Genomic DNA, 57,671 nt, shown 5'->3' on the forward strand with positions numbered 1-57,671 from the left:
AAACAATAAAAATAACTGCAATGCCTTTTAACAATTCATAAACTCAAAAAAACTAAATAAAAAAAACCGTAAAGAATTACGGTTTTTCGGCAATTAACTAAATATATTTAATCAACTTTTTTTCAACGAGTAAAATTCATTCATAAGCACGATTAATTTGCGATAATATTTTCGGGTATTTTTTCTTCGATTAAATCTAATAAAAATGGATTTCCATCTTCATCAAACATTGTCATATTCAACGAATCCAACAAGGTTAATTTTTTTGAAACAGCTCCTTTAAATTTATTGTACGAAAGATTCATCTCTGACAAATTCTTTAATTTCTCCAGTTCTTCAGGAATTTCACCATCAAAACTGTTATTAAATAAACTTAGGTTTTGCAAAGCATTTAAATTCAATATCTCTTTACTCAAATTTCCAGAGAATTTATTACTGTTTAAAAGCAATACTTTTAAGGTTGTTATCGTATATATTGAACCAGGCAGTTGTCCTTCAATTTCATTGTCAAATAACGAAAGTACTTCAAGCTTTTTTAAACTCCCAAAACTTAAAGGCAATTCACCAGATATTTTATTCGATGAAATATCTAGAACTTCAAGTTCTTTAAAGCTATTTACTTCATTTGGTAATGTTCCTTCTAATTTATTTTTGTGCAGATCGATCCTTTCTAAATTGACTAAATCAAAAAATTCAGGTGGTAATTCTCCTTGTAAATTATTGTCTGGCAAATTGAGCGCCGCAACTTTTCCATCTTCTATTTCAACACCATACCAAGTCGAGACCGAAAGTGATAATTCCCACTTTATTTTCCAATTTGAGCCATTTGTAGCATGATAAAATTTTAGTAACGCTTCTTTCTCTTTATCTGAAACAGTATCTGCAAAACTATTTAGAGAAAAAACAAGCATTAAAAAAAGTGTGGTTAAGCTTTTCATAACTAATTTGGGGAATTAGGTTTTTATATTTTCAAAATTAAGAAATTACTAGACATAATGCATGTATTGTCGATAAAGTGTTGATAAATAAAAAATACGTATTACTTTTACTACTTATTTAACATTTAACAACCTAACCATTTTTTAACTATTTTTGAATCAACTAATTATAAAAAACCTCATAATATGGAAATTCACTTCTCTGCGCTTTTATTAGCCGCAATTGTCACATTGGTAGTTGGTTTTATTTGGTACCATCCTAAAGTATTTGGTACAATCTGGATGAAAGAAAATAATTTTACAGAAGATGATCTTAAAACTGGAAATATGCTCAAGATATTTGGGTTTACTTATATTTTCTCTTTAATGATTACAGTAATATTAATGGGATTAACCATTCATCAATCTGGAGCCGTAGGAATGGTTGGCGGTCCGCCTTTGATTGAAGCTGCAAAACCTTCATTTAAAGCTTTTATGGCTGATTATGGCACTGCATATCGCACCTTTAAGCATGGCGCACTTCATGGGTTTATGTCAGGCTTATTCTTTGCGCTTCCAATTGTTGGAATTAATGGTTTATTTGAAAGAAAGTCTTGGAAATATATTTTTATTCATGCAGGTTATTGGATGGTTACGCTTGCTTTAATGGGCGGTATTATCTGCGGATTTGCATAAATAACAAATAACTAACCCGTTTGAAAAAGCAAATTCAAACGGGTTTTTCTTAATAATAACTTAAAGCAATTGAGTTATTATAAAAATTATCTAATTTTGAACAAATTAGCACTCTCTTTTGAATACAACTTATTCTTTTCAAATTTACAACAGCGCATCATTACTGCCTTTAGAATGGAACTCGCTGGCTGATAATAACATCTTTTTGACACGGGAATATCTCGAGATACTCGAAAATTCTTCTCCTGTAAATATGATTTGCCATTTTATTGGAATTTTTGATAAAGAAACTCTTTTGGGAATTGCATTAACTCAATTTTTATTTGCCGAAAAACTGGAATCTTTTGGCGAACGTGATCAATGCTTGAAAACTTCGGTGCGTAATTTTGCTTTCAAAAACTTTGCATCACATGTTTTATTTGTTGGCAACAATATGCTGACAGGACAAAATGCCTTTGCTTTTAGTCCAAATATAAAAGAGGCAAAAGCAATTAAAACACTTCATAAAGCAATTACACAGCTCAAAAAAGATTTAAAAGCACAAGGTAAAAAAGTACATATAACGAGTATAAAAGATTTTACTGCAAAAGAAATCGAGCCTTTGCAAGCTGAATTTAAAAACAATTATACTTTTTCGACGCAGCCCAATATGGTTTTTGAGATCAATAAAAATTGGAAAACTGAACAAGACTATATCGATGCTTTGTCAAAAAAATATCGAGATCAGTACAAGCGGGCTCGAAAAAAATCGGAAGGAATTGAAAAGAAAAAAATGTCACTTTCTGATATTCGAAAATATGAAGATGTTATTTACGAGTTGTATTTTCATGTGGCAAAAAATGCGCCTTTTAATACTTTTTTCTTAGCTCGAAATCACTTTAGCTTTTTTAAAGAAATCATGAAAGATGATTTTTTGCTTTACGGTTATTTTCTAGATGAAAAACTAATTGGTTTTAATACTTTGATAAAGAATGGAACTGTAATGGATACTTATTTTTTAGGATATGATGAAAGTATTCAACGCGAAAAAATGCTTTATTTAAATATGCTTTATGATATGATTGCCTATTCCATTAATCAAGGCTTTGAGTCAATTGTATTTGCCAGAACTGCTCTTGAAATTAAAAGTTCTGTTGGTGCAAAACCAGTAAAAATGTATGGTTTAATTACGCACAGCAATACATTAATCAATCACAATATTGGCAGATTCTTTAATTACCTGGAACCTAAGACGGAATGGCAGGAACGAAATCCTTTTAAATAGTTATAAAACTTTGGTAAAGTTCAATTTTCACTTATGGAATTGCTATTTTCATCTGCTTATGCAAAATGTGAACTTCTAGATTAGTCTGTTCGCCACAATATTCACCATCAATCTGAAAATTGACTGGATAGTCTGTTTTTATCGTTGCTTTATCTGTTGAAATAATAACAATATCATCAGAATCAATTGGCATATTACCTGTAATAATTTTTCCGATCAATAATAAATCGAGGCTTTTTAAAATTACTAATTCAAATTTCCCATCATTCATTGCACCATTTGGATTAATAACTACTCCTGTTCCATACTTTTGCGAATTGGCAATTACAAGCATTCTTGCTGTATGTTCAACTTCTTCATTATTCGCCAAAATAGTTGCAATAAAAGGTTCTTCTGATTCTTTTAAAGCCGAAAACGCCTGCAATGCATATCCCCAAAAACCTCTCAAATCGCTTTGTTCATAGTTTTTGACCAAGTTGGCATTTAAACCAAGATCGCTTAAATGAATACTTTTTTTACCATTTATACAAATCATATCCATCTCGATATAATGGTGTAAAAATGCAATTCTGAGATTCTCTTCGATACTTGACGGTAAATTTAAATCGACCGAAAGACCATTCGCAGAACCTGCAGGTAAAATGCCAAGAATTATGTCATATTGCTCCATTGCTTCGGCTACCATTTTAATGGTTCCGTCACCTCCGGCAATGATAATTCGTTCTGGATTAAATTGATTGTATAGTGTTTGTATTTCTTTTAAATCATTTTTTCCTGTAGTTTCATAAACCTTCAAATCAAAATGATTTACTGCTGCAAATTCTCTAACAGCATCAATTAAATCTGTTTTATCAAGATCTCCAGAAATAGGATTTACAACAAATAGTATATTCTTTTTCAAAATTTTATTTTTAAAACCAATTAAAATAATTAATTTACAGTACTCTATAAAAGTACGGAATTAATGAAACCAATTTTACAATTATATCGAGGTTATGCCAATGAAGAAGAATTAATTGTAATGGGGCATGTCTTTAAAAGAACTTATGACTACGATTTTCAGAAAAAAAACTTCAAAAATGCCAGCTCAATTATCAATCAGTTTAGGATAAAAACACTTGAAAATTTTGATGTTTATTTAAAGTATGGTAATCAAGAGATTCATACCAAAACGCTTGACGATGGTTATTTTAAATTTTGCATTCCGCTTGAAAAAGAAACACATTTTGGATGGATCGAATATGAAGTAAGTATAAAATACGACTCGGAAATTATTGTTTCAAAAGCAAATTTCATTAGACCACATAAAGGAAATCTAGGAATTATATCTGATATTGATGATACTTTTTTGATTTCGCATACTCAGAATATCTTTAGGAAAATATATATTTTACTCTTTAAAAATGTAAACGACCGCAGAGTATTCAAGGATGTTGTATCGCATTATCAAGCATTAAGTTCTGCCGGACGTCATAATACTGAGGGTGAAAATGCTTTTTTCTTTATCTCAAGCAGTGAATGGAATTTGTACCGATTTATTGTAAAGTTTGCCAAAATACACCATTTACCGAGAGCCGTAATTCTGTTAAAAGATATTAAACGAAGTCTTACTGACTTTTTTATGAGCGGACGGGGTAATCATGATCATAAATTTGATAAAATAAAACACGTTTTAGAATTCTATCCCAATCTTAAATATGTATTATTGGGTGATGATTCACAGCAGGATCCTGTTTTATATGAACGAATTTGTAAAATTTTCCCCGTTACTGTAGTTGCTGTTTACATAAGACAAACTGGTAAATCTCAGAAGAGCGAAGTAAAAAAAGTGATGCAAAATTTAGAATCTCTTGATGTTGCTGTTTGCTATTTTAAGGAAAGCAGCGAAGCAATTGCTCATTCTAAATCTATTGGGATTATTTAATTTGTTTCAGGTTTCAAGTTGCCATCTAGACTAGTAAATCTAACCGCAAAGCACGCAAAGTTTTTTGATCTGCGAGGTTTTATAAAACACAAAGTTCGCAAAGCTTTGTCAAAAAAACTTTGCGAACTTTTCGTAATCCTTTGTGTGCCTTGCGGTTAATCTCTATGTAAAATATTCAACTCTAAACTTGAAACAATTTTATATTAAGCGTTAAAATTATCAATTTCTTCCTGAACAATCTCCCAATCTAAAAGCAATTGGTCAAGATCTTGTTTCTTTTTATTATAAGCAGTAAAAAATGAAGCATCCTCAATATGTTTGTCATAATTAGAAGCCAGCATTTTATCGTCATGCTGAATATCTTTTTCTAATTGTTTGATTTGGCTTTCGACTTTACTCAAACGGTTTTGAAGTGCTTTTCCTTTTTTCTGATCTTCGTAAGAAGTTTTATTATTTTCTTTAGGAGCGGCTGTTTTTACAACATCTTTTTTCTCAACTTCACGCATATTTTCTAAATTACGCTGTTCTAAGAAAAAATTAATATCTCCCAAATATTCTCTGATTTTTTGATCTTTGAATTCATAAACGATATTCGACATTCCTTGCAAGAAATCCCTGTCGTGAGAAACCAACAATAAAGTTCCACCAAATTTTTGAAGAGCAGCCTTTAAAACGTTCTTAGATTTAATATCTAAGTGATTCGTAGGCTCATCCATTAACAACACATTGATTGGCTGTAATAATAGTTTACAAAGTGCTAAACGGTTACGTTCTCCTCCAGAAAGTACTTTTACTTTTTTCTCTACATCGTCGCCACGAAACAAAAATGAACCTAACATATCACGAACTTTAGAACGATTCGTATCTGTCGCCGCATCTTCCATAGTTTGAAGCAAAGTAATTTCGCCATCTAAATATTCAGCTTGATTCTGTGCGAAATACCCCAATTGCACATTATGCCCAAGTTTGATATTTCCTTGGTATTCAAACTCATTAACCAATGCTTTAATAAAAGTCGATTTTCCTTGTCCATTTTGGCCGACAAAGGCAATTTTACTGCCTCGTTCAACCAATAAACTAATATCTTTTAAAATCGTTTTATCTCCGTAAGCTTTTGTAACATCTTCTGCTTCAATAACTACTTTTCCAGGTTCTTTTGAAACTGGAAATGAGATATTCATTACTGAATTGTCATCTTCGTCAACTTCGATTCTTTCAACTTTATCTAACTTTTTAATCAACGATTGCGCCATTGAAGCTTTTGAAGCTTTTGCACGGAATTTTTCGATTAATTTTTCTGTTTCTTCAATTTTCTTCGCCTGATTTTTTTGCGTTGCTAGTTGCTTTTCGCGAATTTCATGACGTAATTCTAAATATTGAGAATATGGTTTATTAAAATCGTATGCTTTTCCTAAAGAGATTTCGATTGTACGGTTTGTAACATTGTCAAGGAACATTTTATCGTGCGATACAATTACGACAACTCCAGGATAATTACGAAGAAAGTTCTCTAACCAAATGATACTTTCGATATCTAAGTGGTTGGTTGGCTCATCCAGAAGCAATACATCGTTTGCCTGCAAAAGTAATTTTGCTAATTCGATACGCATTCTCCAACCTCCAGAAAATGTTTCGGTTTGATTATTAAAAACTTCTCTTTTAAAACCAAGTCCTAAAAGAATTTTCTCTGTATCTCCAACATAATTATAACCTCCTAAAAGATCAAAACGATGTGTATAATCAGATAAATCCTCGATGATCTGACTGTATTCTTCACTTTCATAATCAGTTCTAGTAACTAATTGATGATTAATTTCTTCAAGCTTTTTTTCTACAACTTTAATTTCGGTAAAAGCTTCATAAGCTTCTTCAAGCACGGTTCTTCCTTGTTCAAAATCAATATCCTGACGCAGAAATCCCATTCTGATATCTTTCTCTTGAGAGATAACTCCAGAATCTGGAGCAAAATCTCTTGCTAACATTTTTAGCATTGTCGATTTACCAGCTCCGTTTTTACCAACAAGACCTACGCGGTCGCCGGCACCTAAACGAAAAGTAACTTCTTCAAATAAATATGTTCCTCCAAAAGAAACCGAAAGATTGTGTATATTAAGCATAATTTGTGACTATTGTTGCAAGCAGTATTCGTACAAAAATGTACCTTTGTTTTAAATTTTTTGCAAATGTTAAAAAAAGGATCCAAACTAAATAGTATTTTAACAGGAAGTTGTCCAAAATGTCAAAATGAGAGCATGTATTCAGACAAAAATCTGCTTCATTTGACTAATGTTCTAAAAATGAACGAGAATTGCAGCCATTGCGGTTTAAAATATCAAATAGAACCTTCGTTTTTTTATGGCGCAATGTATGTTAGTTATGGTTTAAATGTTGCCGTGGGAATTGCGGCATTTATTGTTTCTTTTGTGTTTTTTGGTGCCAATATTGAACAGTCTTTTATAGCCATAGTTATTACACTAATTCTATTGTTTCCATTTGTTTTACGTCTTTCTAGAAATTTATATATCAATATGTTTGTTTCTTACGACCCAGAAACAAATCGAAAATAACTTATTTTCTCTTTTTATAGAATCGCTGAATATCAATTGTTGGATCTAATGGCTTTTTATTTTCGATAAAATCAAATAAATCTTTAGCCATTGCAGGTCCTAACATCACCCCTCTTGTGCCTAAACCATTTAGCAAATGGAGTGATTGCTGTTTATCATGTGTTCCGATAATAGGTCGTCTATCGCGAACCGTTGGGCGAACACCGCCAAAATGAGATATGATTTCGAACTCGCAATTGATAATTTCCTTAATTCGTTCGACTAATTCGGTCTTGCCTTCTTCTGTTGGCAGATCTGTTTTGTCTTTCCAATTATAGGTTGCTCCAACTTTGTACAGATGATCGCCTAAAGGCAGAATAAAGACACTGGTGTTTACAATTACATCTAGATCTAGTTCTGGCGCTTTTATAATTAGAAGCTCTCCTTTTGTACCATCAAGTGGTAATTCTTGGAAAAAAGGATTGACATGAAGTCCAAAACCTTCTGCGAAAATTATATTTTTTGTTTGATAGTCTTTGTATTGAATTGAATTATCGTTAATTATTACTTTTGAATGATCAAACGACTCTTGCAATAACAGATTATTCTCTAAGAGATACTCCTTGTATTTATCTAATAAAAGTGAGGTATCAACATAACCAGTATGTAAAACTTCACCATAATCGAATGGTGAATCTATTCCGAAATATTTTTTAAAAATTAAATTCGTTGAAAGAAATGGTGCCAAAAGAGGCTTATCTGAAGCTGCAAACCAATTGTTTTGTTCTTCTATAGAGAAAAACTTTCTAAGAATTGGCAGTTTAAAATTAAACTTAGTTTCTAGCTTAGCCTCAACATGATTATAAAAATCTTCCATTAATACAAGCTGCTCCTCCGCTTTCCAAACTTCACTAAAGCGTTTTAAAATAACAGGATTATATAATCCTCCTGCAACTCGCGATGAATTTTGAGAATTATCACTAATTACCAAAATAGACTTATTATTTCTAAGCGCAATCTCTGCAAATGAAATTCCAGCTAAACCAGATCCAACGATAATATAATCAAACATGCTGTTATGAATAGATAAAATAAAAAAAACTCTTACTACAAAGGTAATAAGAGTTTTGCTTATAATTTAATATTAGAGCATTAGTAGTTCCACATATCTTCTTCGAAATTACGAATTTTCTCTTTTACTCGTTCAGATTCTAACAATTGCTGCTGTGCATTATCTCTCATATAATCTTTAATTTCACGATCACCATACATATTCTCTTCCTTGTAAATTATAGCATTAAAACGTCTAGAATTTAAAACTTGATCAAATGAAATTGGTGCTGCAGAGTTCTTGTCGTTAAAAGCTTTTGCCTGATTCAAAACATCACGAGCATCTGGGAAGAAGACCCAAAACAATTCGATATAATCTTTTTCGTCGCTGTTCATTGTGTAAACGTCTGGCGTAACAGGACAAATTCCAAGCAAGCGATATTTTAATTCACTCTGACGTTTGTCAAAATACCAATATCCTTTAATTTTATATTGTGTAACATCAGCAGCAGTAAGATCCTGCTTCAAAATATATTCGGCAGGAACTGTTCTTGTTGGACCAACAGTTTGATCCACATAGGAAACAACTTTCTTTTTACCAGTTCCGGTAACTACCTTTTTCTTTACAACTCGAGATTTATAATCATCTGGATATTGATTAATAAGTTCCCTCCCTGCATCTGTAGTATCAATACGTGTAAGAGACCCTGCAATATCCTTCATTGTTTTTTTGGTATTAAAATAACTATCCGAATATACTTCGGTTATTTTACCCTCTCTGATCGCTCTTGTCAAAACATCATAAAGCGAACGCCTATCTGGACCAATGTTTGCAGTATCCACAGGGAAATACAACGGAAAATTAATCTTTTCATTCAGATCAATGATCTCCCATGTTGTCTTGCCCATCAGTACATCACGATCGTCTACGTAACCGTAAGATAATGGTTTATCATTATCAGAAATCAACCTTCCAGGAGATTTTTGCCCAATTTGAGCAACTGTCTTAGCATTAAGCAAATTTGATTGTGCATTTGAAGCAAAACTTCCCACAACAAAAACAAACACCATTAAAAATCTTGTTATTTTCATCATAATTTAATTATAAGACGTTATAACGCAAAAATACGAAGTTTGTTGTTATTTTTCCTACAATAAGTTAAAAATAAATTCAACCTTAAAAAACAACTAAATTTGAAGCTCTCTAAAATGCAGGTAAAATAAAAAAACTCTTACTACAAAGGTAGTAAGAGTTTTTCTTAAAATTTAATATAGATACTTAATAGTTCCACATATCTTGCTCGAAGTTACGAATCTTCTCTTTTACTCTTTCAGATTCTAACAATTGATTTTGAGCATTATCCTTCATATAGTCACTGATTGCTCTGTCTCCATATAAGTTCTCTTCTTTGTAAACAACTGCGTTAAAACGACGAGAATTTAATATTTGATCAAATGAAATTGGCAATGCCGAATTGTTATCATTGAAAGCTTTTGCTTCATGCAGTGCTTCACGTGCATTCGGGAAGAAAACCCAGAATAATTCGATATAATCCTTTTCGTCACTGTTCATTGTATAAACGTCTGGCGTTACAGGACAGATTCCAAGTAAACGATACTTCAATTCACTTTGACGTTTGTCAAAATACCAATATCCTTTAATCTTGTACTGTGTAACATCAGCAGCAGTCAAGTCTTGTTTCAAAATATATTCTGCAGGTACAGATCTTGTTGGACCAACTGTTTCGTCTACGTAAGAAACAACTTTTTTCTTACCAGTACCAGTAACAACTTTTTTCTTAACGACACGTGTTTTGTAATCATCCGGATATTGGTTGATTAATTCTCTACCAGCATCTGTTGTATCAATACGAGACAATGCACCTTCGATGTCCTTCATAGACTTTTTAGTATTAAAATAACTGTCGCTGTACACTTCAGTTATTTTACCTTTTTTGATAGCTTTCGTCAAAACGTCGTAAAGCGAACGTCTATCTGAACCAATATTAGCTGTATCAATAGGAAAGTATAATGGAAAATTGATTTTTTCATTTAAATCAATAATTTCCCAAGTAGTTTTTCCCATCAAAACATCTCTATCATCCACATAACCATAAGCTAATGGCTTATCGTTATCAGAGATAAGCTGAGCAGGAGTTTTAAGTCCAATTTGGGCTGGTGTTTTCGCGTTAAGCAAATTAGATTGCGCACTAGAAGTTAAACCTCCAGCGATAGAAACAATAGCTATTAAAAAATTTCTTACTTTCATCGTGGTATCATTATAAGATATTGAATGTAGTTTTCACTACTTATATTATTGTATTTCGTAAATTACCGGAGCAGTTCTTGGCAATAAATAACTACCAGCTCCAACAAGTTTAGTTTTAATTTCAGAAATAGTAACTTGGTCTCCTTTACCAGCTCTAGAAAGAACTTGTTTACATTGAGCATTCAATCTGTTTCCGCTTACAACAACCGTAGGCTGTCCAGCAATTTTCATATTAAATCCTACAACATCTAAACCAACTTCAAAATCAAAATCAAGTAATTTAGCTCCAATAGTAGCAATTTCTAAGTTAGATTTAGGTCCTTTTACAACACCCATCTCACCTCTAATTGTTCCTGTTGGACCAGGAATACCTTTAATTCTGAAAGTTTTCTTATCAGAAACTTTATCTCCATTTGGCAATGTTCCTGTTACAGAAATTGTAGCTTCTGTACCTGAACCTGGATTCATGTTATATTTCCCTGGTTTACCAGCCGATGATAATCCTGGAGCACTAGCTACAACTTTATTATCAGCAACACCTGCGAATGATACAGAGATTGGATTAACAACTCCTCTATAAACAACATTCATTTTATCAGCAGAAATTGTAGCAGAGTTTGGGCGAGGTACAACAACATAAGTACCTTTAAATGGCAAATTAATTTTTTTACCATCCTCAATAAAGTTAAATTGACCTCCAATATTTTGCTCACCCACACTGCCAGCTGTCAAATTAATTCTAGCTTGACCAGTAGCAGCATCTAATGACGCACCTGTTACACTTTCTGGTTTAGTATTTTCATCGTAACGACCTAACACTACTTTTCCAGTTACTTTTTCTCCTTGGAAATAAGCATTTTTATCTAAAACAACAATCGCCTCGTAATTGCTATAAGATGCCGCAGCAACTGCCGCTTTTCCTAAAGCACTGTTGTAAACATCTGCTTCTACTTTTTGAACATCATTCTGCCAAGCTGAAAGCTTTGCAGCAGATGCAATTGCAGGAAATCCTTTGAAGTGATAAGCTAAATATTTTTCTTTAATTCCGTCTTTATTTTTTACATCAGAGACGTCAAATTTTTTCTCAACTTCTGAAATAATTGCAGCATATTTTTTATCTGTTCCTAAAGCCGCTTTAATATCTGATTTGTATTTCTCGATTTTAGTGATAATTTCAGTACCTTTTTTAGTGTACCCGTCTCCTGTAAACCAGTCGTCGATATTATCACCTCTGTCCATAGACTCGTAAGGCATCTTTCCTGTTGCTTTATCAACTTCAAAACCTTTAACGGCCTGTGCTTTAAGAGTAGCTATATAATCATAAAATTCTTTTGAAATTGTTTCTACTTTATGTGCTGTTGCTGCTGCTGTTGCAAACTCTCCTTTTGCTTCTGCAGCCTTTTGATCTAAAGCAGATAATAATCCTTTGTTTGCTTCAATTGAACTCTTATTTGAACCTTCAAATTTTTCGTTCATCAAACCAAAAGCAGATATAACTTCTTTTGATACGTTCATTGCTAACATTGCGATGAAAACCAGATACATCAGGTTAATCATCTTCTGTCTAGGGGTTAATTTTCCTCCTGCCATTTTTTCTAATTAGTTCTTATTAATAAATTTAATATAATAGTCAAAAACTAATTATCCTTTGTTACTCATTGCAGAAAGCATACCACCATAAACACTGTTTAATGAAGCAATGTTTGCAGTCATAGATTGCATTTGTTCTTTTAATTTAGAAGCATTTTCAGCGATTTCGCTGTTTGCTTGTGCATTTCTTGAAGCACTTTCTAATTGTACTTTATATAAACTGTTTAATGATTCCATTTGAGCAGCAGCCATAGACATTTCTTCTGCATATTTCTTTTGTCCTGCAATAGAATCAACTGTTGGAGAAATTGCTTTTGCAGCTCCTTCAAAGTTTTTGATGCTGTTTCCTAAGCTTGACATTAACTCACCATCAATTTTAGCTTCTTTCAACATTGCATCTAATTTTTGAGATAATAATCCTTGGGCATCAGTTGGAGTTTCTACTTTCTCAGCTTTCTTTCTCGCTTGACCGTTAGCTAATTCAGGATAAACAAGAGTCCAGTCTAGTTCATCTTCAACTGGTTCAAAAGCAGATAATGCAAAAATTATTGCTTCAGTAACCAATCCAATTGAAAGCATAACAGTTCCTGTTAATGGTCCCAATTCAAAGTGAGTAATTTTGAATAAAGCTCCAATAATTACTACTGCCGCTCCCATACCATAAGCGAAATTCATTGCTTTTTTACTTAATAATGCCATAATTCTTTTTTTTAGGTTTTAATTTAAATAGATTCGATTTGGATTTGTATTGATTTTAATTGTAATATACTATTTCTTTTTACTGGTTCCGTTTCCAGTTACTTGAGTTCCCATGTAATCTTGTACAGTTCTGAAACCAATATAACTTCTTGCTGAATCAGCGTATTCGTGATCACGTGTACTTACCTGTAGGAAATAAGCAACGTCTTTCCAAGAACCACCACGAACAACTTTTCTTTGATTGTTTCCATCAATTACGTTAGGGTTCATTGTAGAAACATATTCGTATGCGTTTGGATTGTAAGCTGAATCTGTCCACTCTGAAACATTTCCTGCCATATTGTATAATCCGTAACCATTAGGATCGTATGATTTTGCCTCAACTGTATACAAAGCTTCGTCAGCTGCATAATCTCCTCTGTTAGGCTTAAAGTTTGCTAGGAAACAACCTCTATCGCTTTTAGTATAAGGACCTCCCCAAGGGTAAGTTGCAGACTCAAGACCACCTCTAGCAGCATATTCCCATTCTGCCTCTGTTGGCAATCTGAATGCATTAACTAAATCACGTCCTTTTTTCTTTGATTTGATATAACCGTTTTTGTTTAATGTTCTCCAAGCACAAAATGCTTTAGCTTGTTTCCAAGTTACACCAACTACTGGATAATCTCCGTAAGCTTTATGCCAGAAATAATCATTATGCATTGGCTCATTGTACGAATAAGCGAAATCTTTAATCCAAACTGTTGTATCTGGATAAACACTTACTTGCTCTGTTTTAACAAAGTCTTTTCTTTTTCCAACTTTAGCTTTTGCTGCTGCTTGAATATCCATCCAAGAATAACGGAATTTCAATTTATTTACATCAATTGTTCTTAAACCATTATATGATTCTTCAATTGGTAAATACATAGAATCCATTACCTCAGCATAATACTCATCTGGATAAGCTTTTGTATCTTTTATTAACTTAACTTTTTTGTTTAATTTTCTACCAGCATACGGATCGTCTTTTGTTCCTACGCTATAATAGTTATCATACATATATTTATCATAAGCTGTCATTTTATCCGGCTCAGAATCATTAAATGCATAATCAGCGATACTACCACCTTTACTGCCTTTACCACCAGTACTTTTTTGACCAGTTTCATCAGCTAAAATAGCCAGACGAACTCTCATTGTAGAATCTTTTACCCATTCTACAAATTGACGATACTCACTGTTAGTAATCTCAGTTTCATCCATATAAAATGAACGAACAGTTACTGATTTAGTTGGAGCATCTTCCACATTAGCTAAATCAGCATCTGATTTACCCATAATAAAAGATCCACCCGGAACCAATGTCATTCCATAAGGCTTTTCAGGATGCCATTTCCCTCCTGTAACACCGACTAACTCACCTTTGTCACCTGACTTACCACAGCCAATTACTAGTGTTAACATTGCTGTAAATGCAATAAACTTCTTCATATAAATTTGGGATTATCTATTCATTATTATAGTTCGTAAACGTATTTATTATTTATCTAAAAAACAATACTACTCGCGAAATTTATTTTACCGTTCAAAAATAATGTTAAATAAAATAAAAAAAAATATTTCATCGACAAACTAACCGAAAAAATCGACGTAAAACACGTTTTTTTATCATATATAAACCTTATCTTACTAAAAAATATTTTGCAATATTTTGTAATTCAAAAAAATTAAGAATTCTATTGAATTTTTGCCCTATAAAGCATTTTTTCGCTGTGCTTTCCACCATCTTTCTGGCAATTCTTGGTTGCAAGCACTCAAATATTCTTCATATGAACATGGTAATAACGTATTTCTTTTTAGTTTATTGCTGCCATTTGTTTCGAATGGAATTTCTATCCACCATCTGTCTGTTTTATCACTTTTATAAAACACCAACTCCTCTTCTTCCAAAGGAACAATATACTTTAAGTAATTCGTTCTGCTTCCAAAAGGATACTCTTTTGAACGATAATGATACCCTTCAATAAAATACCATACAATTTGAGCAATAATAGGTGATTCCTGCGCTGTACTGTTGTGATTAAAAATTCCAAATGAAGAAACTTTATCACTAATTCCAGCATATCTCGCCAAAGCGCAAATTTCTTTTCCGTTAAAACCGTTTGGCTCAAAAGTAACAACATTACCTGAAGCAGAAGACTTAACAGAATTCAAATCAATACTCACTAAATCAGCATCTCTGAATACTGGTTCAGCCAGCGTAATTTTATTTGAAATTTCACCTAAACGGTAAGCATCAAAAAACAACTTCTCGATTAAATCAATTTCTTCTTGTGAATTATAATAGGTCTGATAACCAATATTACAGTAGTTAAAAAGATTATTTGGCGCATCAATAATGATTTTAGTCAGATAAGAATTAGCCGAAACCAGTTCGTTTTCTTTACCAAAATCAAACCTATTATCTACAGAAACCAAATTCACCATTTGCTCTAAATCATCGTAAGCACGATACAAAGCATAGGTCAAATCTTGTGAACCTCCAAGGACTATAGGAATCACTTTATTCTTAATTAAAGTCGAAGTAACTTTTTTTACTGCGAAATAAGTATCCTCTACTGAATCACCTGCAAGAATATCCCCAAGGTCAGCTATAGATGCATCCCAATTACCAGGAAACATTCCGTACAGTTTTTTACGAACCGCTGTAAGGTTTACTTCATTTATCATATTGATATTTCGGCGATCTTCAAGAACGCCGACAATAGCAATATTAATTTTATCAATATCAGGAAATTGATCTTGTGTATGCAACACAATTTTACTGCCGAGTTCTTGTGAAGACAATGAACTAATGAAGTTTACCATGCCTTCATTTAGCGGTTGTAGAAAATCAAATTCCATTTATTATTTCTTTTTAGCAGCTGGTTTTTTAGCTGGAGTTTTTTTAGTTGTTGCCGCTTTTTTCGCTGGCGCTTTTTTTGCTGGAGTTTTCTTAGCAATCATTTCTTGAACTTCTGCCAATGTTAATTTTGTCGCATCAACATCTTTACTCAATTCAATTTTGATTTTACCTTTTGTAATCACTGAACGCCCCCAACGCGCTTTCTCAACCAAAATTCCTTCGTCTTCCCAATTGTGAAGTACTTTATCTATATTTTTTTGCAATTTATCTTCAATCAGTTCTTCAACATCAGCCTGAGATAGATTATCAAAATTGTATTTTTTGCTCACATTTACAAAAAGACCATTCCATTTGATGAACGGACCAAAACGCCCCACACCTTTCTGAACAGGCTCTCCTTTATACATTGCAATTGGCGCATCAGCAAGTGCTTTTTCGTCAATTAACTCCTGTGCTCTTTCTTTTGAAACGCCTAAAGGATCTTCACCGCGAGGTAATGAAATAAATACGCTTCCGTGACGAACATACGGACCATATCGACCGTTACTGACTTCTACTTCCTCTCCTTTATATTCTCCTAAATTTTTAGGCAGTAAGAATAAGTTCAAAGCTTCTTCAAGCGTGATATTTCCAATGTTTTGATCTGCCATTAAGCTGGCAAACTTTTTATCTTCGTCGTCTGCTTCTCCAATTTGAGCCATTGGTCCAAATTTTCCTAAACGAACAGAAACTTGTCTTCCGTCAGCATCTTTTCCTAGGATTCTTTCACCGCTTTCACGTTCAGCATTTGCCTCAACTTCTTTTACATTTGGGTGAAATTTATTGTAGAAATCCTGCATCATTTTTGCCCAGTCAATATTTCCTTCGGCAATTTCATCGAAATCCTGCTCAACTTTTGCAGTAAAATTATAATCTAAAATATTTCCGAAGTTTTTAACCAAGAAATCTGTCACAATAGTTCCGATATCTGTTGGAACCAATTTTCCTTTATCAGAACCTGTATTTTCTTTTAAAAGCTTCTCTCCTACTTTACTGTTTTGCAAAGTAAGCTGTGTATAATTACGTTCCTGACCTTCAAGAGTTCCTTTTTCAACATAATTTCTATTGATAATTGTTGAAATAGTTGGCGCATAAGTAGACGGACGCCCAATTCCAAGTTCCTCTAGTTTCTTCACCAAAGATGCCTCAGTATAACGTGCCGGCGGTCTTGAATATCGTTCTGTCGCTGTAATATAATTATTCGCTAGTTTTTCATTTACTTTTAATGCAGGAAGCATTCCTTCTTGTTCCTCTTCATCATCATCGTGACCTTCTAAGTACACTTTTAAGAAACCTTCAAAAAGCAAAACTTCCCCAGAAGCCGTAAAAATTTCGCTGTGATTATCGGCTTCAATTTTTACGTTTGTTCTTTCCAACTGCGCATCACTCATTTGTGACGCCAAAGTTCTTTTCCAAATCAAATCGTACAAACGAGCCTGATCACGATCAATATTTACAGTATGACGAGACATATCTGTTGGACGAATTGCTTCGTGCGCTTCTTGTGCTCCTTTATTTTTGTTAGCAAAAACTCTCGGTTTTGAAAATTCTTTTCCGTATGATTTTATAATTTCAGCTTCAGCGGCATCCATTGCTTCTTTTGAAAGATTTACCGAGTCCGTTCTCATATAAGTAATAAGTCCGGCTTCGTATAAACGCTGTGCTAACTGCATTGTAATTCCAACTGGTAAATACAATTTTCTTGCTGCTTCTTGTTGCAGCGTAGAAGTTGTAAAAGGTGCTGTTGGAGATTTTTTGGTAGGTTTAGTTTCTAAATCGGCTACCTTATATTTAGAACCGATATTTTGATTTAAGAAATCTTCGGCTTCTTTTTTAGTATTGAAGTTTTTTGGCAGTTTTGCTTTAAAAGCTTTTCCTGCTTCGTTTACAAATTCAGCAACAATTGAATATGTTGCAACTGCATTAAAGTTTTGAATTTCGCGCTCTCTCTCGACAATCAAACGTACAGAAACTGATTGTACACGACCTGCTGAAAGTCCGCCTTTAATTTTTCTCCATAAAACTGGAGATAATTCGTAACCTACTAAACGATCCAGAACACGACGTGCTTGTTGTGCGTTTACTAAATTATAGTCGATTTCTCTTGGATTATCGATTGCTTTAAGAATCGCAGATTTTGTAATCTCATGAAAAACAATACGTTTCGTCTTCTTTTTATCAAGTTTCAATTCTTCCGCCAGGTGCCAAGAAATAGCTTCCCCCTCGCGGTCCTCATCGCTTGCTAACCAAACCGTTTCGGCATTCTTAGATAGTGTTTTAAGTTTACTTACCAAAGCTTTTTTATCCGAAGAAACTTCATATTTTGGCTTAAAACCATTCTCTACATCTACTCCTATTTCCTTTGATGGTAAGTCGGCTATGTGACCATAACTTGACTCCACCTGAAAATCGTTCCCTAGAAATTTCTCGATTGTTTTCGCCTTTGCAGGTGACTCCACTATTACTAAATTCTTTGCCATTGCTCTATTTTTCTGCAACAAAAGTATTTATTTTTTTTAAATATTAACCTCGTCAATTCATTTTTGAGTTATTTTAGTATTATGTTTCTTAAAATTGAAGATTTATCTGAACTATTCTTTATTATATATATAGGTGTAAATTTTACTATTCGATAACCGAGAAATATGCTTTTTATTTATGAGTTTAAACAACCATCCATATCGCTTTACTAATCTAGAAATAGAACTACAATCTCTGAAAATTAAATTTGTTAATTCTTTCCCTGCCATCTTGTCATATTGATCGTATTTACGCTATCTTTGCACTTTGAATTTTTACAATGGAAAAGATTATTGAAGAAAGCAAACAAGGCGAAAGTCTTGTTTTAGAAAATAAACCCGAGAATACTAAAAAACTTTTTATAGAAAGTTACGGCTGTGCGATGAATTTTTCAGACAGTGAAGTCGTAGCTTCCATTTTGTCTGACGGCGGATACAACACTACTTCAGTTCTTGAAGAAGCTGATTTGGTTTTGGTAAACACTTGTTCTATTCGTGACAAAGCCGAACAAACGATTCGTAAACGTCTAGAAAAATACAATGCAGTAAAACGTACAAATCCAAAAATGAAAGTGGGCGTTTTAGGCTGTATGGCCGAGCGTTTGAAAAGTCAGTTTTTAGAAGAAGAAAAAATAGTCGATCTTGTTGTCGGCCCTGACGCTTACAAAGATCTTCCAAATTTGTTAGCGGAAGTTGAAGAAGGTCGTGACGCCATAAATGTAATTTTATCAAAAGAAGAAACTTACGGGGATATTTCGCCGGTTCGTTTAATGAGCAACGGAATCACAGCTTTGGTTTCAATTACACGAGGATGTGATAATATGTGTACGTTTTGTGTTGTGCCTTTTACACGCGGACGTGAGCGCAGTCGTGAACCGCAAAGTATCATGGCTGAAATTCAGGATTTATGGAACAAAGGTTTTAAAGAAATTACACTTTTAGGACAAAACGTTGACAGTTACCTTTGGTATGGCGGTGGTTTGAAGAAGGATTTTGTAAATGCTTCTGAAATGCAAAAAGCAACGGCTGTCGATTTTGACCAATTACTTGAAATGGTTGCGGTTGGTTTTCCTAAAATGCGTATCCGTTTTTCAACCTCGAATCCGCAGGATATGCATGAGAGTATCTTGCATGTTATTGCGAAGTATCCAAATATCTGTAAACACATTCACTTACCAGTTCAATCTGGAAGTAACCGAATTTTAAAAGAAATGAATCGTCTGCATACTCGTGAAGAATATATGGCTTTGATTGACAAAATTAGAGCGATTATTCCAAATGCTTCGATTTCACAAGATATGATTGCTGGTTTCCCAACAGAAACAGAGCAAGATCACCAAGACACAATGAGTTTAATGGAATATGTGAAATATAATTTTGGTTATATGTATTCGTATTCTGAACGCCCAGGAACTTTGGCTGGAAGAAAAATGGAAGATGATGTTGAAGAAGAAACTAAAGCCCGAAGATTACAGGAAATTGTCGATTTGCAGCAAAAACACGCTTGGTTTAGAAGTGAAGAATTTGTTGGACAAGTTGTTGAAGTTCTAGTAGAAAAAGTTTCTAAAAAATCAAAAGAAGAATTCTCTGGAAGAAATTCTCAAAGTATAACAGTCGTTTTCCCGAAAGAGAATTATAAAATTGGAGACTTTGTAAATGTAAAAATTACAAGCTGTACCAGCGGAACTTTAAAAGGTGAAGCGATTGGACTTAGCAGCATGAATTAATTTTAGTTTGCCACGAATTACACAAATTTACACGAATTTTCTTTCATTTATTTTTGAATTAATAAATTTTCTTGAAAAAGTAAATTATGGAATTGTATAGAAAAGAAGAGTATTTTAAAATTGTCGGCATTTGTATGGAAATTCATAGAATACTCGGTGGAGGGCTTCTAGAAATAGTTTATAAAGATGCACTAGAATATGAATTTAGAAAGCACAATATTCCTTTTGAACGTGAAAAGGAATATAACATTCAATATAAAGACATTGTTCTAGCACATAAATTCTATGCTGATTTTGTTGTCTACGATGAAATTATTTTAGAAGTCAAAGCATCAAAAGACATCATTGATAAATATACTGCTCAAACAATCAATTATTTAAAACTGGCAGATAGTGATTTAGGAATTATTGTTAACTTTAATAAAAAGTCCTTACAACATAAAAGAGTTGTTCATTGACCACTTTTCAAAAATTTGTGAAATTCGAGAAATTCGTGGCAAAAGAAAAAAAGAAGATACATGGAAACAGTTCAAGCAATAAAACAACGATTTGAGATTATTGGCAATGACCCAAAATTAAATCGTGCTATCGAAAAAGCCATTCAGGTTGCTCCTACTGATATTTCGGTAATGGTGACTGGAGAAAGTGGTGTTGGTAAAGAAAATATTCCTAGAATTATACACTCGCTTTCACACAGAAAGCACGGAAAATATATTGCGGTAAACTGTGGAGCGATTCCGGAAGGAACAATTGACAGCGAACTTTTTGGACACGAAAAAGGAGCTTTTACAGGAGCTACAAGCACACGTGAAGGTTATTTTGAAGTTGCCGACGGCGGAACAATCTTCTTGGATGAAGTGGGTGAATTACCGCTGACAACGCAAGTTCGTTTACTTCGTGTTTTGGAAAATGGAGAATTTATAAAAGTAGGTTCGTCTCAGGTTCAAAAAACCAACGTTCGTATTGTTGCTGCTACAAATGTGAATTTATTTAATGCTATCGAAAAAGGAAAATTTCGTGAAGACTTATATTATCGTTTAAGTACAGTCGAAATTACATTACCTCCATTGCGTGAACGAAATGACGATATTCATTTATTGTTTAGAAAATTTGTGGCCGATTTTGCTCATAAATACAAAATGCCTCCTTTAAAATTAGATGACGATGCTGTAAATGTATTGCAAAAATTTAGATGGAACGGAAATATCCGTCAGCTTCGAAATGTAGCTGAACAAATTTCGGTTTTAGAAACCAATCGCGATATTTCGGCAGCCACTTTACAATCGTATCTTCCTGCTGAAGGAAGCAACCTGCCATCTGTAATAAGCGACAGTAAAAAAGAAAGTGATTTTAGCACAGAAAGAGATATTTTGTACAAAGTCCTTTTTGATATGAAAAGCGATCTGAATGATTTAAAAAAATTGACTTTAGAGTTAATGAAGAACGGCACTTCAAAAGTTCAGGATATCAACCCGAATTTAATTCAGAAAATATACGGTTCACAGGAAAATGAAAGCGAGATTGATTTTGAAGAAGAACCAAGAACTGCTGTTATGACCCCTGCAGGCCGCGAAGAAAATTATCAAATGCCTGAAGACAATTATTTGTTTGCCGAAACCATTGAAGAAGAAGAGATTTTACGTTTAGAACAAAAAGAAATCGAAATGATCAAAAAATCATTAGAAAAAAACAAAGGAAAACGTAAAGCTGCTGCTGATGAATTAGGTATCTCTGAAAGAACTTTATACCGAAAAATTAAACAATTTGATTTATAGTTTTAGTGCAAAGTCGAAAAAACACCAAAACATTTTAAACCAAAAATGAATACCTTTGATCCAAGCGTCAGTAAACTGGCGAAGCAATACTTAAAATAAAAAATGAAAAACTTAAAATATCTTTTTATTCTATTAATAGCAACCACTTTCAGCGGCTGCGGTGTTTACAATTTTACGGGAACGGGACCAATTGACGCAAAAACTTTTCAAGTTAACTTTTTCCAAAACAACGCTGATTTGATTGAACCCGGAATAGACAGACAATTTACATTGGCATTGCAAGATTTAATTCAAAATCAAACCAATTTAAACTTGGTAAGTACTGGTGGAGAATTAACATACGAAGGAGAAATTGTAGATTACAGAATCACGCCAATGACAGCAACCGCTGTTACATCAACAGGTGACGTGGGAGCAGCACAAAACCGTTTGACGATTCGAATAAATGTTCGCTTCACAAACAAAAAGAAAGAAACAGATGATTTCGAAAGAACATTTGAGTTTTACTTCGATTTCCCTGGAAATGAATTACCAACAGGTAGTGTTTTAAACACAGCAATTCAAACTATTTTTGAGAGAATTACTCAGGATGTCTTTAATGAATCATTAGCAAAATGGTAGCTTTTTAATTTAACTGTTAAAAAGTTTATTCGTAAAATCGATAAATTGATGCAATAGTCGAACCTTTCAAATCAAAAAAACAATAATTAGACGATTAAATAAAAAGAGAAATGAATGTAACTGATTATACTTACTTAATGAACAAACCCGATGCTATTACAGAACAGCAGGCAGAAGCATTAGGAAGTGTTTTGAATGAATTTCCGTATTTTCAAAGTGCCAGAGCATTGCGATTAAAAGGACTTTACAACCAAAACAGCTTTAAGTATAACTATGCCTTAAAAGTTACTGCTGCTCACACAGCTGATCGTTCAGTATTATTTGATTTTATTACCTCAGAAAATTTCACCACAATTCAAGGTGAATATTACGATCGTAAACTTCAAGATTTACTAGAAATAACTGTTGTTGACAGCGAAATTGTCTCGCCTAAACCAATCGATAAAGTTACATTTACAAAAATTGACCCTATTGAACAGTCTATTTTAAACTCGATTAAAGAAGCCTCAAATGTAGTATTTGAAGAACCTGCAAAAATTATAGAAAAACCTATTGATCCTATTATTGAAAAATCAATCTTAAGTTCGATAAAAGAAGCTGCAGCAAATACTTTTGAAGAAAAAGTAAAAACAGAAGAACCAGCAACTCTTGTTAACGAATCAATAATTGCAAGCCCTAGTGAAGAAGAAATTTTAAACACTTTTAAAGAGGCTGAAAAAACAGAGAGCACTCCAACAGAAACTATTATTGAGTCCTCTATTATAAGTCCTACTGAAGAAGAAATATTAAATACTTTTGAAGAAGTGACAAAATCAGAAGAAAAAACAATTGAACCGGTTACCGAACAGAAAGCAGTTACACCAATTAAAGGAGCAATTCCAACTTTCTTCGAAGAAATTGTAGACGACGAAATCGAAGAAGTAAGAGTTTCTCCAATCGAAGAATCAATTTTGAGTTCAATAAAAGAGGCGTCAACGATTGTTTTTGATAAAGTAAAAACAGAAGAAGAACCAAAAGAAACAGAGAGCTCTGAACCTGTAAAAAATGCCGAAAAAAATCTTGAAATAGGAAAACCATTAGATTTCTCTGATAACGAAAAACATTCTTTTCAAGAATGGCTGCAACTGGCAAAAACTGAACCTATTGACCGAACTGAGGACACAGCAAATAATAATGAAGCCAAAACAGCTGAGGAAGTTGAGAGAATTGAGGAAGAAAAAAAGAAAAAGGCAGAAATAATCGATAAGTTTATCGAAACAAATCCTAAAATATCTCCAATAAAACAGACTGCAATAACCCCTGCAGTACAATTCGACATTAATAAAGAGGATAATTCTTACTTAATGACAGAGACTTTAGCCAGAGTATATTTAGAACAAAAAAAATATACCAAAGCGATACAAGCATATGAAATATTAATTTTGAAATATCCAGAAAAAATTACTTTCTTTGCAGACCGCATTTCGGATATAAAGATTTTACAACAAAATAACAATAACAATTAAGCAATGAGCACATTTTCAATTTTTTTAGTTTTAATCACAATAGTTTGTTTTCTATTGATCGTAGTAATCATGGTTCAAAACCCTAAAGGAGGAGGATTATCTTCTACTATCAGCGGAACTCAAATGTTAGGCGGTGTTCAAAAAACAACTGACTTTTTAGACAAAAGTACTTGGACATTAGCAACTATTTTGATTGTTTTAATTTTACTTTCAAGCTTAAGCTTTACAGGATCATTAAACGACACAGGATCTAAAATTATTGAAAAAACAGAAGCTCCTGCTGCAACTACACCAGCTGCACCAGCACAGCAAACTCCTGCTCCGGCAGCACCTGCGACAAAATAATAATTTTGATATAAATTAAAATGCCAGCCTGTCAAAGCTGGCATTTTTTTTAAGAAATAATGTCAGTTTTATGAGCATGGCATAGTTTCTGAAAGTTTTTAGAACATTAAAAAACGTATAACCTAATAACATAATAAAATCATGGCTTTAAACATAAAACCGCTTTCAGACCGCGTACTTATTGAGCCTGTTGCAGCTGAAACTAAAACTGCTTCAGGAATCTTTATTCCAGATACTGCCAAAGAAAAACCACAAAAAGGAACTGTAGTTGCAGTAGGAAACGGATCAAAAGATCACACAATGACTGTAAAAGTTGGCGACACGGTACTTTACGGTAAATACGCAGGAACTGAATTAAAACTAGAAGGAACTGATTATTTGATTATGCGTGAAGACGACATCTTAGCGATAATCTAAAAATACATATTGTACTAAGTAACGAAGTCTTAAGAATTAAGAACTTCAATAACTTGAAACAAATCAAACTTTAAACAAAAATTAAAATGGCAAAAGATATAAAATTTGATATTGAAGCACGTGACGGATTAAAACGTGGTGTTGATGCATTAGCAAATGCTGTAAAAGTAACTCTTGGACCAAAAGGTCGTAATGTAATCATTGGAAAATCATTTGGCGGACCAACGGTTACTAAAGATGGTGTTTCTGTTGCAAAAGAAATCGAATTAAAAGACCCATTAGAAAACATGGGCGCACAAATGGTTAAAGAAGTAGCTTCTAAAACTAATGATTTAGCGGGTGACGGAACTACAACTGCTACAGTTTTAGCACAAGCTATCGTAAAAGAAGGTTTGAAAAACGTTGCTGCAGGTGCAAATCCAATGGATTTAAAACGTGGTATCGACAAAGCTGTTGAAGCTATCGTTGCTGACTTAGCTTCTCAAGCTAAAGTTGTTGGAAGCGATTCTGACAAAATCAAACAAATTGCTTCTATCTCTGCAAACAATGACGAAGTTATTGGTGAATTAATCGCTACAGCTTTTGCTAAAGTTGGAAAAGAAGGTGTTATTACTGTTGAAGAAGCTAAAGGAACTGACACTTTTGTTGATGTTGTTGAAGGTATGCAGTTTGACAGAGGATACCTTTCTCCTTACTTCGTAACAAACCCAGAAAAAATGGAAGTTGAATTAGACTCTCCATACATCTTATTATACGACAAAAAAGTTTCTTCTTTAAAAGAATTACTTCCAGTTTTAGAGCCAGTTGCTCAATCTGGAAAACCTTTATTAATTATTGCTGAAGATGTTGACGGAGAAGCTCTTTCAACTCTTGTAGTAAACAAATTAAGAGGTGCTCTTAAAATTGCTGCTGTTAAAGCTCCAGGTTTTGGAGACAGAAGAAAAGCAATGTTAGAAGATATCGCAATCTTAACTGGTGGAACTGTAATTTCTGAAGAAAGAGGCTATACTCTTGAAAATACAACTATCGAAATGTTAGGAACTGCAAAAAGAGTTTCTATCGATAAAGACAACACTACTATTGTAAGTGGTGCTGGTGAAGCTGACATTATCAAAAACAGAGTAAACCAAATTAAAGGTCAGATGGAAACTACTACATCTGATTACGATAAAGAAAAATTACAAGAGCGTTTGGCTAAATTAGCTGGCGGTGTTGCTGTTCTTTATGTTGGTGCTGCTTCTGAGGTTGAAATGAAAGAGAAAAAAGACAGAGTTGACGATGCATTACATGCAACTCGCGCTGCTGTTGAAGAAGGAATTGTTGCTGGTGGTGGTGTTGCTTTATTAAGAGCAAAAGCTGCTTTAGCTTCTCTTAAAGCTGATAACGCTGACGAAGCAACTGGAATCCAGATTGTATCTCGCGCTGTTGAATCTCCATTAAGAACAATTGTTGAAAATGCAGGTCTTGAAGGTTCTGTAGTTGTAGCAAAAGTTGGTGAAGGTTCTGGTGATTTTGGATACAATGCAAAAACTGACGAATATGTAGATATGCTTAAAGCTGGTATTATCGATCCTAAAAAAGTAACTCGTGTAGCTCTTGAAAATGCTGCATCTGTTTCTGGAATGATCCTTACTACAGAATGTGCATTAATTGATATTAAAGAAGAAAACGCTGGCGGAATGCCAATGGGAGGCGGAATGCCAGGAATGATGTAATTCATTCTCTTCTTAAAACTTAAAACGCTGGATTTCTATCCAGCGTTTTTTTTTGTTTACCACAAATTACATGGATTTTCACGAATTATTTTTTAGCCACAGATTCAAAGGCTTAAAAAGATTATAATCTGTGAGAATCCTTTTAATTTGTGGCACTTTTTTTTGCGCAAAGCATTCGTGGAAATTAGTGTAATTTGTGGCAGCTTTTTTTATTTAACATTCTCTTTTTCTTTAAAAAATCTGTTATCTCTACCTTTGCAGTTCTATTAAAATTACAAAATGAGAAAATTCACAACTCGCCTCTTATCTTTTACACTCTTATTTCTTACTACTTTTTCACAAGCCCAAACCAACAAAGATTCCTATGTAGTTTTAGTTTCTATGGATGGTTTTCGATGGGATTATGCAAAACAATTTAAACTTCAGAATTTAAAACAAATTGCATCTGAAGGTGTTCATGCAAAATCAATGAAACCGTCTTATCCAAGTAAAACTTTTCCAAATCATTATTCTATTGTTACTGGGCTTTACCCTGATCACCATGGTATTATCAATAATGTTTTTTATGATGCCGCTTTAAATGAATCTTTTTCATTATCAAGCGATGCCAAAACTGATTCTCGCTATTATGGCGGAAATCCTATTTGGAATCTCGCGGAACAGCAAGGTGTAAAAACTGCTTCTTTTTTCTGGCCGGGTTCTGACATTGACAAAAGAAACCCTAGCTATTTTAAAAAATACGACAGTAAAATTCCGTACGGAGCTCGAATCGATACTGTCCTGAAATGGCTTCAGCTTCCAGAAAAGCAACGACCTCATCTTGTTACTTTGTATTTTGATGAGCCAGATCATACAGGTCATAATTTTGGACCATTATCAGCAGAGACTAAAAAAGCAGTAATAAAAATGGATTCGATTATGGGCGCATTGTCTCGCAGGTTAGATCAATTAGAAATTGGAAAAAAAATCAATTTGATAATTGTTTCAGATCACGGAATGGCGAGCATCAGCAATGATAAAAAGGTGGCTGTTTTAGATTATTTAAAACCAGAATGGCTTGGGTATAAAGCTGTAGTTAACCCAATTATGAGTCTTCAGGCAAAAGCCGGCTGTCAAGATTCAATTGCAAAAGCCTTAAAAAAAGTACCACATATTAAATTTTGGAAATCAACTGAAGTTCCTAAAAGACTTCATTATGGCACCAATCCGCGTGTACATGATTTTGTTATCGAAGCAAAAAAAGGATACAGCCTAGTCAGCAAAGAAAGTCAAAATATAAAAGGCGGAACTCATGGTTATGACAATAACGAAAAAGATATGCACGCTATTTTCTATGCAAAAGGCCCAGCATTTAAAGTAGATAAAACAGTAAAAACTTTTCAAAACGTTTCAGTTTATCCTTTAATTGCACATATTTTAGGCTTGCAAATTGGCGAAATCGACGGAAAGTTCAGCGACGTAAAATCGATGCTTCGTTAAATTAATTAGAGAATGTGTCAATTAGATAATTAGATAACAATCTGATTGTCAACATAAAATAAGTCGAATGGCGCTCAAATTAGCAAGAGTTTTGACTCCGCTCAGCCTGACAAAAAATGAGCCCGACAGATTTCTAAAATCTGTTGGGCTCGTTTTTTTAGATATATGCCGCGTAAACGCGGTGCAGTGCGCCTCTACATTATAAATTATCAATACAATTATCTAATTGACACATTTTCTAATTATCTAATCAAGAAACCACTTTATACGTAGGATCCTCTATTACATTTACATTGATAACAGCATCAGCATTTTTAAGCAATTGTCTGCAATCTGCGCTTAAATGCTGTAATTCTACAACCTTGTTTAGCTGATTGTATTTTTTAGTCAAATTATTTAAAGCTTCAATTGCCGACATATCCGAAACTCGGCTTTCTTTAAAATCTATAATAATATGATCTGGATCGTTTTTGATGTCAAATTTCTCTGTAAAAGCAGCTATCGAACCAAAAAATAAAGGGCCAAAAATTTCGTAATGTTTTATTCCGTTTTCGTCTACATACTGTCTTGCTCTAATTCTTTTGGCACTTTCCCACGCAAAAACCAAGGCAGAAATAATTACCCCAATTAAAACTGCTAATGCTAGATTATGCAATACAATTGTAATAAGAGCAACTAAAATACCAACGAAAATATCGTGTTTAGGCATTTTATTGATAATTCTGAAACTCGACCATTCAAATGTTGTAATTGCAACCATCATCATAACACCAACCAAAGCCGCCATTGGCAATTTACCAATAACAGGAGCTCCAAAAAGTACAATCAGCAAAATTGTCAAAGCAGCAATAATCCCAGAAAGTCTTGCTCTGGAACCGGCACCAAGATTTACCAAAGTTTGTGCGATCATTGGACAGCCGCCCATTCCAAAAAAGAAACCGTTTAAGATATTTGAACTTCCTTGCGCAATACATTCACGATTACTATTCCCTCGAGTTCCTGTAATCTCGTCAACAAGATTCAGTGTAAGCAAACCTTCGGTCAAACCAACGGCGGCGACAATTACAGAATAGGGAAATATTACTTTAAGAGTTTCAAAAGTAAAAGGAATATTAGGAATATGAAACGGAGGAAATCCGCCTTGAACTGAGGCGATATCTTCGACTGTTTTGGTCTCAATATTAAAAAAAAGTACGATGGCAAACACTACCATAATTGCCACTAAAGAAGCTGGAACTGCTTTTGTAAGTTTCGGAAAAAGCAGAACGATACTAATTGTAAGCGCGGTTAAACCTAACATTATATAAAGTGGTGTTCCTTGCAGCCAAGTCGTTTCGCCATTTACAATAGTTTTAAACTGCTCCAGCTGCGACATAAAAATCACAACTGCCAATCCGTTTACAAAACCAAACATCACAGGCTGCGGCACTAAACGTATAAATTTTCCCAGTTTAAAAAGTCCAATAGTTATTTGCACCAGTCCGCCAAGTGCAACCGCAGCAAAAACATATTCTAATCCATGTGATTTCATTAAAGCAATCAAAACAATCACTGTAGCTCCGGCACCTCCAGAAATCATTCCGGGTCTTCCGCCAAAAACTGCGGTAACTAATCCAGCTATAAAAGCGGCATACAATCCCACTAAAGGTGGAAATCCAGCCAAAATTGCAAATGACAAAGATTCTGGAATCATTGTCATTGCAACGGTTAAACCCGCTAAAATTTCGTTTTTGTAATTGACTTTTTGAGTAAAATCGAAGAGTTGAAAAGCTTTTTTCATAGGGCACAAATGTAAAAAATAATGCCCATAAAGTAAACAAAGCTTTCTTCTATAAAAAATACTAAAGTGATAGCAGTAAAGAAAATTTTAACTTAGAACAACTGCTTTAAAACCAAAACTAAAACAGAGAGAATAAAATTTATCATAATCTATTTTTGACTTTTATAAGAAATTAAAATTCAAAATTATTTATAAAACAGTATAAATAACTAGGTATTTATACCTGTTTTCGTACTGCCGTATCTTCTTCTTGTTGTGGAATCAACTAAAAATACAACTTCTTACTTCTGATCTCCTTCTGCAATTTGTGCTTCTAAATATTGAATTACTTTTTGGAGGCTTTCAATTGTCTCTTTTCTAGCTTCTGCAAGATCTTTGTAATTGACAGCTTCTTCTTTATCTGCCTTTTCCGTTTTGTAATATATAACAGGTTCTTCACGAAAAGCATCCAACTTTATCATACTGCCGGTACCTTTCAAAAGCCACTCGAGATTGATATCTGAATATCTTCTTAGAATATTTTCTAACTTATCAAGTCCTATTGTTTTGTTTTTCTTTAATTGACTTGCAAAAGATCCATTGGACATACCAATTTCCCTTTCAAAAGCACTAATCCTAATGCCTTTATAATCAATATATTGTTTTATTCTCTGTAAGGTGTTTTCTGACATAATACATTATTTTATTAGAAAATATTCTATTTATTTTGTAATTAAGAAATATCTTACTATATTTGTCTCGTTTTTAATACAAATTAAGCAATGGACAAAAATATGAAAACTAAACCAAGTTACAATCAAGATGCCTTAAAGATTATTAAAAATAGATACGGATATTCTTACGATTATATTCGAAAGTCTATTCGAGGCGATAGAACTGGGATTACTTGCGACCTTATTAAAGCTGAATATTCCAAGCTTGTTAATGAGTATAAAAAACTAATGGAAAGCCAAATAAGCAAATTAAAAGATGTGAAAAAATAACCACTGCCATCAAAAATTATTCGATTTTAAACTGATAAAAACTAAATTATACAAAAAATCAGACCCTACACTAGTCTCCATAATAGTGCTTATAATATAAACACAGAAGAATCCTCACTCTCTGCTATTAATACTATAAGAAGGGTCGATGCAAATCTATTCATGCAATAGAAACGGTTTTAGATATGTAACTGATCCGCACATATCTAAGGTGCCCTCTTAAGGAAGTCAAAGCTGTAAAGAAATTTCTTTATGGCTTTTGTCTTTTTATGCAGATTCTTATTTTTGATTAAATGAGTATTAAAATCTTTATTCCTTCCTAAAAAAACTTAAAAAATCAAATTTGGAGCAGTATTTTTGCGTTACATATATACTTCAAAAATTAAAGCCTCAAAAATCAATATGACACGAGAACATTATATTCCTTTTAATAAGGAATTTTTACTCGAACAACAAATTACTGCTTTCGCTAAAGACTCAAAAAAAGTTGACGATTTCAAAAAATTATTCAATATTATAGAACATTATTATCATTACGAATCTTTTAATCTAAATCGAAATTTAAAACAAAATTATTCTCTTTTTGATCCTGATTTGAGCGAAAAAGAACGCGAGGGTTTTATTGGAAAAAGTGACTTTTCTATTTTCAAAAACACTTTACTCACGGTTTTAGAACGCGGTAATTATCATCGCATAGACAAAGAAACACTGGAAGTTGCTTTTAAAGAATCTGACTTGATTGGACTCGATTTATCGATCGATTTTAATGCTTTTAAGGACTACGAACTTTATGTTCGCGGTCATCATAAAGCCAAAGAAAAAATTACAAAATACATTTTCTGGAAGAAAGAAGTTGAGATTGAATATTACGATCGGGTTATGATTTTTCTTAATTACAACGAAGCTGATTATTTGAATGAAAAGAAGGTTAAGTTAGGAAAAATGCCTATTGATCCAGGATCGATTGCATTGAAAATCTTTAAACGCGTTCCTAAAAACGACCTTGAAACTATTTTTCCAAATGCCATTCCGAAAATGTCTTTAAAAGACAAATTACTGCTTTGGGTTCCTGGAATTTTTGGCGGTCTTTCATTATTAAGTGCTAAAGTAATTCCGGCTTTAATTAATATGTACGGCGCTTATGAAACGAGAGAGGCTATTGATTTACTTAACAGCAAAACCTCACTAAATCAAGGCTTGATTGCTTTAGGAATATTATCTGCCTATTGTTTTCGACAGTACAACAACTTTGTAAACAAAAAAATCAGATATTCTAAAATGCTTTCTGACAGTTTGTATTTCAAAAATTTAGGAAATAACAGCGGTGCTTTTTATTCGCTTTTAAATTCATCTGAAGAAGAAGCTTTGAAAGAAACCATTTTGGCTTATTCTTTTTTAAATAGAAGCCAATATCCGTTAACCGCCGAAGAATTGGATTTACAAATAGAAGCTTGGTTTGCCTCAGAATTAAAAACAGAATTGGATTTTGATGTGAACGATGCTTTATTCAAATTAAAAAACATTGGAATTGGAATTGAAACTAACGGAAAATGGAGCGTTATTCCGTTAAACGAAGCATTGATAAAGATTGACGAATTGTGGGATGGCGTTTTTGATTATAATGAGCGTAATAAAATGCAAACTGAAGTTCTCACCTAAAAAAAACAGATCAAGAATAATAGTTCTATAAATTCAATCTGCTATTTTTTATAACCATTCTCAATGAAACTTTCAAAACGGAATAAGTAAAATCTAAAGAAAATTTTACTAGATTTACAAATACCTAAATCCAAAGAGAATGAGAACATTAGACCAATGGTTCACTGAATATGCTGTAAGTCATCAAAACCCAAAGAACAAAGCAATACACTACATTTGTGTGCCCGCAATTTTCTTTTCTATCGTCGGTTTATTAATGAGTATTCCAAGCGGTTTAATTGCAAATACTCTAAAACTAAATGCTCCGCTTATCGAGAATTGGGCATTTGTCGTTTTACTTTTTGTTCTAATTTTCTACATCCGATTATCGATTGCAATGGCGATTAAAATTGCCATTTTTTCAGCTCTTTGTTTAATTGCAAATTATTATATCGGACAGGTTTTCCCATTATGGATTTTCTCGATCGGAGTGTTTGTAATTGCTTGGATTGGGCAATTTTACGGACATAATATTGAGGGCAAGAAACCTTCTTTCTTAAAAGATCTCCAGTTTTTATTAATTGGCCCGGCTTGGGTGGTTGAAAATTTATTTTCTAGAAAACAATAATCATTATTTTACTTCAACAAAAGTAAACATCCACTTTACGGGATTTTGCCAATCTTTACCTTTAAAATTCCCTACCGGCAGCTTTACCCTGACAGTATTCCAGCCTTTTTTCAATGCAATTTTCGCTGGATCCCTAAATTCATATCCTTCATCAATTAATGGAATTTCTGAATTACCTTTCATATCAGGATGCTTCCAAACTGGCGGATTAATTAACGTATTATTTACCCAAACTGCGCTATTTAAATTATTCCAAGTACCTGCAGCTGGTGAATCTGTATTCATTGAACGCGATAAATTATTAAAGCCTATCCAAAATTCCTGTTCTTTATCTTCATCACTCCAAATTTGAGCTTGAGCGTACCATGTTGTATTTTCTTGTGGTTTCTCAATCACTCCAGAAATTTGCGGCGCCCACCAATGCCTCATAATCAGAGTACCGCCAACAGCTTTGTAAACTGGTTTTTCTTTTACTGTATTAAATGTCTGTTTTTCGAATACAAAAGCTTTCGATAAATCTCCTTTGTTATCATAAGGTCCATAAATATCCCAAACTAAATCTGCCTGTATAACGTAATTAAAAGGCAAGTTTTTGAAATATTGCTTTTTTTGATCTAATAAACGATTTTCAAAGGCTGCAAATGATTTAGCTCTTTCGGTTTCGGGCTGACCAATAGCTGCTGTCCAACCTGTATAACCGCCGCCTTGCCAGCTGCGTTCTGCAAAAGCCAGCATACCGGGATAAACTGGATTCATTTTCATAACATCTTCTTCATTCGCCGCAGCTCTATCGTTCCAAACACAAACAGTCCCGCCTAAAGCATTCTCATTACCCTCAGTCAAATTACATATTTGACGATTAAAAATTGTAACAACACTTTCTAGAGGATCCATATGATTTAGATACAAGTGTCTAGAATCAAGATATTTTATATTTTTATTTTTACTAACACTTGTCGCGCCTTCCATCCAAAGCTGACGAATTACGCCATCGTTAAAATTTCCGCCGGGCTCCCATCCTATTACTTTTTTATCTAAACTTTCAGTCAAAGCAATAACTTCGGGTAAAAATTTCTGATTCGTGATTTTAACTTCATCAGCACCTAAATGCAGATAAGGAACATCATAAGTCGCGCAAAATTCTTTGATTATATTTTTTACAATTTCTAAACCTGCATCACTTTGCATATCAACTCCCATAGCTCTTTTGAATGCCGCACTATGTCCCGGCATATCAATTTCAGGAACTAAAGTTATGTATCGTTCTTTGCAATACTTAATGAGTTCTTTTAAGTCGGCTTCTGTATAATATTCTCCTTTATCACGAAGCATATATTCTGGAGCTGTTAACTGCGGATATAACTTACTTTGCAAACGCCATGCAATATCTTCTGTAGGATGAAAATGAAAGATATTTAATTTATAAGCAGCCATTACATCTATTTGCTGTTTTAAAAGCTTAATTGACTGGTAATTTCTTCCCACATCAACCATAAATCCACGCCACGCAAAAGCAGGCCAATCGGTAATATCAGAAGCATCTACAAAAGTATCGTCCCGCATTAATTGCAGTAAGGTTTGAATACCATTAAAAATTCCCTGCGAAGTATTGGCTGTAAGGATTATTCTATTTGATGTGGTTTCTAAATGATACGCCTCAGATTGATTTTTTGGAGCGGAAACATTCCCTAAACACAGCTGAATATATTTTTCATTGTGTGCCGTTTTATTTGTCACTTTTACGCTCAATCCTTTTTGTTCCATAGCTTCTTTCAACATCGAAGCTTCTTTCTCTAAAACTGGATTATCTACAAGAATTGTTGTTTCAGCAGTTAACGAAAAAGTGCCTGTTTTCCAATTCAATTGTTGTGGCTTTGGCAGTAATGAAGGTTTTGATTCTAGATCAAAAACGTAAGGATAAACTAAATGCTTCCACAACAAATAACCGTCTCCCTTAAGATGCAAACCGTCATTAGTTAACTCTTTTATTAACTTTCCGTTTTCATCACAAAAGGAAGTATGCAAATCAATATAAGTATATTGATAAACAGCCGAATTTTGTTTCAAAACAGCATTTAAACGTTTTATCTGCTCTCCTTTACCCGTATGGTTTTCAAATTTTTTATAAAAATTATTTACAGGCAATATGCTTTGCACAAACAATTTTGTCGAGGGAGATTCTTGTTTTAAATACGAAACAATTTTTGCAATATTTTTAAAAATACTATCGGTCGAAATATTCCTTGACAAATCATTAACTCCGATCAGCAAAAAAACTTTTGCTGGTTTTCGAAGGGCAATTTCATCAATTCGATTCAAAACTGCGGCACTTACATCACTGCTTATTCCACGGTTTTTTATCCGATTATCTGCAAATAATTCAGTCCACTCTGCGCCATTTGTAATGCTGTTTCCAACAAAAACAATATCGTTTTTTGTCAATGGAAGTGTTCTAAAATGAGAAACGCGCTGATGATAAAAAGTAGAGAACAAACTATCTGGCAATACTGTTTTTTTTATCTGACAATTTGCACTTATTGCGGTACACAGCATAACAATAATTGCAAAATGAAACCAGCTGTATTTTTTATAATAATTCATAATTCAATTCTAATTTTCTCATTTTAAATAGTCGTTCTTCAAATCTAATTTTAAAACCTTCTACAATAATTACTTCTTCTCCCCTTAATTATTCTTTTACAATTACGCTGTTTATTTAGAGAATTATACATCAACAAACCTGCTCGATCCTCCTTTGGCAAGATTATTTTCAAACTCTCATCATCATAGCGTAATTAAAGCTACTCATTATTAAAACTTTTTATTTCATTTTTCTTTTTATGTCATTTCACTAAACAAATCCTCTCCTTTTTAGTCTTTTTCATTTTAATAAATTGAATATTTCCTAAATATCATTCCTCCTATCTGATTTTGAAAAACATTCTTTTTTTAGCTGAAACAAAAAACTAAAACCCGTCTTTATTTAATAAAATATTTTAATATTTAACAAATGTATATATTATTATTTAAGAAAAAAAGCAAAATAGCAAAAATGTGTTCGAACACATTGTACATAAACACGAATTAATAAAAATATTTAAAATGTTTTATTTTAAGATAAAAAATTACAATACAACAATATAAGCGTTATTAGCTGATTTCTTTACGGTTTACCTCATTGTTAAAAAATACTTAATAATTTTTTTTAATAATTAGGTTGATTTATTAAAAACATTTCATACGTTTACAACCTAGAAAAACGTTTTAGTCAAAATCATTTAGTTCTTTTTTTGATCTTTTGCTCTTTTATGCAGTAAAAATGGAACTAAAATATTTTAGCACAATCAACTAAAACCAACATAGAATTACTATCGCAAAAAAAAGAATCCTCCCTTCTTTGAGCAATAGGTAATCTTGAAAGTTATTCATTGAAATAACTGACTTGATTTGATTATAAGCACATCAAAAAGGAAAAAAAGTTTTACTGGAACGTTTTGACTGAAGTTTATAAGTACTAAAAGAACACTAAACCAGTATTTAGAAAGAAAGGATATCAATATAAAAACAACAAGCAAATTTGACTAAAACGGGGAAACCCATTTTTATACTTTTTTTTTCATAAAAAAGCCAGCAGATGCTGCGAACACTACTGGCCGATTTCTTCTTATCAAGAAATATAGATTGGAAAAAATAAACATGACCACGAAGGAAAATTATTATTAACCAAACCATTACAAAAGTATGAAATTACTACCAAAAAGCAAGCCTGAGAATTACTGGCTTATGCCTAAATTCGGGAACGTTATCAAATTAACACCCTTATTTTTGATACCTTTTACTATACAGGTATCGGCAGCAAAATCTACTGCAGCGACTATTTTATCCGAAAAAAATGAAATAGTAAAAGCAGCAAATGACAGAACGACAATTAAATCATCTTTTTTTCAAAAGCAAATAAAAGGAAAAGTACTCGACGAGGCTGGAAATCCACTGCCTGGAGCAAATATTGTTGTTAAGGGAACTAAGGTTTCAACTCAAACTGACTTCAACGGTAACTTTGAATTAAATGTTCCTGAAGGCGCTACAAAACTTATCGTTTCTTACATCGGTATGGATCAGCAGGAATTAACCATTGGAGCTTCATCAATTACGGTTGTCTTAAAAGAATCGGGACAAAAATTAAACGAGATTGTTGTTGTGGGTTATGGCACTCAGAAAAAATCTAAAATAACTGGTTCTGTATCAAAACTAGACAATAGAGTTTTAGAAACTGGAGTGCGTTCTAATCCTGCTTCTGCTTTGGCTGGTACGATCCCAGGCTTAAGAGTACAGCAAGCTTCAGGAAGTCCGGGTGCTGTTCCTGTTATTACTTTACGTGGAGGAACTAATTACGACGGAAGCGGATCTCCATTAGTAATGGTCGACGGCTTTTTGAGAGCTAGTTTCAGCGAAATCAATCCTGATGATATTGCGTCTATCGAAGTTTTAAAAGATGCTTCGGCAACCGCTATTTATGGTGCCAGAGCAAATAATGGAGTAATTTTGATTACTACTAAAAAAGGTAAAGCAGGTGTTTCAAACATTACTATAAATACAAATCTTGGTATCAATACTTTAAACATACCGTTTGATTTTATTAATGCGCAAGAATATTTATACTGGTCTAGAAAAGCTATTCAGACTTCTGGGTCTTATGACGCCAGCCGTCTTAGTCAGTTAAATTCTACTGGGCCATTTGGTACTGGAAATTTATATAAAGATGCATCTGGAAATATTCTTGATGGTAATAAAAATGCATCTGCTGTATGGAGCCCAATGTTTAGAAATCCTAGCAATGAAGAGTTATTGGGACAAGGCTGGCAAAGTATGACTGACCCTGTTCGTACAAATGCTGCCGGAGCTTATGATCCAAATGGAACTAATAAAGAAATCATTTTCAAAGATTTTAATTATAAAGATTACGCGCTTAGACCTCAGGGTATAACTAAAGATATTAATTTATCGATGACAGGCGGCAGTGAAAAAGGCAGTTATTACGCTGGTATTGGTTCTTATAACGAAGAAGGTTTACCAATTAATACTTTTTACAAAAGGCTGACTTTTGTTTTTAATGGTGATTACAAAATAAAGCCTTGGCTTACTTCTACTTCTGGCTTGAACTTCGCAACAGCGCAATGGAGAGGTCCGCAAACAAATGGCGAAAGCAATTATTTAACTCGTTCTCTAGGCGCACCGCCAACAATGAGAGGAACAAATGCTAATGGGGATTTATTAGTAGGAAGAGATTATACAGATGGTAATCCGGCTGTTAACGATGATAAGTTCATCCGTAAAAACCAAACTGATAAATTTACATTGACGCAATCTTTTAAGGCTGATATATTAAAAAATCTATACTTTAGAACTAGTGCCAACTGGTTTTATAATGAAGGTTTTTATGAATCGTTCAATAAAGACTTCTTGTCAAGCCCTAACAACATCAACAAAACCCGTTCTTCGTCGGCTCAATTTGACAGATCATTCAGCCAGACTTATAATGGTACTTTAAACTACAATACTGATTTCTTAGGAAAAAATCATGTTGATGCTATGATTGGAGCAGAATACTACGACATCTATTCAAATGGTGTTTCCGCTGCAGGTTCAGGCGCACCATCTGATGATTTTATGGATTTACAGTATACTAGTTCAGACAAAGACAAAAGAAGTATTGATACTTACCACACTCGTCAACGCATTTTATCTTTCTTCGGTCGTGTCACATATGATTATAATGAGAAATACTTAGCGACTTTTACTATCAGACGTGACGGATACTCTAAACTGCTAAATAATCGTTGGGGTAATTTCCCTGGAATATCGGTAGGTTGGAATGTACATAAAGAAAGTTTCTTAAGCGATTCTAAAATAATCAATACTTTAAAACTAAGAGCGAGCTATGGTCAAAACGGAAACGTGAGCGACAACCTTATCGGACCATACCAATTGCAAGGATCATACGGAAGCAGTAAATACGACGGAACTGTTGGTTATCAGCTTAACGGACTTCCTTTTCCTGATTTATTATGGGAACGTTCTGCAACTTATGAGTTTGGTTTAGACACGCGTTTATTTAACAGATTAGATCTTTCGCTAGCTTATTATAATAGACAAACACAAGACAAAATTTCAAGCTTCACTCTGCCAGCTACCTCAGGTATAACGTCGATTACTACAAACTTAGGTAATATGCAAAACAAAGGTTTGGAGGTTGATCTGAATTACAAAGTCATCAAAACGGCTGATTTCTCATTAGATTTTAATGCAAATGCAGCTTATAACGTTAACAAAATATTGAAACTGCCAAACAATGGTTTAGAGAATAATAGAGTTGGTGGAAGTCAGGTCACAGATAAAGATGGCAATTTAATTTGGGTTGGCGGTCTGCAGGAAGGTCAAGATCCAAACGTTGCTTATGCTTATGTTGCAGAAGGAATTATTAGAACTCAAGCTGACTTAGATTCTTATGCTTTAAAACTAAGAGATTTAATTGGAGCCAAAGTTTTAGTTCATCCAGATGTTTATAATGCTATGAGCTCTTCTGAAAAAGCGCTGGCTTATCCCATAGCTTTAGGGGATGTAAAATGGAAAGATGTAAACGGAGACGGGATTATCAATAGTTATGATAGGGAATATATGGGACGAACTGTTCCTAAAGTAACTGGTGGTTTTGGTTTCTACACAACCTATAAAGGTTTCGCTTTTAGCTCTCGTTTTGACTATGCTTTAGGCTTTGTTCAGTATGACGGTCCTAGATCTTGGTTTTTAAGTAATGCACAAGGAACATTTAATACTACCAAAGAAGTTTTTGATACTTGGACTCCTGAGAATCCAAATGCTAAATACCCAACATATTACTGGGCAGATCAATTGTTTAAAAACAACACTATGCGTACTTCGAGCATGTTTTACAATAAGGCAGATTATCTATCCTTTAGAGAAATCAGTTTATCGTATTCATTACCTGCCGACTTAATGACTAAATTAAAAATAGAGGGAATCAAACTTACTTTAACTGGGCAGAATTTAGGCTACATAAGTAAATCGACTTTGTTTTCGCCAGAGAAAACAGATCAAGGAATAAATGTTACAGGAGGTTATCCGTTACCTCGTACTATGGTTTTTGGTGTTCAAATTATTTTATAAAAAAGATATGAAAAAGATATTAATAGGAATTGCATTTTTAGCGTTGTCAATTACGTTTAATGCCTGCGACAAACTGGATTTAGCTCCAGAAGATTATTACGCTAGTGAAAGCTTTTGGAAAACTCCCTCTCAAGTAGATGGAGCAATGGTAGGATTACACAGCCAACTAAGAAGCTATCAATTTACATTGTTTACATTAGGAGAACTTAGAGGAGGAACATTAAGAGATGGAACCAGCTTTACTGGAACTGCATCTTTAAACTCAGGATCTATAGTTCGTCAGGATATTAGAGAATCATCGCCTGGTATTTCAGGCTGGGCGGGACTTTATGCACCAATATTTCAGGTAAACAATTTTATCTATCAAGTAGAAAAAGCCCAATATTTGACTGCTGCCGACAAAAGTTATTATCTTGGTCAAGCTTATGGCTTAAGAGCTTTTTACTATTTTCAATTGTATCGTACTTACGGAAGACTTCCCGTAACCAAAGAACCTAAAGTAGCTATCACGACACCTACAACGGCTCAAGATGCTTATTTGCCCCGTACAAAAACAGAAAAAGAGACTTTAGACTTTATTAAAGAAGATGTAACAAAATCTATTGCAAGTTTTTCTGGAGATTATACGTCTAAAATGCAAAAAGGACAATGGTCTTTGGGAGCTTCACAAATGCTTCAAGCCGAAGTATACCTATGGTCGGCTAAAGTAAAAATTGATGGCGCTAATCCAACATCCACAGCTTCTGATTTAGCGATTGCGAGAACTGCAGTAGAAGCGGTTATACCTAAATACAGCTTACAATCAAGCTTTGCCAATGTATTTAACTCAGCCGCTACAGCTTCAATAAAAGGAAATAATGAAATTATTTTTGCCTTGAGATTTGGTTTTGGAGAAGCAACAAACAGCTACGGTCAATTTATTTACGCTATTACAGATCCATTAGCAGGTTATGTTGACGATAAAGGTGTTGCAATTCCTTCTAACGATCCGCTTAAGGTAAATGGAGGCGGAACCATTATAAGATACGAGTACAAATATGACTTATATCAAAAATATGAAGCAGCCGACACGAGAGCAAATGTTACTTTCTTAAACTTCAACAAAGGAACAGTTCACGCTACTAATCTGCGTAAATTTATCGGAACTATTGTTGATGGCGCACGTACTTTCTCAGATGACTTCCCTGTTTACCGTCTTTCTGAAGCTTATTTAATGCTGGCAGAAATAAAAAACAAACAAGGTCAAGATCCTTCTGCCGAAATCAACATTATCAGAACTCGCGCATATGCCGGCGGCGGCGGTAGTGCTCCTGTTTATGCAAATGGTTCTTTTGAACAAAACGAATTGGCTATTTTCACTGAAAGACAAAAAGAATTCGTAGCCGAAGGAAAAATTTGGTACGACTTACGCCGTATGCAAGATGCAACTGGAACTCCTTTAGTGTTCAGAACAGACCTTCCTTTAGTAGGTGTACTGCAAAATATTGACGGAATAAACCATAAAATAATATGGCCAATAGACGTTCCTACTTTAAACAGTGATCCAACTCTAGAACAAAACCCATTGTACAAAGGCACTTAATGCTTTTTAACTTAAAGCCCCAACAAAAATGTTTTGTTGGGGCTTTTTTAATTAATAAAACTGATTCTCATAAATTGAGCCCTCAAACTATCCTATAAAATCGATGTTTAAGATTAAATATACTGGATTAAATTTAAGTTGTTACATTTTTTAACGACATTGCCGGCATAGAATTAGAACCTTTTATTTGAAAATTCTAGTGAAAATTTAAAAGTTAGCTTCACTTATTTTCTCGCTCATTTATTTCTTCTATTGCACTTTGAATAAAATATTTTAAATCATTGCTTCTTGTTCTTTTAAGTTCTGCCTTCAAAGTTTCTATTGACTGTATTGTCCCTGTTGATCTAAGTGTCGCACAAATCATACATTTGGTATGTTGATCGCTAGTTTTAAATTTCAGTATTAAAATTTCTTCTAACTCTTTATCTTCAGAGTTTTTTAAGGCATTAAGTGAGTCAATTCTATTCTGATATGTACCTTTTAATAATAAGTGTTTTAGATAATCAATGTTCAGACTAGCTGGTTTTCGCAATTCATTAAGCCTGCTTAATACAGCTGTAATTACTTCTTCTTCATCAGTTTTTTCGAGCTCCGAAATCAAAAAATCGAAAAGTTCGTAATCTTTACAGTTTACGCATAAGCTGCTTAAGCATCTTAAAACATATTTTTTATATTGAAAAAAATCTTTATCCTTAAGCAATTCAATAAGTTCTGATTTTAAGTTTACATCACTCAATTCATCAGAAATTCTATAAGCATACCAACTAGGAAAATCTTCGCTTTCAAGAGACTGATCTCGCTTCTGCCTTTTAATTATGTTATTTGAAATAGGCTTACTGTTTCCCATTTCTACAATCAAAGTCTTTAACTCAGAGCTCTTTAATCTAGTTATTAGATGTTCTTTATCTTCTTTAACCTTTTCGTCTAAACTTTTAAATAGTCCAAATAGCATAATTTTGTTTTTTCGCAGCTGCAAACTAGTTCTCTATAAACTTATTATTATAACTAAAAATAGAATGCTTAATAAAACGAATATAAAGTTAATTTATGGATTGCCTGCCATTGTTGAAACAAAAAAACTTAATTTATAAATCACAGATTCATGATAAGGTTCGAACAAAAATTATCAACAAACACAGGTTCTGTTAGTAAGCAATGAAACATTCAAAGTGTTTTCGAACCATAAAAAAAGCCTGAGAATCAATATTCTCAGCCTTATAATTTTTATAGTGACCTTGATGGTACAGAATTCGAATCTTTTGGTGGAAGATTTAGAGATTTTGGGTGATGTGTAATTTTGCTATTTGAATTTAAAATCATTATTAGTTAAAGTCAAGTTCCCGTAATTCATTAAAGTAGCAAGAGCAACGAAATTCATATTGATTTTAGTACGAAAAGTATTCAATAAATAAAAGTCCGCTTGGTGGTTTATAAAATAAAAAAACTATTTTTGAAAACAAATAGATACTGACATTTCTCAGACATAGCACCCCATAAACGATAAAAACAAGTCAATAATGAAAAAGACAATCTTAACAACAGTACTACTTTTGACATTATGTCAAATCGGATTTGCTCAAACAAATTACACAGCAAAATTAGACAATTACTTCAATGCACTTGAAGAGAACGACAAGTTTATGGGAAGTTTAGCAATTTCACAAAATGGTGAGATCATTTATACAAAATCAATTGGATTTGCAGACGTTGAAAAAAACATTAAAGCAACCAAAAATTCAAAATACAGAATTGGTTCAATTTCTAAATCATTCACAGCAGTTTTGGTTTTAAAAGCAACTGAAGAAAAAAAGCTGGACCTAGCCCAAACTATTTACAAATGGTTTCCAACAATAAAAAACGCAGATAAAATATCTATAAAACAGTTGCTCAGCCATAGAAGTGGGATACACAATTTCACAGATGACAATGAATATCTAACTTGGAACACACAGCCAAAAACAGAAAAAGAAATGCTTGAAATTATAGCAAAAGGAGGCAGCGATTTCGAACCAGACAGCAAAGCAGAGTATAGCAATTCAAACTTTGTGCTTTTGACTTACATTCTAGAAACAACTTTTTCAAAATCGTATTCTGATTTATTACAAAAATATATTGCAAAGCCTCTTGGTTTGACAAATACGTATGTTTTTGGAAAAATCAATACAAACAACAATGAATGCAAATCATACAACTTCACAGGAGCTTGGAAGGCAGTGACCGAAACCGACTTTACAATTCCATTAGGTGCAGGGGCAATAATTTCCACGCCAAGTGATTTGACAAAATTCGCAGACGCCTTGTTTGGAGGAAAACTTTTAAAACCTGAAAGTCTTGAAATAATGAAATCCGTTAAAGATGGTTACGGAATTGGTCTGTTTCAAATGCCTTTCCATGACAAGATCGGCTATGGACACAGAGGCGGAATTGATGGCTTTAGTTCAGTTTATTCTCATTTCGCAGACGACAAAATTTCGTATGCTTTAATTACAAACGGAACAAAGTTAAATATGGATGATATTTCTAATACTGTTTTAAGTGCAATTTACGGCAAACCTTACGATATACCTGTCTTCACAACATACAACTTGACTTCGGAAGATTTTAATAAGTACTTGGGCGTTTATGCTTCTAAAGAAATTCCATTTAAAATTACATTTACAAAAGATGGAAACACTTTAATCGCACAAGGCACAGGACAGCCAGCATTCTCTCTTGAAGCAACGGAAAAAGACAAATTTAAGTTTGACCAAGCAGGAGCGAAATTTGAATTTAATCCGATAGACAAGACAATGACTTTATTTCAAGGCGGTGGACAAATTAAATTTACGAAAGAATAAAAAACAGCACCCAATAGCTACTACGGATTTGAGCAATAGGCTTAATGGAAAGATGGTTTTGTGTTTGGATGATTTGACAAATCCGAATAATGGGCTTAATTTAATCTCAAACCCGCTATAGTACCATCATGTTAAAGTAACTTGGACATAAAAAAAGAGCCGAATTTAAGAATGATATTAACTAGATCATTTATGCAGAAAACAAAATCCTTGATGGGATTCGAACCAAAATTACTTGCAAACATTGAGACTTTGTAAAATTAAAGAAATCACTAAGGATTTTCGAACCACAAAAAAAGCCTGCAAAATATACACTTTGCAGGCTTTCAATTTTTTATAGTGACCCCGGAGGGGTTCGAACCCCCAACCCTCAGAGCCGAAATCTGATATTCTATCCAGTTGAACTACGAGGTCAAAATGTTTATTTTTTAAATTCCAAATTCCAACTTAAAATTGGAATTTGGAATTTCTATAATTGGAATTTTACGCTAATAATTTCTTCACAATAGTAGAAATGGTTTTTCCTTCAGCAGTTCCTCCTAATTGAGCAGATGCTAATCCCATAACTTTACCCATTGAAGCAATTCCTGAAGCTCCAGTTTCAGCAATAATTTTTGCTACTATAGCCTCTACTTCTTCTTCGCTTAACTGTGCTGGTAAAAACTTCTCGATTACTGCAACTTGAGCTAATTCTGGCTCAGCTAAATCAGGACGATTTTGCTCTGTAAAAATTCTGGCACTCTCTTTACGAGTTTTTACTAATCTTTGAAGTAATTTAATTTCTTCATCTTCTGATAAATCTTCTTTAGATCCCGAAGCTGTCGAAGCTAACAACAACTCAGATTTAATTGCTCTTAATGATTCTAGCGCTACTGTATCTTTTGCTTTCATGGCCGTTTTAATCTCGTCCATGATTTGTGTTTGTAAACTCATCTTATATTTTTTTATTTGAATAAGCAATTGCTTATAAATTGATCTATTAACTAAGTGTTTTTTATTTTAACTAATATTTCTAGTTTGTCAGGCTGAGTCCTTCGTCCTCGCTCAGGATAAACTTAGTCGAAGCCCTTCCTAACAAGAAGTCCTTCGACTACGCTCAGGGTGACAATATTGTTTTAAAAGTACTATTGAAAAGTCAAATTTCTAAATTCTGTGCGAAGATAAAAAAAATAACCCGAAAATTAAATCCAATTTTCGGGTTACCCTAATATTATGATTGTAAAATTAATCTACGTTGTCGTGCAAAAATGAATTATTTGAACGTAATTGAAGATCATTATTACTATCAGTTCCAACAGAAATTCTAGAATTAGTATTGTTAGATTGAGAATTTGACAAATCAATTCCTAATCTCTTATAAGCTGGCTCTTTTTCCAACTCATCAATTCTAGAAACATTATTATGAAACTTATAATTAAACTCTTTTAGTTTCTTTCTTCTTTCTTCAGCTCTTAATCGTAATGTTTCTTCAATTGTTAATTCCATTGGAGAAACTTCTGAAGTCGTTGTGTAATCTGCATCTGTTGCAAAATCCACTCTTGGCTTCAAAGTAATATTCAATTCTTCAGGAACCACATCTTCGATTACTTTTTCTGCAGGTTTTGAAGACATTAAGTCATTCTCAACTTCCATATATTCTTCTAAAGAATATTTGATCACACCTTTATCTGAAAGTTCAGTTACTGGCACAAATTGCACAGGATCATTTACTTTAATATTGCGAGTTTCATTACTCAACTCAAACATAATTTTTGATTCCTGCTCAGCAACCGGCTCTCTTTTAACTTCAGGCTCTGATCTAAAAAGAGGAAGATCAAAAGAAAAAGTCGTTTGTTCTTCTTTCTCAAATGTTCTTTGCTGTACTGGTTTTACTTCTTGAACAGTTTCTGCTGCAGGCGTTGAAATTTTGAAATCAATATCTGTAATCGGCGAAACAATTTCAAAAGTTACATCAAGGTTTTTAATAAACTCAGACATTACCACCAATTCTTCTTGATTAATTGTTGGCGTTGTTACAGGAGCAGCTGGAATTTCATTTACGGGAGCAACCGTATCCGTATCGTCCATTAAATCAAAAATAACTTTTTCCTCTGATTTTGCAATAGGTGTATCTGCATTCAAATCAAAAGAAGCAAGCGTTTTATTTGTTAAATTATGAACACTTCTTTGCTCATCTTCTAACGTATGAATTATTTTTTTAGGCTCTGTATTAACGATTTCATTTTGTTGTTCAACATCAAAACCAGTAGCAATAATAGTTACCGCAATAGCTTCACCAAGAGTTTCGTCTTCACCAACTCCCATGATAATATTAGCGTTATACCCCGCTTCTGCTTGAATGTGATCATTGATTTCTCCAATTTCGTCAAGCGTTATCTCATTAGATCCAGAAACGATAAGCAACAATACGTTTTTGGCACCTGTAATTTTATTGTCATTTAATAATGGTGAATCTAATGCTGATATAATCGCATCTTTAGCTCTATTTTCACCTTCTGCTACAGACGAACCCATTATAGCGGTTCCACTGTTTGCTAAAACTGTTTTAGCATCACGTAAATCGATATTTTGAGTATAGTGGTGCGTAATTACTTCGGCAATACCTCTAGAGGCAGTTGCTAAAACTTCATCGGCTTTAGAGAATCCTGCTTTGAAACCAAGGTTTCCGTAAACTTCTCTTAATTTATTATTATTAATTACGATTAAAGAGTCAACTTGTTTACGTAATTTTTCGATTCCTAAAAGCGCTTGTTCCTGACGTACTTTCCCTTCAAATTGAAACGGAATTGTCACGATACCTACGGTAAGGATTTCTCTTTCTTTTGCTAATTGCGCGATTACTGGGGCAGCACCTGTACCAGTACCACCACCCATACCTGCAGTGATAAATACCATTTTTGTACCACGATCCAATACTTTTTCGATATCGGCAATACTTTCAATAGCAGACTGCTGTCCTACGTCAGGATTTGCACCTGCTCCAAGACCTTCTGTTAAATTCATACCTAACTGAATTTTGTTAGGCACTGAACTGTTTTGCAGCGCTTGTGAATCGGTATTACAAACGATGAAATCAACGCCTTTAATACCTTGTTTAAACATGTGGTTAATAGCATTACTACCACCTCCACCTACACCTATTACTTTGATAACATTTGATTGGTTTTTTGGTAAATCAAATGAAATACTTCCAAATTCTGAGTTGCTCATCATCTTTTTGGTTTTTGAAATTCTTATTTAATACATTTTTTACTTCTTGGCTTGGGGCAAAGAGTAATCCTTTTCTTTTATTATTCTGCGTTGTCTAAAAAATCTTTGATTTTATCGACATATCTATCAAAAAATGATCTTCTAATTTTTGTTTCTGTAGATTCAGGTTTTTCAACTCTGCTTACTGTTTCTCGAGTATCTTCAATAGTTTCTACTCTTTCAACGTAATTTTCTTCTACTTCGTATCGCTGCACTGGCGGAGGAACATTTCTATAAACAACTTTTGGCTGTTCGTTTACAATTTCCATTCTAACGGCGCTTTGCGTGCTGTTTTCAATACTGTTCATTACTAAACCAACAGCTGTTGCAAACAATGGGCTTGAAATTTCTTCGCTTGAGTTTCCTGCTAAATGCTCGTTTGGATATCCTATTCTGGTATCCATTCCAGTAATATATTCTACTAATTGTTTAATATGCTTTAATTGAGCACCACCTCCAGTAAGAACAATTCCTGCAATTAATTTTTTACGAGGATCTTCGTGCCCGTATGCTTTAATTTCTGCAAAAACCTGTTCTACAATTTCCACTACACGTGCGTGAATAATTTTAGACAAGTTTTTAAGCGAAATCTCTTTTGGCTCTCTGCCTCTTAAACCTGGGATAGAAACAATTTCGTTGTCTTTATTTTCTCCTGGCCAAGCTGATCCAAATTTTATTTTTAAAAGCTCTGCTTGTTTTTCGATAATTGAACAGCCTTCTTTAATATCGTCTGTAATTACATTTCCTCCAAAAGGAATTACAGCTGTATGGCGAATAATTCCGTCTTTAAAAATAGCCAAGTCTGTTGTTCCGCCTCCAATGTCGATTAATGCAACACCAGCTTCTTTTTCTTCTTGACTTAAAACCGCATCTGCTGAAGCTAATGGTTCTAATGTTAATCCAGACAATTCGATTCCTGAACTTTGAATACAACGTCCCACATTTCTGATTGAAGACGCTTGACCAACTACAACGTGAAAACTAGATTCTAATCTTCCGCCGTACATTCCAATTGGCTCTTTAATTTCAGATTGTCCGTCAATTTTAAATTCCTGTGGTAAAACGTGAATAATTTCTTCACCTGGCAGCATCGCCAATTTATTTACCTGATCAATCAAAAGCTGAATATCTTTCTCTCCAATTACCTCTTCTGGATTATTACGGCTGATGTAATCTGTATGCTGAATACTTCTGATGTGCTGTCCGGCGATACCCACAACAACATCTTTTATTTTATAACCTGAATTGTTTTCTGCTTCAAGTATAGCCTGCTGAATTGATTGAATAGTTTGCGTAATGTTGTTTACAACTCCTCTCGCAACTCCTAAACTTTTAGATTTACCAATACCTAAAATTTCAAGCTTTCCATACTCATTTTTCTTGCCTATCATGGCAACTATCTTTGTTGTTCCAATATCTAGACCTACTGCAATGTTATCTTTTTCCATTTTCTATTATTTTGTGCAAACTACTTGTTCCGTAAACCTAAGGTCAATTTTATTGTATTTATATAACGAACTATCCAAAACCGCTTTTTGAAAAAAGGCTTTATAGTTTCTAAATTTTTTATCAACATTCATCATTCTGCCAAAATCGATGAAGTAATTATAATTTCTATTAAACATTTTTAGGCTGCCATTCGGCATAATCTCTATTGCAATGATGTTTTTTTTCAAAAACGCATCGTCATAAATCGTGCGAAATAAAGCAGCTAAATCTTCGTTATTTTTTTCATTTATTGCCCCTGAAACAAGAGGAACTCTAGCAGTAAAATTATCTGACAAAGGCATTTTACCACCCTCATAGTCAATATAAAAAGACTGATCGCCATCATAAACTCTTGCTATGGCTGTCTTCTGTTTTACTACCGCTTTTAGAACACCATCGATACTTACAAAAACATTTGACTTTTCAATCATGTCTTGCGTATCAAGAGTTTTTTCAATCTTATTCAAATCTAACTCATCTTTTCTAATACTGGAAGCGTCTCTTTTATTTTCTATCAACAATTTATTAACCGTTTCCGGCTTCACAAAAAGCGTATTTTCTCCTACAAAAACGACCTCAGATTTCTTTAATTTTCGCTCCCCATTTCGATGTTGCGCGAAAGAATATAAAAAAAGTACCAATCCAAAAATTAGTATTAATCGAATATTTGTCCAATTAAATATTTTCATGCAGCATTTTTTTGATTGACGGCACCATCTCTCCAATATCTCCAGCTCCTATTGTTACAATTATTGGCGCATCACTGGCTTTGATTTCCGCTAATAAATCATTTTTTGCAACAATTTTTTTGTTCGAATTTGTCATTTTACCCAATAACCATTGCGACGTAACCCCTTCCATCGGTAATTCGCGTGCTGGATAAATATCCATTAAAAACACTTCGTCAAACTGAGAAAGACTTTCAGCAAATCCGTCAGCAAAATCTTTTGTTCTGCTAAACAAATGAGGCTGAAAAATCGCCAAAACTTTTCGCCCAGGATACAATTCTCTAACCGCCTGATGAACAGCATTTATTTCAGTTGGATGATGCGCATAATCATCTATATAAACCAACTTATCTGATTTGATCTGATAAGAAAAACGTCTTCTGATTCCGTTAAATGAAGCAATGGCTTTTGCGATAGCACTGGTCGGGGTGCCATAAGTTTTTGCCATCGCAATAGCCATTAACCCATTCATTAAATTATGTTTACCAGGCAGTCCAAAATGAAGATCTTTCATTATCTCTGATGGCGTCTGCACATCAAAAACATAAGCTCCATCTTCAATTCTAACATTATATGCCTTATATACAGCATCTTCGTTTATAGCACATTGAACGCCTTCAAGAGGCAATTCTTTAGTTATAAACAGATTATTCTTGTCTTCTACTTTAGCCGCAAATTCTACAAACGAAGCTTCAATAGCTTCACTTGTTCCATAAATATCCAAATGATCTGCATCCATAGAAGTTATGCAGGCAATATTTGGGTGTAAATGCAAAAATGAACGATCGAATTCGTCTGCTTCAACAACAGTAACTGTTTTTCCCGTACCGATTAAATTAGAGTTGTAATTCTCTACAATTCCACCCACAAATGCTGTAACATCAGCACCACTTTCGTATAGAATATGTCCTAAAATACTAGACGTTGTTGTTTTACCATGTGTTCCCGCAACTGCAAAACTAAAAGTGTCTTTGGTAATGATTCCTAAAACCTCCGCACGCTTTTTAATTTCGTAATTTCTTTCAATAAAATAATTCCATTCAGAATGCGATTTAGGAACCGCAGGCGTAAAAATTACCAATGTATTTTCTACATGATAATTTGCTGGAATTAAATTAATATTATCTTCAAAATGAATATCTATACCGCTTTCAATCAATTCACTTGTAAGCATTGACGGCGTTTTATCGTAACCCGAAACCTGTTTCCCTATATATTTGAAATAGCGGGCCAGGGCACTCATTCCGATGCCTCCAATACCAATAAAATAAACGTTTTGTATTTGATTTAAATTCATTTCTTTTTGCTTTAAGCATTAAGCTATAGGCTTTAAGCCTTCACCTCGGTTTATTATTTAATTAACTTGACAATTTCTGCCACAATATCTTTTGTCGCTTTTGGCATTGCAAGCTTTTTAATATTTACACTCAATTGTTTTTGTTTACCTTCATCTTTCAGCAGCGCTTCAAAAACAATGCTAAATTCATTATCCAATTCAGATTCTTTCAACAAAATTGCACCTTTAGCCTCTACAATAGCTTGTGCATTTTTAGTTTGATGATCTTCAGCTACATTCGGCGACGGGATAAAAATTACCGGCTTTCCAACAATGCATAATTCTGAAACTGATGATGCTCCTGCTCTTGAAATAATCACATCTGCAGCAGCATATACAAAATCCATTCTTTCAATGAAATCAACCACTTTTACACCCAGTTGATTGTATTTTTTATACTCGTCAAAATATAGCTTTCCACACTGCCAGATTACCTGAACGTCTTGCGAAAGAAAGTTTGGCAATTCCTTTTCAATTAACTGATTGATTCTTCGAGCACCTAAACTTCCACCTAGAACCAATAATGTTTTTTTGTTCGAATCTAAACCAAAAAACGCAATTGCTTCATCACGCTTACTTTCAATATCAATTAGATCCTGACGAACTGGATTTCCTGTCAAAACAATTTTCTCTTTTGGGAAAAATCTTTCTAAGTTTTGATAGGCTACACAAATTGCATTTGCTTTTTTACTCAACAATTTATTGGTAATTCCCGGGAAAGAATTCTGTTCCTGAATTACTGTCGGAATCCCTGCCGAACCAGCTGCCTGCAATAATGGACCACTGGCAAAACCACCAGTTCCAATAACTACATTTGGTTTGAACTTTTTAATAATTCGTCTTGACTCTAATAAACTTGAAGCCAATTTTAAAGGAAACATCATGTTTTGCAATGTTAACTTTCTTTGTAAACCAGCAATCCAAAGACCTTTTATTTCGTAACCTGCCTGCGGTACTTTTTGCATCTCCATTTTATCTTTGGCGCCCACAAAAAGAAATTCAGCATCAGGAAATTGTAATTTTAATTCGTTTGCAATCGCAATTGCAGGATAAATATGTCCTCCTGTTCCTCCTCCGCTTAGTATGAATTTATACTTTGTCATATTTTTTAATAGCTATTATTATAAACTATTTTACCCTTTCTTATTTGTTTAAAACTGCATTCATTGGATTTCTCGAACTATCCTCGATTGAATACATTTCTGCATCTTGATAAACTTCTTTTTCATCAACAGCTAAATCTTCTTCAGCCAATTCTTTATCAATTAATCTTTGAAGTGCTTCTTTTCGTCTTTCTTTCTCCTCCAGTTCTTCTGCAATCTCTTCGTCTTTCTTGGTTACACTTATAATAATTCCAAGTGAAAAACACGTCATCCAGATCGAACTTCCTCCAGAACTTATCAGCGGAAGCGTCTGTCCTGTTACAGGCAGTAATTCTACTGCAACCGCCATATTAATCATTGCTTGAAATATCATGGGGAATCCGAGACCGACGACGACTAATTTTCCGAATAACGTATTGGCTTTATGCGATGCAATCACAAATCGGAATAACAACAATAAATAAAGAACCAATATCGAAACTCCTCCCACTAAACCATATTCTTCTACTACAATCGCATAAATAAAATCTGAAGATGATTGCGGCAAGAAGTTCTTTTGAACACTTTTCCCAGGTCCTAATCCGCCTAATCTTCCTGATGCTATTGCAATTTTTGCTTTCTCAATTTGATAATCATCTTCATCTGGTTTGTCTGTGGTAAAGTTCATAATACGACTTTCCCAAGTTGATACCCTGCTGAAGAATCGAGAATCTGGAAATGCTTTTGCCACCAAAAGAAAAAAAGCCAACATTGCAATTCCTGAACCAATGATAAATCCAATATATTTTAATGGATACTTACCAATAAACGTTAACATCATAACCATCGAAAAAATCAACGCTGTGGTCGAAAAGTTAGCTGGTAATATAAGCGCCAGAGTAATAAAAACTGGAACCCAAAGCTGAATAAACGAGGTCTGAAACGGCTCGTTTTCTTCTTTAGTTTTCGACAAATAGCGAGCCACGTAAATAAACAAAACGCTTGCCGCTAATGTTGATGTTTGAAATGTAATTCCAATGAACGGCACCTGAATCCAACGACTTGCATTTGCTCCTGCAATTACAGTTCCTTTCAACAAGGTGTATAATAACAACAACCAAACTACTGGAAGCGCCACTTTAGAAATTGCTCTAAAATAATGATACGGCACTTTGTGAACCCAGTAAATAATCAAAAAACCAATACAAACGTGTGCTAAATGCTTAACCAAATAACCCAATGTATTCCCAGTTCCATGACCTATATATGCTAGATTACTACTCGCACTAAAAACCGGCATAAATGAAAACAACGCCAACAGAGCCACGAATGACCATATTACTCTATCTCCTTTTAGTTTGTTAACTAACTCCTTCATTGTTGTTTTGTTTCAAGTTTCTTTTGTTTCAGGTTTCAATCTCGATAGCTATCAGGACTGAAACTTTAAACTATTTTCTACAAGTTGTGCACTGCTTGTTTGAATTGCTTTCCACGATCTTCATAATTTTCGAATAAATCGAAACTTGCACAAGCTGGAGACAATAAAACAGCATCTCCTTTTTCTGTTAATCTTTGTGCTGTTTTTACAGCGTCGTTCATATTATTAACTTCGACCATAATATCAACAACGTTTCCAAAAGCATCAATAATTTTACGATTATCAATTCCTAAACAAATAATTGCTTTTACTTTCTCACGAACCAATGACATTAATTCGTTGTAATCATTTCCTTTATCAACGCCGCCGACAATCCAAACTGTCGGAACATTCATACTGTCTAAAGCAAAAAAAGTAGCATTTACATTTGTTGCTTTTGAATCGTTGATATATTGTACATTCTGAATTTTTAATACTTTTTCTAAACGGTGTTCAACACCTTGAAAATTAGATAAACTTTCGCGAATTGTTGCATTTCTAATCTGCATCAATTTTGCTACGGAGCTTGCTGCCATTGCGTTTTTCATGTTATGTTTTCCTTCTAACGCAATGTGTTCTGTTTCCATTGTAAACTCTTCTTGGTTGATCTTTATTTCCATTTTGTTGTTATTTATAGAAGCCCCTTCATCAAATTTCTGAGTCAATGAAAAAGGAATTAATTTTGCTTTTGTTTTGTTGTTCTTTAACCATTCTGCACTTGCTTCATCATCTGCATCGTAAATGAGATAATCGCTTTCAGTCTGGTTCATTGTTATTCGGAACTTCGAATTGATATAATTTTCATATTTATATTCATATCGATCTAAATGATCCGGACTTATGTTTGTTATTATCGCAATATCCGGCCTGTAATCTATAATTCCGTCCAGCTGAAAACTGCTTAATTCAAGAACGTATGCATCGTATTTATTTTCGGCAACCTGCCAGGCAAAACTCTTTCCTATATTTCCACCCAAACCTACATTGAGCCCAGCCGATTTTAGTAAATGATAAGTCAACATTGTCGTTGTAGTTTTACCATTACTTCCCGTGATCCCCACTGTCATTGCTTCTGTAAATGGAAATGCAAATTCAATTTCCGAAATCACTTTTATTCCTGCCGCGATCAGCTTTTTTACTATCGGAGACTTCTCAGGAATTCCAGGGCTTTTCATCACCACATCAGCATTCAGAATTAAATCTTCGGTGTGCTGTTCTTCTTCCCAAGGAATTTTATTTATGATAAGAACTTCTTTATAACTCTCTTTTATCTTTCCGAAATCAGATACAAAAACATCGTAACCTTTTTTCTTCCCGAGGATCGCAGTTCCAACTCCGCTTTCTCCTCCTCCTAGTACTACCAATCTCATCTATCTTAGTTTTAAAGTAATGATTGATAATATGGCTAACATGATTGCAACAATCCAGAATCTTGTAACGATTTTACTTTCGTGATATCCTTTTTTCTGATAATGATGATGCAATGGCGACATCAGGAAAATTCTTCGACCTTCACCAAAACGTCTTTTTGTATATTTAAAATAAGCTACCTGAATAATTACTGAAGCACTTTCTGCAAGAAAAATTCCGCAGAACAAAACAATCAATATTTCTTTACGAACCGCAATTGCTAAAACTGCAATGATTCCTCCAATAGTCAAACTTCCTGTGTCTCCCATAAAAACAGATGCTGGATAGGAGTTGTACCAAAGAAAACCAATCAGGGCCCCTACAAAAGCAGAGATGAAGACGGTCATTTCTCCTGAATTGGGTATATACATTATATTCAAATAATTAGAAAAAATAATATTACCCGAAACAAACGTAAAAATTCCCAGGGCGAGGACCGAGATCGCAGAGGTTCCAGCCGCAAGACCATCTATTCCATCTGTTAAATTAGCTCCATTAGAAACTGCAGTGATAATAAAAATCACTACCGGAATAAATACTAACCAAGCCCATTTTTCATATCCATCTCCTAAAAATGACAAAACTTCAGCATAATCAAATTCGTTATTTTTCACAAACGGAATTGTTGTAGCTGTAGATTTTTCTTCAGCAGGAGCTGGCAGTACCACAGCTGTGCTTGCATTTACTTTAAAAATATCTGCTCTTCCAGTATCCGTTCTAACGGTAACTGCAGGATTAAAATAAAGAACTGCCCCTACTATTATACCAAGACCAACTTGTCCGATAACTTTGAAGATACCTTTAAGTCCTTGTTTATCTTTTTTAAATATTTTGATATAATCGTCAACAAAACCAATTGTACCCATCCACAGCGTAGTTACAATAAGCAATACGATGTAAATATTGTGCAGTCTTGCAAACAACAAAACGGGAACTAAGGTTGCAAAAATGATAATCAAACCTCCCATTGTAGGTGTTCCTGCTTTTTCATTTTGTCCAGCAAGACCAAGCTCACGAACTGTTTCTCCTACTTGCTGGTTACGCAAGAAGTTAATAACTCTCTTTCCGTAAATCGTTGATAAAAGCAGCGAAAGCATAAAAGCCAAAGCTGATCTAAAAGTGATGTACTGAAAAACTCCTGTTCCTGGCCAATCCAGTGTTTTGTCAAAATATTCAAATAAATAATATAACATATATCGTGGTTTATTTGTTTAATCGTTGGTTTGTTGATTCGTTAATTGTTCATTTAATAATTACTCCATTAAACAAATAACCAATTAACCGTTTAAACTTTACTTTGCTAGTTGATCTAAAATTTCTTTTACGGTTTCCATATCGTCAAAATGATGACGAACTCCGTTTATTTCTTGATAGGTTTCATGACCTTTTCCTGCAATTAGAATAATATCATTTGGCTGAGCCAATTGACAAGCCGTTTTTATAGCCTGTTTTCTATCAGTAATTCTTAATATTTTTTTGTAATTATGTGCTTCTACACCTTTTTCCATTTCATCCAAAATCACTTCTGGATCTTCGTTCCTAGGATTATCTGATGTTAAAATTGCTTTATCACTAAGATCTGTAGCAATTTTTGCCATAATTGGTCTTTTTGTTTTATCTCTATTTCCGCCGCAGCCCACAACTGTAATCAATTGCTCGTTTTTAGTACGGATGTCTTCAATTGTTTTTAGAACATTTTCTAAAGCATCTGGTGTGTGTGCATAATCGACAATTGCTGTGATTTTAGAATCGGTAACAATATATTGAAAACGACCTGAAACACTTTCTAAATCAGACAATAAGCGCAACGCTTCAAGACTATCCATACCCAATTCTACAGCTGTTCCATAAATGGCTAAAACATTGTAAGCATTAAAAGTTCCAATTAGTTTTACCCAAACTTCATTGTCATTTACTTTTAACAATAATCCTGATAATTGGCTTTCTAATATTGTTGCTTTAAAATCTGCATATGTTTTTAAAGCATAAGTAAATTTTCTTGCAACCGTATTTTGCAGCATTACAGTTCCATTTTTATCATCAATATTTGATAAAGCAAAAGCTGTTTTTGGCAGAGAATCAAAAAATGATTTTTTCACATCTCTGTATTCTGCAAAAGTTGGATGATAATCTAGGTGATCGTGTGAAAGATTCGTAAAAATTCCACCAACAAAATGCAATGCCTCTGTACGTTTTTGATGAATTCCGTGTGAGCTCACTTCCATAAAGCAGTGCGTTACTCCAGCTTCAATCATCTCATTTAAATAATGATTGATTGTAATTGAATCTGGTGTTGTATGCGTTGCAGGATATTCCGTATCATCCACCATGATTTTTACAGTTG

44 protein-coding genes and 1 tRNA gene (1 of these 45 running past the window's edge) are annotated in these 57,671 nt (G+C 33.7%); 19 read left to right on the top strand and 26 right to left on the bottom strand.

From position 1 onward, the window contains the following. Positions 1–152: 152 nt before the first annotated feature. Complete coding sequence (locus BOW57_RS14415) at positions 153–938, bottom strand: Two component regulator three Y domain protein (RefSeq protein ID WP_129055220.1); 786 nt, start codon at positions 936–938, stop codon at positions 153–155. Between the two features lie 186 nt (positions 939–1,124). Between BOW57_RS14415 and BOW57_RS14420 the strand changes: the two genes are divergently transcribed. Together BOW57_RS14420 and BOW57_RS14425 are read left to right on the top strand one after the other, a co-directional pair. Continuing rightward, positions 1,125–1,613 carry a DUF1761 domain-containing protein gene (locus BOW57_RS14420; RefSeq protein ID WP_129055221.1) on the top strand — a complete coding sequence of 163 codons (489 nt, stop codon included), beginning with the start codon at positions 1,125–1,127 and terminating at the stop codon, positions 1,611–1,613. A gap of 118 nt (positions 1,614–1,731) precedes the next feature. Next, the gene (locus BOW57_RS14425; protein ID WP_129055223.1) at positions 1,732–2,877 is read left to right on the top strand and encodes a GNAT family N-acetyltransferase; all 1,146 of its coding nucleotides are present in this window, start codon (positions 1,732–1,734) and stop codon (positions 2,875–2,877) included. A 31-nt stretch (positions 2,878–2,908) separates the two neighbouring features. Here BOW57_RS14425 and BOW57_RS14430 read toward each other — a convergent pair whose 3' ends face one another. Next, positions 2,909–3,778, bottom strand: coding sequence for a diacylglycerol kinase family protein (locus BOW57_RS14430; protein WP_129055225.1), 870 nt, complete (start codon positions 3,776–3,778; stop codon positions 2,909–2,911). Between the two features lie 63 nt (positions 3,779–3,841). Here BOW57_RS14430 and BOW57_RS14435 point away from each other — a divergent pair, with 63 nt between their 5' ends. Then, a complete protein-coding gene (locus BOW57_RS14435) occupies positions 3,842–4,801 on the top strand; it encodes an App1 family protein (protein ID WP_129055227.1) in 960 nt (319 codons plus the stop codon). A gap of 203 nt (positions 4,802–5,004) precedes the next feature. Here the strand turns inward: BOW57_RS14435 and abc-f are convergent, their stop codons facing one another. Then, positions 5,005–6,918 (bottom strand): ribosomal protection-like ABC-F family protein, encoded by a 1,914-nt coding sequence (gene abc-f / locus BOW57_RS14440; RefSeq protein WP_089053977.1) that lies wholly within the window; start codon positions 6,916–6,918, stop codon positions 5,005–5,007. A 66-nt stretch (positions 6,919–6,984) separates the two neighbouring features. On the opposite strand from abc-f, the gene BOW57_RS14445 reads away from it, so the two are divergent. Continuing rightward, a complete protein-coding gene (locus BOW57_RS14445) occupies positions 6,985–7,368 on the top strand; it encodes a DUF983 domain-containing protein (protein WP_129055229.1) in 384 nt (127 codons plus the stop codon). A 1-nt stretch (position 7,369) separates the two neighbouring features. Here the strand turns inward: BOW57_RS14445 and BOW57_RS14450 are convergent, their stop codons facing one another. The 8 genes from BOW57_RS14450 to topA all read right to left on the bottom strand — a co-directional run bounded on the left by BOW57_RS14450 (position 7,370) and on the right by topA (position 18,361). Continuing rightward, positions 7,370–8,419 carry an FAD-binding oxidoreductase gene (locus BOW57_RS14450; protein WP_129055232.1) on the bottom strand — a complete coding sequence of 350 codons (1,050 nt, stop codon included), beginning with the start codon at positions 8,417–8,419 and terminating at the stop codon, positions 7,370–7,372. Positions 8,420–8,499: 80 nt separating this feature from the next. Then, positions 8,500–9,489, bottom strand: coding sequence for a gliding motility protein GldN (gene gldN / locus BOW57_RS14455; protein ID WP_129055302.1), 990 nt, complete (start codon positions 9,487–9,489; stop codon positions 8,500–8,502). Positions 9,490–9,676: 187 nt separating this feature from the next. Further along, on the bottom strand, positions 9,677–10,666 hold the full coding sequence (gene gldN, locus BOW57_RS14460; RefSeq protein WP_129055234.1) for a gliding motility protein GldN: 990 nt from the start codon (positions 10,664–10,666) through the stop codon (positions 9,677–9,679). A 45-nt stretch (positions 10,667–10,711) separates the two neighbouring features. Beyond that, positions 10,712–12,256: a gliding motility protein GldM gene (gene gldM, locus BOW57_RS14465; RefSeq protein WP_129055236.1), complete on the bottom strand. Its 1,545-nt coding sequence runs from the start codon at positions 12,254–12,256 to the stop codon at positions 10,712–10,714. A gap of 51 nt (positions 12,257–12,307) precedes the next feature. Continuing rightward, positions 12,308–12,955, bottom strand: a complete 648-nt coding sequence (gene gldL / locus BOW57_RS14470) for a gliding motility protein GldL (RefSeq protein WP_089053983.1) — start codon at positions 12,953–12,955, stop codon at positions 12,308–12,310. Positions 12,956–13,024: 69 nt separating this feature from the next. Then, a complete protein-coding gene (gene gldK / locus BOW57_RS14475) occupies positions 13,025–14,428 on the bottom strand; it encodes a gliding motility lipoprotein GldK (protein ID WP_129023791.1) in 1,404 nt (467 codons plus the stop codon). A 261-nt stretch (positions 14,429–14,689) separates the two neighbouring features. Continuing rightward, on the bottom strand, positions 14,690–15,841 hold the full coding sequence (locus BOW57_RS14480) for a formimidoylglutamase (protein ID WP_089053985.1): 1,152 nt from the start codon (positions 15,839–15,841) through the stop codon (positions 14,690–14,692). Between the two features lie 3 nt (positions 15,842–15,844). Then, a complete protein-coding gene (gene topA / locus BOW57_RS14485; protein WP_089053986.1) occupies positions 15,845–18,361 on the bottom strand; it encodes a type I DNA topoisomerase in 2,517 nt (838 codons plus the stop codon). 320 nt (positions 18,362–18,681) lie between these two features. On the opposite strand from topA, the gene miaB reads away from it, so the two are divergent. The 9 genes from miaB (at position 18,682) to BOW57_RS14530 (ending at position 27,984) form a co-directional block, all read left to right on the top strand. Then, a complete protein-coding gene (miaB, locus tag BOW57_RS14490; RefSeq protein ID WP_129055238.1) occupies positions 18,682–20,127 on the top strand; it encodes a tRNA (N6-isopentenyl adenosine(37)-C2)-methylthiotransferase MiaB in 1,446 nt (481 codons plus the stop codon). A gap of 86 nt (positions 20,128–20,213) precedes the next feature. Then, positions 20,214–20,585: a GxxExxY protein gene (locus BOW57_RS14495; RefSeq protein WP_129055240.1), complete on the top strand. Its 372-nt coding sequence runs from the start codon at positions 20,214–20,216 to the stop codon at positions 20,583–20,585. A gap of 60 nt (positions 20,586–20,645) precedes the next feature. Beyond that, a complete protein-coding gene (locus BOW57_RS14500; protein ID WP_089053989.1) occupies positions 20,646–21,902 on the top strand; it encodes a sigma-54-dependent Fis family transcriptional regulator in 1,257 nt (418 codons plus the stop codon). A 102-nt stretch (positions 21,903–22,004) separates the two neighbouring features. Continuing rightward, a complete protein-coding gene (locus BOW57_RS14505) occupies positions 22,005–22,523 on the top strand; it encodes an LptE family protein (RefSeq protein ID WP_129055242.1) in 519 nt (172 codons plus the stop codon). A 110-nt stretch (positions 22,524–22,633) separates the two neighbouring features. Next, positions 22,634–24,028 carry a tetratricopeptide repeat protein gene (locus BOW57_RS14510; RefSeq protein ID WP_129055244.1) on the top strand — a complete coding sequence of 465 codons (1,395 nt, stop codon included), beginning with the start codon at positions 22,634–22,636 and terminating at the stop codon, positions 24,026–24,028. 3 nt (positions 24,029–24,031) lie between these two features. Continuing rightward, the gene (secG, locus tag BOW57_RS14515; protein WP_089053992.1) at positions 24,032–24,373 is read left to right on the top strand and encodes a preprotein translocase subunit SecG; all 342 of its coding nucleotides are present in this window, start codon (positions 24,032–24,034) and stop codon (positions 24,371–24,373) included. Between the two features lie 141 nt (positions 24,374–24,514). Then, on the top strand, positions 24,515–24,790 hold the full coding sequence (gene groES, locus BOW57_RS14520) for a co-chaperone GroES (protein WP_012023920.1): 276 nt from the start codon (positions 24,515–24,517) through the stop codon (positions 24,788–24,790). 86 nt (positions 24,791–24,876) lie between these two features. Continuing rightward, positions 24,877–26,505 (top strand): chaperonin GroEL, encoded by a 1,629-nt coding sequence (gene groL, locus BOW57_RS14525; protein WP_089053993.1) that lies wholly within the window; start codon positions 24,877–24,879, stop codon positions 26,503–26,505. A 279-nt stretch (positions 26,506–26,784) separates the two neighbouring features. Next, the gene (locus BOW57_RS14530) at positions 26,785–27,984 is read left to right on the top strand and encodes an ectonucleotide pyrophosphatase/phosphodiesterase (protein WP_129055246.1); all 1,200 of its coding nucleotides are present in this window, start codon (positions 26,785–26,787) and stop codon (positions 27,982–27,984) included. 250 nt (positions 27,985–28,234) lie between these two features. On the opposite strand, the gene BOW57_RS14535 is transcribed toward BOW57_RS14530, so the two are convergent. Both BOW57_RS14535 and BOW57_RS14540 read right to left on the bottom strand, forming a co-directional pair. Continuing rightward, positions 28,235–29,764, bottom strand: a complete 1,530-nt coding sequence (locus BOW57_RS14535) for a SulP family inorganic anion transporter (RefSeq protein WP_129055248.1) — start codon at positions 29,762–29,764, stop codon at positions 28,235–28,237. Between the two features lie 281 nt (positions 29,765–30,045). Next, the gene (locus tag BOW57_RS14540; protein WP_129055250.1) at positions 30,046–30,435 is read right to left on the bottom strand and encodes a hypothetical protein; all 390 of its coding nucleotides are present in this window, start codon (positions 30,433–30,435) and stop codon (positions 30,046–30,048) included. A gap of 90 nt (positions 30,436–30,525) precedes the next feature. Here BOW57_RS14540 and BOW57_RS14545 point away from each other — a divergent pair, with 90 nt between their 5' ends. From BOW57_RS14545 to BOW57_RS14555, 3 genes are all read left to right on the top strand, one after another. Beyond that, positions 30,526–30,747: a hypothetical protein gene (locus BOW57_RS14545; protein ID WP_129055252.1), complete on the top strand. Its 222-nt coding sequence runs from the start codon at positions 30,526–30,528 to the stop codon at positions 30,745–30,747. Between the two features lie 402 nt (positions 30,748–31,149). Further along, positions 31,150–32,406: a TMEM143 family protein gene (locus BOW57_RS14550; RefSeq protein WP_129055254.1), complete on the top strand. Its 1,257-nt coding sequence runs from the start codon at positions 31,150–31,152 to the stop codon at positions 32,404–32,406. 139 nt (positions 32,407–32,545) lie between these two features. Beyond that, complete coding sequence (locus tag BOW57_RS14555) at positions 32,546–33,013, top strand: DUF962 domain-containing protein (protein ID WP_129055257.1); 468 nt, start codon at positions 32,546–32,548, stop codon at positions 33,011–33,013. Between the two features lie 3 nt (positions 33,014–33,016). Here BOW57_RS14555 and BOW57_RS14560 read toward each other — a convergent pair whose 3' ends face one another. Next, positions 33,017–35,614: a family 20 glycosylhydrolase gene (locus BOW57_RS14560; protein WP_206734746.1), complete on the bottom strand. Its 2,598-nt coding sequence runs from the start codon at positions 35,612–35,614 to the stop codon at positions 33,017–33,019. Between the two features lie 1,140 nt (positions 35,615–36,754). Here BOW57_RS14560 and BOW57_RS14565 point away from each other — a divergent pair. Continuing rightward, positions 36,755–40,198 (top strand): TonB-dependent receptor, encoded by a 3,444-nt coding sequence (locus BOW57_RS14565; protein ID WP_206734747.1) that lies wholly within the window; start codon positions 36,755–36,757, stop codon positions 40,196–40,198. 7 nt (positions 40,199–40,205) lie between these two features. Continuing rightward, positions 40,206–41,780, top strand: coding sequence for a RagB/SusD family nutrient uptake outer membrane protein (locus BOW57_RS14570; protein WP_164973717.1), 1,575 nt, complete (start codon positions 40,206–40,208; stop codon positions 41,778–41,780). Between the two features lie 220 nt (positions 41,781–42,000). On the opposite strand, the gene BOW57_RS14575 is transcribed toward BOW57_RS14570, so the two are convergent. After that, on the bottom strand, positions 42,001–42,732 hold the full coding sequence (locus BOW57_RS14575) for a hypothetical protein (RefSeq protein ID WP_129055261.1): 732 nt from the start codon (positions 42,730–42,732) through the stop codon (positions 42,001–42,003). Between the two features lie 565 nt (positions 42,733–43,297). On the opposite strand from BOW57_RS14575, the gene BOW57_RS14580 reads away from it, so the two are divergent. Continuing rightward, complete coding sequence (locus tag BOW57_RS14580; RefSeq protein WP_129055263.1) at positions 43,298–44,617, top strand: serine hydrolase; 1,320 nt, start codon at positions 43,298–43,300, stop codon at positions 44,615–44,617. Positions 44,618–44,957: 340 nt separating this feature from the next. Here BOW57_RS14580 and BOW57_RS14585 read toward each other — a convergent pair. The 11 genes from BOW57_RS14585 to BOW57_RS14635 form a co-directional block, all read right to left on the bottom strand. Further along, positions 44,958–45,031: transfer RNA gene (locus tag BOW57_RS14585), tRNA-Arg, on the bottom strand. A 69-nt stretch (positions 45,032–45,100) separates the two neighbouring features. After that, positions 45,101–45,550: a GatB/YqeY domain-containing protein gene (locus BOW57_RS14590; protein WP_129055265.1), complete on the bottom strand. Its 450-nt coding sequence runs from the start codon at positions 45,548–45,550 to the stop codon at positions 45,101–45,103. 291 nt (positions 45,551–45,841) lie between these two features. Continuing rightward, positions 45,842–47,830, bottom strand: a complete 1,989-nt coding sequence (gene ftsZ, locus BOW57_RS14595; RefSeq protein WP_129055267.1) for a cell division protein FtsZ — start codon at positions 47,828–47,830, stop codon at positions 45,842–45,844. A 77-nt stretch (positions 47,831–47,907) separates the two neighbouring features. Continuing rightward, the gene (gene ftsA / locus BOW57_RS14600; RefSeq protein ID WP_089054910.1) at positions 47,908–49,314 is read right to left on the bottom strand and encodes a cell division protein FtsA; all 1,407 of its coding nucleotides are present in this window, start codon (positions 49,312–49,314) and stop codon (positions 47,908–47,910) included. Positions 49,315–49,320: 6 nt separating this feature from the next. Then, on the bottom strand, positions 49,321–50,043 hold the full coding sequence (locus tag BOW57_RS14605) for a cell division protein FtsQ/DivIB (RefSeq protein ID WP_089054911.1): 723 nt from the start codon (positions 50,041–50,043) through the stop codon (positions 49,321–49,323). After that, a complete protein-coding gene (gene murC, locus BOW57_RS14610; RefSeq protein WP_129055269.1) occupies positions 50,030–51,379 on the bottom strand; it encodes a UDP-N-acetylmuramate--L-alanine ligase in 1,350 nt (449 codons plus the stop codon). Before murC ends, BOW57_RS14605 begins: the two co-directional genes overlap by 14 nt. Positions 51,380–51,432: 53 nt before the next feature. Beyond that, entirely contained in the window at positions 51,433–52,521 is a 1,089-nt protein-coding gene (gene murG, locus BOW57_RS14615; RefSeq protein ID WP_129055271.1) for an undecaprenyldiphospho-muramoylpentapeptide beta-N-acetylglucosaminyltransferase, read from the bottom strand. Between the two features lie 40 nt (positions 52,522–52,561). After that, positions 52,562–53,878, bottom strand: a complete 1,317-nt coding sequence (locus BOW57_RS14620) for an FtsW/RodA/SpoVE family cell cycle protein (protein WP_129055273.1) — start codon at positions 53,876–53,878, stop codon at positions 52,562–52,564. 77 nt (positions 53,879–53,955) lie between these two features. Further along, positions 53,956–55,287 (bottom strand): UDP-N-acetylmuramoyl-L-alanine--D-glutamate ligase, encoded by a 1,332-nt coding sequence (murD, locus tag BOW57_RS14625; RefSeq protein WP_089054915.1) that lies wholly within the window; start codon positions 55,285–55,287, stop codon positions 53,956–53,958. Beyond that, complete coding sequence (gene mraY / locus BOW57_RS14630) at positions 55,288–56,520, bottom strand: phospho-N-acetylmuramoyl-pentapeptide-transferase (protein ID WP_089054916.1); 1,233 nt, start codon at positions 56,518–56,520, stop codon at positions 55,288–55,290. Between the two features lie 99 nt (positions 56,521–56,619). Then, positions 56,620–57,671, bottom strand: the 3' portion of a protein-coding gene (locus BOW57_RS14635) for a UDP-N-acetylmuramoyl-L-alanyl-D-glutamate--2,6-diaminopimelate ligase (RefSeq protein ID WP_129055275.1). The gene runs 412 nt beyond the window's last position; only the last 1,052 of its 1,464 coding nucleotides appear in the window; its start codon lies off the right edge, out of view; its stop codon occupies positions 56,620–56,622.

It is taken from the genome of Flavobacterium sp. YO64, assembly GCF_004119505.1.
GTDB classification, from domain to species: Bacteria; Bacteroidota; Bacteroidia; order Flavobacteriales; family Flavobacteriaceae; genus Flavobacterium; species Flavobacterium oncorhynchi.

What these genes read in the sequence shown, in the direction of transcription:
- BOW57_RS14415 (WP_129055220.1), bottom strand. Translation starts at nt 938, where the DNA reads ATGAAAAGCTTAACCACACTTTTTTTAATGCTTGTTTTTTCTCTAAAT.
- BOW57_RS14420 (WP_129055221.1), top strand. Translation starts at nt 1,125, where the DNA reads ATGGAAATTCACTTCTCTGCGCTTTTATTAGCCGCAATTGTCACATTG.
- BOW57_RS14435 (WP_129055227.1), top strand. Translation starts at nt 3,842, where the DNA reads ATGAAACCAATTTTACAATTATATCGAGGTTATGCCAATGAAGAAGAA.
- abc-f (WP_089053977.1), bottom strand. Translation starts at nt 6,918, where the DNA reads ATGCTTAATATACACAATCTTTCGGTTTCTTTTGGAGGAACATATTTA.
- BOW57_RS14445 (WP_129055229.1), top strand. Translation starts at nt 6,985, where the DNA reads ATGTTAAAAAAAGGATCCAAACTAAATAGTATTTTAACAGGAAGTTGT.
- BOW57_RS14450 (WP_129055232.1), bottom strand. Translation starts at nt 8,419, where the DNA reads ATGTTTGATTATATTATCGTTGGATCTGGTTTAGCTGGAATTTCATTT.
- gldN (WP_129055302.1), bottom strand. Translation starts at nt 9,489, where the DNA reads ATGAAAATAACAAGATTTTTAATGGTGTTTGTTTTTGTTGTGGGAAGT.
- gldN (WP_129055234.1), bottom strand. Translation starts at nt 10,666, where the DNA reads ATGAAAGTAAGAAATTTTTTAATAGCTATTGTTTCTATCGCTGGAGGT.
- gldM (WP_129055236.1), bottom strand. Translation starts at nt 12,256, where the DNA reads ATGGCAGGAGGAAAATTAACCCCTAGACAGAAGATGATTAACCTGATG.
- gldL (WP_089053983.1), bottom strand. Translation starts at nt 12,955, where the DNA reads ATGGCATTATTAAGTAAAAAAGCAATGAATTTCGCTTATGGTATGGGA.
- gldK (WP_129023791.1), bottom strand. Translation starts at nt 14,428, where the DNA reads ATGAAGAAGTTTATTGCATTTACAGCAATGTTAACACTAGTAATTGGC.
- BOW57_RS14480 (WP_089053985.1), bottom strand. Translation starts at nt 15,841, where the DNA reads ATGGAATTTGATTTTCTACAACCGCTAAATGAAGGCATGGTAAACTTC.
- topA (WP_089053986.1), bottom strand. Translation starts at nt 18,361, where the DNA reads ATGGCAAAGAATTTAGTAATAGTGGAGTCACCTGCAAAGGCGAAAACA.
- miaB (WP_129055238.1), top strand. Translation starts at nt 18,682, where the DNA reads ATGGAAAAGATTATTGAAGAAAGCAAACAAGGCGAAAGTCTTGTTTTA.
- BOW57_RS14495 (WP_129055240.1), top strand. Translation starts at nt 20,214, where the DNA reads ATGGAATTGTATAGAAAAGAAGAGTATTTTAAAATTGTCGGCATTTGT.
- BOW57_RS14500 (WP_089053989.1), top strand. Translation starts at nt 20,646, where the DNA reads ATGGAAACAGTTCAAGCAATAAAACAACGATTTGAGATTATTGGCAAT.
- BOW57_RS14505 (WP_129055242.1), top strand. Translation starts at nt 22,005, where the DNA reads ATGAAAAACTTAAAATATCTTTTTATTCTATTAATAGCAACCACTTTC.
- BOW57_RS14510 (WP_129055244.1), top strand. Translation starts at nt 22,634, where the DNA reads ATGAATGTAACTGATTATACTTACTTAATGAACAAACCCGATGCTATT.
- secG (WP_089053992.1), top strand. Translation starts at nt 24,032, where the DNA reads ATGAGCACATTTTCAATTTTTTTAGTTTTAATCACAATAGTTTGTTTT.
- groES (WP_012023920.1), top strand. Translation starts at nt 24,515, where the DNA reads ATGGCTTTAAACATAAAACCGCTTTCAGACCGCGTACTTATTGAGCCT.
- groL (WP_089053993.1), top strand. Translation starts at nt 24,877, where the DNA reads ATGGCAAAAGATATAAAATTTGATATTGAAGCACGTGACGGATTAAAA.
- BOW57_RS14530 (WP_129055246.1), top strand. Translation starts at nt 26,785, where the DNA reads ATGAGAAAATTCACAACTCGCCTCTTATCTTTTACACTCTTATTTCTT.
- BOW57_RS14535 (WP_129055248.1), bottom strand. Translation starts at nt 29,764, where the DNA reads ATGAAAAAAGCTTTTCAACTCTTCGATTTTACTCAAAAAGTCAATTAC.
- BOW57_RS14540 (WP_129055250.1), bottom strand. Translation starts at nt 30,435, where the DNA reads ATGTCAGAAAACACCTTACAGAGAATAAAACAATATATTGATTATAAA.
- BOW57_RS14545 (WP_129055252.1), top strand. Translation starts at nt 30,526, where the DNA reads ATGGACAAAAATATGAAAACTAAACCAAGTTACAATCAAGATGCCTTA.
- BOW57_RS14550 (WP_129055254.1), top strand. Translation starts at nt 31,150, where the DNA reads ATGACACGAGAACATTATATTCCTTTTAATAAGGAATTTTTACTCGAA.
- BOW57_RS14555 (WP_129055257.1), top strand. Translation starts at nt 32,546, where the DNA reads ATGAGAACATTAGACCAATGGTTCACTGAATATGCTGTAAGTCATCAA.
- BOW57_RS14560 (WP_206734746.1), bottom strand. Translation starts at nt 35,614, where the DNA reads ATGAATTATTATAAAAAATACAGCTGGTTTCATTTTGCAATTATTGTT.
- BOW57_RS14565 (WP_206734747.1), top strand. Translation starts at nt 36,755, where the DNA reads ATGAAATTACTACCAAAAAGCAAGCCTGAGAATTACTGGCTTATGCCT.
- BOW57_RS14570 (WP_164973717.1), top strand. Translation starts at nt 40,206, where the DNA reads ATGAAAAAGATATTAATAGGAATTGCATTTTTAGCGTTGTCAATTACG.
- BOW57_RS14575 (WP_129055261.1), bottom strand. Translation starts at nt 42,732, where the DNA reads ATGCTATTTGGACTATTTAAAAGTTTAGACGAAAAGGTTAAAGAAGAT.
- BOW57_RS14580 (WP_129055263.1), top strand. Translation starts at nt 43,298, where the DNA reads ATGAAAAAGACAATCTTAACAACAGTACTACTTTTGACATTATGTCAA.
- BOW57_RS14590 (WP_129055265.1), bottom strand. Translation starts at nt 45,550, where the DNA reads ATGAGTTTACAAACACAAATCATGGACGAGATTAAAACGGCCATGAAA.
- ftsZ (WP_129055267.1), bottom strand. Translation starts at nt 47,830, where the DNA reads ATGATGAGCAACTCAGAATTTGGAAGTATTTCATTTGATTTACCAAAA.
- ftsA (WP_089054910.1), bottom strand. Translation starts at nt 49,314, where the DNA reads ATGGAAAAAGATAACATTGCAGTAGGTCTAGATATTGGAACAACAAAG.
- BOW57_RS14605 (WP_089054911.1), bottom strand. Translation starts at nt 50,043, where the DNA reads ATGAAAATATTTAATTGGACAAATATTCGATTAATACTAATTTTTGGA.
- murC (WP_129055269.1), bottom strand. Translation starts at nt 51,379, where the DNA reads ATGAATTTAAATCAAATACAAAACGTTTATTTTATTGGTATTGGAGGC.
- murG (WP_129055271.1), bottom strand. Translation starts at nt 52,521, where the DNA reads ATGACAAAGTATAAATTCATACTAAGCGGAGGAGGAACAGGAGGACAT.
- BOW57_RS14620 (WP_129055273.1), bottom strand. Translation starts at nt 53,878, where the DNA reads ATGAAGGAGTTAGTTAACAAACTAAAAGGAGATAGAGTAATATGGTCA.
- murD (WP_089054915.1), bottom strand. Translation starts at nt 55,287, where the DNA reads ATGAGATTGGTAGTACTAGGAGGAGGAGAAAGCGGAGTTGGAACTGCG.
- mraY (WP_089054916.1), bottom strand. Translation starts at nt 56,520, where the DNA reads ATGTTATATTATTTATTTGAATATTTTGACAAAACACTGGATTGGCCA.